The following is a 56,703-nucleotide window of genomic DNA, read 5'->3' on the forward strand; positions in this document are numbered from 1 at the left end:
ACATATCTGGCGTTGATTTTTGGCACGCTGTTGAGTTCTCAAGGAACGGACGCTTCCTTTGTACTCACCCGAGAGACTCTCTCAGGCTTTCCTCCGGGCGCTTCCCTTCGGTCTTGCGTTTCCGACTCTATCAGATCTTTTTCCGATCCGATTTCCTCGGTGCTTTCCAGGTTCTCGCTCTCGCGTTTCCCTTTCCGGCGGTTCCGACTTTATCAGAAGTCTCGGGCCGCTTTAACCGGCCGTCTGTTTCCGAATCATCGGGAGGGGCTTCCCTGAAATCAGCGACCCATGGTCGATGCTTCCGGAAGCAGATAGTTTACTCACCGCTGCCGAGCCGGTGAACCCGGTTCCAAGGCAACTGTTCGAATCTACCTCCCCGCAGGCGCCGTGTCAACGGCTCTTGCGGGGCGAAGGAGACAGTAGCAGTTCGATCAGCGTGTCCGCACATCAGGCGGCTGTCGGGAGGGTCGCGCTGCGTTCCGCCTCCTCGACGTCTCCGGTGTCTCCGGCACGGACCGCGCGGCCGCCCAGGACCCAGACGTAGGCGAGGAAGGTCAGCTCGGCGAGGACGCCGATGCTGATGCGAGCCCAGGTCGGGAGGCCGGACGGGGTGACGAAGCCTTCTATGGCGCCTGAGACGAAAAGGACCAGGGCGAGGCCGATGGCCATGCCGACGGCGGCGCGGCCCTCCTCGGCGAGGGCTGTGCGTCGGGTGCGCGGGCCCGGGTCGATGAGGGTCCAGCCGAGGCGGAGCCCGGTGCCCGCGGCGACGAAGACCGCTGTCAGTTCGAGCAGGCCGTGTGGGAGGACCAGGCCGAGGAAGGTGTCGAGGCGGCCGGCGGAGGACATCAGGCCGAAGCCGACGCCCAGGTTGAGCATGTTCTGGAAGAGGATCCAGAGGACGGGCAGCCCCAGGAAGACGCCCAGGACCAGGCACATCGCGGCGGCCTGGGCGTTGTTCGTCCACACTTGGGCGGCGAAGGCGGCCGCGGGGTGGCTCGAGTAGTAGGTCTCGTACTCGCCGCCGGGGCGGGTGAGCTCACGCAGTTCGCTGGGGGCCGCGATGGTGGACTGCACTTCCGGGTGGGTGCCGATCCACCAACCCAGGAGGACGGCGACGGCCGTCGAGAGCAGGGCGGTGGGTACCCACCAGCGGCGCGAGCGGTAGACCGCCGCGGGAAAGCCGTGGGCGAGGAAGCGCGTCACATCACGCCAGGAGGCGCGGCGGTTTCCTGTCACGGCACTACGCGCGCGTGCCACCAGCTGACTGAGCCGGCCGGTGAGCTGCGGATCGGGGGCGCTGGACTGGATCAGGGACAGGTGGGTGGCGGTGCGTTGGTAGAGGGCGACGAGTTCGTCGGCCTCGGTGCCGGTGAGGCGGCGCTGACGTCGGAGGAGAGCCTCGAGACGGTCCCACTCGGCGCGGTGGGCTGAGACGAAGACGTCGAGGTCCATCGGTTTTCCTGCTCCTCGGCTGTTCGTCAGCGACCGGTCTTGAGCGTCAGCTTGTCGTACTGCGGCGCGATGTGCCCTCAGCTTGGCAGACTGGCCGTTCCAGGGGCAGTGCAGGGGAAGGGACGGCGGACGTGAGTGAGCTGGTGACCGGCGAGGCGGTGGCATTGGAGCTGCGCCCCGCGAGGCTGCCCAGCAGGGCGTTGGGGATCGTGCTGGATCTCCTGGTGGCCATGTTCGCCTACGTCGTCGTGACCATGGTCCTCGTGGTCTCCGCGGCTTCCCTGGACGAGGCCGCGCAGATCGCCTTGTCCATCGCCACGTTCCTGCTCGTTCTGGTCGGTGGTCCGATCGCGGTGGAGACGCTCACCCATGGACGTTCGCTCGGGAAGCTGGCGTGCGGGCTGCGTGTGGTGCGGGACGACGGCGGGCCCATAAGGTTCCGGCACGCGCTGGTGCGGGGTGCGATCGGCGTCGTCGAGATTCTGCTGACGTTCGGGGTCGTCGCCTGTATCGCGTCGCTCGTCTCGGCGCGCGGGCGACGGCTCGGTGACGTGTTCGCGGGGACGCTGGTGGTACGGGAACGGGTGCCCGTCGGGCACGCGGGCTTCGTGCCGCCTCCTCCGCCCTGGCTCGCCGGGCGCTTCTCCGGGCTCGATCTGTCGGCGGTGCCCGATGCGCTGTGGCTCGAGATCCGGCAGTACCTGGGGCGGATGCAGCAGCTGGATCCGGCGGTCGGTTGGACGATGGCCGAACGCCTCGCCGCCGATCTCGCGACCCGTACGGGCACTCCGATGCCGCCGGGAGTTCCGTCGGCCGCGTATCTGGCGGCCGTGGTGCAGGAGCGGCAGGTACGGGAGGCCCGGCGGGCCTTCGGGAACGGTGCGGCGGCCGGTCGGCAGACGGCGGAGAGTGGCCCCGCCGGGGGCCAAGCGATCGGGAGCGGTGGCGTGGTGGGCGTGCCGGGCGCTTACGGGTCTGGGGCGTACGAGCCTTCTGCGGGCCAGCAGCCGCCGTCAGCGGGCGCTCCTCTGCCTTCTGCCTCGGCGCCCCGTCCCGGCTTGCACCCTGGGCAGTCTCAGGCGCCGGCTTCGGCAACCGGGCCTTCGGTCCCCGAGAACGAGCCGCCGGCCGAGCGCCCCTCCACCGGGTTCGCACCGCCGGCTTGACCCCGACACGGGTGCCTCACCCGAACACCGACGGCGGTGATTCGAGGTCCTCCAGCTCGATGCCGGGTGCCGCGAGGACCACGTCACCGGCGATGTGCACGGTGTGCTGTTCACCAGTGTCCAGGGCTGTGACCTGGTATTCGTCCACGGTCAGGGGGCCGTTGTCAGTGGTGTGTGCTTCGCTCTTCACCAAGGCCCAGGACTGGTCGACGGTGCGCGGGGCGAGGACCGGGTCCGTGAAGGCGACGAGGCGTACGCGGGTCGCGGAGGCGGAAGGGGTGAGGCGCAGGAGACGGGTGGTCGCGATGAGGAACGCGGGGGATGTGCCGGTGAAGGCGTGGGCGCGGACGTTGCCTTCCGTGGCCTGAGTGCCGGTGGGGTCCGTGCGGACCCAGGTGACGCCGTCCAGGGCGGCGCCGCGCACCTGCCAGCTCGCCGCGTGGAGTTCGAGGCGGATGGGCCGGCCGAGTTCGTCGAGGGTCAGGTCGACGGAGCCGGAGTGGTCGCCCGAGGGGGTGGTCAGCTGGGAGACGTAGCGCCAGCCGGAGGGGCCGGGGGCGCAGTGGAAGTGCTCTTCTGCGAGGGGGGTGTGATCGTGCGGATCGTGGAGCGAATAGCGGCCGCGGGGCATGGGGGTCCTGGATCTTGACGGGCTGACCGGGGTCGGTGCGGTCGAAGGCCAAAGGGGCAGGCCCCCGGCACGGGGGTGCGGGGGCCTGCCTCGGAGGACCTGCCGCTGCGGAGCGCGTCAGTGCACGGACGCGCTCGCAGCAAGCGGGGGTGCCGACCTGCTCAGTAGCGGTAGTGGTCCGACTTGAAGGGGCCCTCGATCTCCACGCCGATGTACGCGGCCTGCTCGGGGCGCAGCTTGGTGAGCTTCACGCCGAGCGCGTCCAGGTGGAGGCGGGCGACCTTCTCGTCGAGGTGCTTGGGGAGCACGTAGACGCCGGTCGGGTACTCGTCGGGCTTGGTGAACAGCTCGATCTGGGCCAGGGTCTGGTCCGCGAAGGAGTTGGACATCACGAACGACGGGTGACCGGTGGCGTTGCCGAGGTTCAGCAGGCGGCCCTCGGACAGGACGATGATCACCTTGCCGTCGGGGAACTTCCAGGTGTGGACCTGCGGCTTGATCTCGTCCTTGACGATGCCGGGGATCCTGGCGAGGCCGGCCATGTCGATCTCGTTGTCGAAGTGGCCGATGTTGCCGACGATGGCCTGGTGCTTCATCTTGGCCATGTCCGCGGCCATGATGATGTCCTTGTTGCCGGTCGTGGTGATGAAGATGTCGGCCTTGTCGATGACCTCGTCGAGGGTCGTGACCTGGTAGCCGTCCATCGCCGCCTGGAGGGCGCAGATCGGGTCGATCTCGGTGACGATGACGCGGGCGCCCTGTCCGCGCAGGGACTCCGCGCAGCCCTTGCCGACGTCGCCGTAGCCGCAGACGACCGCGGTCTTGCCGCCGATCAGGGTGTCGGTGGCGCGGTTGATGCCGTCGACGAGGGAGTGGCGGCAGCCGTACTTGTTGTCGAACTTCGACTTGGTGACGGCGTCGTTGACGTTGATCGCCGGGAAGAGGAGGACGCCGTCGCGCTGCATCTCGTACAGGCGGTGGACGCCGGTCGTGGTCTCCTCGGTCACGCCGCGGATCTCGGAGGACAGCTGGGTCCACTTCTGCGAACCGTCCGTGATGGTGCGGTGCAGCAGTTCGAGGATGACGCGGTGCTCGTCGGACTCGGCGGTGTCGACGGAGGGGACCTTGCCGTCCTTCTCGTACTCGACGCCCTTGTGGACGAGGAGGGTGGCGTCACCGCCGTCGTCGAGGATCATGTTCGGGCCGCCGGTGGGGCTGTCCGGCCAGGTCAGGGCCTGCTCGGTGCACCACCAGTACTCCTCCAGGGTCTCGCCCTTCCAGGCGAAGACCGGGACCCCCTGGGGGTTGTCCGGGGTGCCGTTCGGGCCGACGGCGATGGCGGCGGCCGCGTGGTCCTGGGTGGAGAAGATGTTGCAGGAGGCCCAGCGGACCTGCGCGCCCAGGGCGGTCAGGGTCTCGATCAGGACGGCCGTCTGCACGGTCATGTGGAGGGAGCCGGTGATACGGGCACCAGCGAGGGGCTGCGCCTCGGCGTACTCCTTGCGGATCGCCATCAGGCCGGGCATCTCGTGCTCGGCGAGGGTGATCTCCTTGCGGCCGAACTCGGCCAGGGAGAGGTCGGCGACCTTGAAGTCCTGTCGGTGGTCGACAGTCGTCATTACGAGCTGCTCCTCGGGGTTGGGGCGCGGTGGGTACGGCTGGTCTGCGCGGCGGCGGACGCACGGGTGCCCGAAGGAGGACACAGGCATGCCCGCGTACGCGCAGCGCAGTCCGTCGGAGGCCCTCTCTCCCTCGGTCGGTCCGCGGTGGGACCGCCCGACCGCCATCAGCAGCGACGTCTGGCTCCGTCCAAGCTACACCGGTCGTCCCGGCCGCCCCAGTCCGCCTTCGTAGACATCCTGCCAAGTACGGCGATCGATCGGTGTCCCCTGTTTGCGGGAGGGGGTGGCCCGGGAGGGGTGGAACGGCGGTGACGGGCCGGGAGGACCAGGGGGTTTGGCGTCTTTGGCGGCGGGGGCAGGTGTTGGCAGGATGCGTGGAGATCGGAACAAGTGATCGATCCTGCGGGGCGTCCGGGACGGCGGCCCGTGTGACGAAGGCGTGAGGAGATCGATGTGACCAGTCCGGCCGGCCCTCCCCCCACGGGCAGCGGCGACGGCGAGCGGAAGAGGCTGAAACTGCTCGCGGTGACCGCCTGTCCGACCGGCATCGCACACACGTACATGGCGGCGGAGAAGCTCGCGCAGGCCGCAGAGAGCCGCGGTATCGACATGAAGGTGGAGACGCAGGGATCCATCGGGGCTGAAAACGTCCTGGGCGACAACGATGTCAGCACCGCCGACGGCATCATCGTCGCGGCGGACAAGGACGTGGACCTGAGCCGTTTCGTGGGCAAGCGGGTCCTGACCGTCGGGGTCGCCGAGGGGATCCGCCACCCCGAGCGGCTCATCGAGCAGGTGCGGTCCGCGCCGGTGCACACGGCGGACGGCGCACCGTCTTCGGCGCCGGCGGGCGGGGGCCGGGGCGGTGAGCGGAGCGTGGTGTACAAGGCGCTGATGAACGGCGTCTCGTACATGATCCCGTTCGTGGTCGTGGGCGGTCTGCTGATCGCGGTCTCGCTCGCGCTCGGAGGCGACGCGACGGCCAAAGGCTATGTGATCCCGGAGGGCAGCTTCTGGGCGGACGTGAACCAGATCGGTGTCATCGGGTTCCAGTTGATGATCCCGATCCTCTCCGGCTACATCGCGTACGCCATAGCCGACCGGCCCGCCCTCGTGCCGGGCATGATCGGCGGGTGGATCGCCAACACCGGGTCGCTGTACGACTCGGAGGCCGGGGCCGGGTTCATCGGGGCGATCGTGACCGGGTTCCTCGCCGGGTATCTGGTGCTGGGCATCAAGCAGGTGAAGGTGCCCAGGTTCGTGCAGCCCATCATGCCGATCATCGTGATCCCGATCGTGGCGACGACTGCGCTTGGGCTGTTCTTCATCTACGTCGTCGGGAAACCGATCTCCTGGGTGTTCGAGCACCTGACCAGCTGGCTCAGCGGGATGACGGGCACGAGTGCGGTGCTGTTGGGAGCGATTCTCGGGCTGATGATCGCGTTCGACATGGGCGGTCCGGTCAACAAGACGGCGTTCCTGTTCGGTACGGGGCTCATCGCGACCGGCAACCAGACGGTCATGGGCATGTGCGCGGCCGCGATCCCGGTGATGCCGCTCGGGCAGGGCCTGGCCACGCTGATCCGCAAGCGGCTGTACACCGAGCAGGAGCGGGAGACGGGGCTCGCCGCGCTGTTCATGGGCTGCTTCGGCATTTCGGAGGGCGCGATCCCGTTCGCGGCGGCGCGGCCGGCGCAGGTCATCCCCGCCAACATGCTCGGGGGCGCGGTGGCCGGTGCGGTGGCCGGGCTGGCCGGGGTGGAGGACGCGGTGCCGCACGGCGGGCCGATCGTGGCGCTGCTGGGTGCGGTGAGCGGCGTGCCGATGTTCTTCGTGGCCGTCGTGATCGGCACGGTGGTGACCGCGGTGACGACGGTTCTGCTGGTGGGCTTCGGTGAGCGCGGAGGGGCCGAGGCGCCAGGTGTGGGCGCGGGCCTGCCCGGTGCCGAGCCTGTGCTGGTCGGGGCCGGTGTGGGGGCGCCGGGGGCGGAGGAACCCGTATCGGCACGGGGTGCGGGTGTGGCCGTACCGGCGCAGGGCACGGAAGCGGCCGGATACGGACAGTCGGCGCACGCGGACGACGATCGGCCCGAGCAACCGGACGAGCCCGGTCAGGCCGATCAGGCCGATCAGGCCGAGGTTCTCTCCGGATATCTCACCCGGCAGACCGTCGAGGTCCGGCTCGAGGCCTCTGACAAGGAGGCCGCGATACGGGAGTTGGCCGGGCTGCTGGCGCGGACCGGGCGGGTCGGGGATGTGGATGAGTTGGTGCGGGCGGCGTTGCGGCGGGAGGAGCAGGGCACGACCGGGCTCGGTGAGGAGATCGCGATACCGCATGCCAAGACGGACGCGGTGACCTCGCCGGTCGTCGGGTTCGCTCGGTCCTCCGAGGGCGTCGAGTGGGGCTCGTCGGACGGTACGAAGGCCCGGCTGGTGTTCATGATCGCCGTACCGGAGGCGGCCGCGGGCGACGAGCATCTGCGGATCCTGGCGTTGCTGTCGCGGAAGCTGATGGACGGCGGGTTCCGGGAGCGGTTGCTGGCGGCGCCGGACGAACGGGCCGTGCTCGGGGTGCTGGCCGAGATTCGGTAGCCGGTGGCCTGCCCGGGCCGCACGGGCTGTTCACGGTCGGCCGCTACCCTCTGCGGCCGCGGACGTTCCGCGAGGGGAGGGGGTGGCGATGAGCGGTGCGCGAAAACTCGCGGTCGCGGCCTGGGTGTCGGGGCTGTTGGGGGTGCCCGTCGTACCGGCCGGGTGACCGGGTCGTGTTCGAGCGGATGCACGGCGACGAGGTGCGGCAGGGGAACGTGGTGCTCTACTCGGCGCCGGAGCGTTTCCAGTCCGACGGTGGTGTCATGCACCGCGTCATCGGCGTCGGCGGCGATCACAGCGTGTGCTGCGCCCGTGAGAAGGTGCCCGAGGGGCGGCTGTTCGTGCTCGGCGACCATCGGGCGAACGCGATGGACTCCCGGCTCTTCGCGGACGACCACGAGGGGACGGTGCCGGTCGGTGCCGTGAAGGGCCGGGTGACGGACGACGTCATGGTGCCGGTGCTGCTGGGTCTGGCCGGGCTGCTGGGGGGCGTCGTGGCGCTGGCGGGGCTGGGGCTGGGGATCGCGGCCCTGGTGGTACGACGGCGGCGGCCGGTGCCGGTGCGGCCGCCGGTGCCCACGCGCGTGTGAGTGCGCGCGGCTTGACGGACATGCGCGAGGGCCCGCCGATGTTGCTCGGCGGGCCCTGTCGCGTCGCGCGTGTGCGTGGAGCTCAGTGCTCCGTGGGGTGCTGGGAGGGACCGCCCGGGGTCGCCTCGCGGTCGGGGCCCTTGGCGGCCTCGGCCTCGCTGTAGATGTCGGGCTCGAGGTAGATCACGCGGGCGATCGGCACGGACGCGCGGATACGGGCCTCGGCGGCGTTGATGGCGGAGGCGACCTCGGCGGCGGTGTCGTCGTGCTGGACGGCGATCTTGGCGGCGATGAGCAGCTCCTCGGGGCCGAGGTGCAGCGTGCGCATGTGGATGATGCGGGTGACGGTGTCGCCGTCGACGATCGCGGTCTCGATCTTCTTGACCTCCTCCACGCCCGCGGACTCGCCGAGCAGCAGGGACTTGGTCTCGGCGGCCAGGACGAGGGCGATCAGGATGAGCAGGATGCCGATGAAGAGGGTGCCGATGCCGTCCCAGACGCCGTCGCCGGTGAGGAGCGCCAGACCGACGCCGCCGAGGGCGAGGACCAGACCGACGAGGGCGCCGAAGTCCTCCAGGAGGACGACCGGGAGCTCGGGTGCCTTGGCGCGGCGGACGAACTCCTTCCAGGAGAGGCCGCCGCGCAGGGGGTTGGACTCCTTGATGGCCGTCCGGAAGGAGAAGCCCTCGGCGATTATGGCGAAGACCAGGACACCGACCGGCCAGTACCAGTGCTCGATCTCGTGCGGGTGCTTGACCTTCTCGTAGCCCTCGTAGATCGCGAACATGCCGCCGACCGAGAACAGGACGATCGAGACGAGGAAGGCGTAGATGTAGCGCTCGCGGCCGTAGCCGAAGGGGTGTTGCGGGGTGGCCTCGCGCTGGGCCTTCTTGCCGCCGAGCAGCAGGAGGAACTGGTTGCCGGAGTCGGCGAGCGAGTGCACCCCCTCGGCGAGCATCGACGACGAGCCGCTGAACGCGAACGCCACGAACTTCGATGCCGCGATCGCGAGGTTGGCCCCGAGTGCCGCCACGATCGCCTTGCTGCCGCCTGACGCGCTCATGTGTTCGCGTGTTCCCTTCACCTTCGTACGTACGCCGTCCAGGCCTTTGCACGTGCTTTGCCGGTGGGCCATTGTTGCAGCCCGGTCCTCGGCGGTGGGACGGGCCGTCGGCAGTGCGATCTCAGGCGACGACGGTGGCCCGGAAGACCGTTCCGGCTCCGGACATCTCGGCCTTTTCGCCCGCCGGGACGAAGACCGACTGACCGGGCGTCAGTTCGTGTTCCCCCGCGCGGACGGTTCCAGCCGTGCAGAGCAGGATCTGCGGGGTCGCGCGGGTGAGGTCGTGGACGCCGCCGCTCCCGGGGAGGACGTGGCGGGAGAGCCGGAACTCGTCGATGGGGGTCTCGTAGACCTCCTCGCCGTCCGGTGCGGCCTCCGGACGCAGGACGCCGGGGTCGCCGGCCTCGAAGCGGACGATGCGCAGGAGTTCGGGCACGTCCACGTGCTTGGGGGTGAGGCCGCAGCGCAGGACGTTGTCGGAGTTGGCCATGATCTCGACGCCGAGGCCGTTGAGGTAGGCGTGCGGTATCCCGGCCCCGAGGTACAGGGCCTCGCCGGGCTGGAGCCGGACGTGGTTGAGCAGCATCGCGGCGATGACGCCGGGGTCGCCCGGGTAGTGGTGGGCGATGCCCGCGTAGGGGGTGTAGTCGCCGCCGAGCCGGTCGCAGGCGGCCGCGGTCTCGGCGACGGTGTGGGCCATCTCCGCGGGGTCGGCGGTCAGTACGGCGGTGAGGACCTCGCGCAGCGCCGCGTCCTCGGGGTGGGCGCGCAGGACGTCGACGTACGGCTTGAGGGAGTCGACGCCGAGTCCCTCGAGGAGGTTGGCCGCGCGGGCCGGGTCGCGGAAGCCGCACAGCCCGTCGAACTCGGTGAGGGCGCAGATCAGTTCGGGCTTGTGGTTGGCGTCCTTGTAGTTGCGGTACGGCGCGTCGACGGGGATGTTGCGGCGCTCCTCGTCGGCGTAGCCCTCCCGGGCCTGCTGCAGGTCGGGGTGCACCTGGAGGGAGAGCGGGGCGCCGGCGGCGAGGATCTTGAGGAGGAACGGCAGGCGGGGGCCGAATTTGGCGACGGCCTTCGCGCCGAGTTCCCGCTCCGGGTCGGCGTCGATGACCTCGACGAGCGTGCCGCGCGCGGTGCGCGAGGGGGCGCCCGGGTGCGCTCCCATCCACATCTCCGCCTGCGGTTCACCGGTCGGCTCGACGCCGAGCAGCTTCGGGATGGCGGTGGCGGAACCCCAGGCGTAGGGGCGCACGGTGTTGTCGAGGCGGTCCATGTCCGTCGTGCTTCTCTCTGCTGGTTCTCTCGTACGACTCTCGGGACGTCCGTACGGCTCTCTCGGCTTCCCTGCGACGCCCTCCGCGCCGTCCGGACGACTCTCCCGGCGTCCGGACGACTCTCCCCGCGTCCGTACGGCGCTCAGGTCGTCCGAACGACTCTCTCGACTTCCGTACGGCGCTCAGGTCATCGTGGTCATGATCGGGCACCCGAGGCGAGCGCCAGGTAAACGGCGGCGAAATCCGTGATGGCGATCAGTTCGGCGAGGGTCTCCAGTTCGCCGCCGGGCTCGGGCTCGAGTTCGCTGATCGGTGTGTCGTGGCTGAGGGCCAGGTCACGGGCGGCGGGGGCGGCGGTGAGGCCGCCGATCGGCCGGTCGCGGAGCAGCACCACGCGCGCGTGGAGGGCGGGCGGTTCCTCGACGCGGTCGCGGAAGAAGTCGTCGGGGTCGGCGCTGGCGGCCAGCGGGCTGGCGAGCAGGGCACTGTGCCCGGCGAGTGCCTCGGGCAGTTCGGCGACGACCGCGGGGGTGCCGGAGAGCTCGGCGAGGGCGGCGGCGAAACGGTGGCCGGCGGGGCCCGCGGAGGTGCCCTCGGTCCAGATGACCGGGAGGGAGTCGGCGAGTTCGGCGGCCAGGGTCTTCGCGGGGTTGCTGTAGGTCGCGATGGCGGGGCCACAGCGTTCGGCGACCTGGTCGAGGCGGTCGGCGACCTTCTCCAGGGCATCGGGCTGGGCGGAGATCAGGCCGGCGCGGTCCAGGATCGCGAGGAGCGGGGTGAACAGGGCCCACAGGACGCCGGGGGCGGAGGCGGCGACGGGCGGCTGTTCGTCCTGCTCGTAGGGGGCGGTAGCCATCGGCACGAACAGGCCGTGCGAGGTGCTGACCGACTCGGTGAGCGGGGAGCCTGCGGGGGCTACGGCGACGACGGCGACGCCGCGCCGGTAGGCCTGCTCGGCGAGGAGGGCGAGGGACGGTTCGGAGCCGTCGGGGGTCGCGACGATGAGCAGGTCCACGGAGCCGGCCCAGCCGGGGAGTTCCCAGCGCAGGGCGCCGGCGGCGGGGGCCACGCCGGTCGGGGTGAGGCGGATGACGGGGCAGCCGGTGCCGGCGAGGGAGCCGAGGAGATCGGCGACGCAGGTGGCGGCGGCGCCGGGGCCCGCGATGAGGATCGCGCGGGGGCGGCCGTCGGGTTTGAGGTCGTTGACGCCGGCCTCGGTGGCGTGCCGAAGGGCCGTGCGGACGCGGGCGCCCGCTTCGGCGGCGCCGCGCAGGAGGGCGCGACGGTCGGCCTCGGCCAGGGCCTCCGGCGTGTCGAGCAGCGATTCGTCGAGCATGGGCGGCAGTCTCCGATCGCCGGGTCGTCGTGCGCGTTACGCGGGGCGGCGGGCCTCGTCGACGAGGAGGACGGGGATGCCGTCTCGGACGGGGTACGCCAGGCCGCAGTCCTGTCCGGTGCAGATCAGCTCGGTCTCCTCCTCCTTGAGGGGGGCGTGGCAGGCCGGGCAGGCGAGGATCTCCAGGAGGCCGGCTTCGAGCGGCATGGGGGGTCCCTTCGGGGCAGTCGTGTGCGGGTGGGTCGTGTTTGTGGTGCGGGTTGGGGGTGCGGGTTCGGGGTGTGCGGATGTGCCTGGTCAGGTTACCGCCGGTGGCGGGTGCGGCGTGGGGGTTGGGCGGGGGCGGGGTGGGTTGGGGGACGGACGGGGTGTGCCCCAGGACGGCGCCTCCGCATGCGGTCCAGCTCTCCGGTGGTCCGTCGCTCACTGCCGCGCCGCCCGCTGCTTCGCGGGGCGGCGCGGCAGTGTGAGGGGCGAGCCCCCGGGCCCCGTGCCGTCAGCTCCGGATGATGGCCAGGACCTCGTCGCGGATCTCGCTGACCGTCTTCTCGTCGCGGGCCTCGGCGTTGAGGCGGAGGAGGGGTTCGGTGTTGGAGGGGCGGACGTTGAACCACCAGTCGGGGGCGGTGACGGTGAGGCCGTCGAGGTGGTCGAGGGTGACGTCCTCACGCGCCTCGAAGGCGGAGCGCACCGCGGCGAGGCGGCCCGCCTGGTCGTCGACGGTGGAGTTGATCTCGCCGGAGGCGGCGTAGCGGTCGTACTGGGCGACGAGGCCCGAGAGCGGGCCGTCCTGGCCGCCGAGGGCCGCGAGGACGTGCAGGGCGGCCAGCATGCCGGTGTCGGCGTTCCAGAAGTCCTTGAAGTAGTAGTGGGCGGAGTGCTCGCCGCCGAAGATCGCGCCGGTGCGGGCCATCTCGGCCTTGATGAAGGAGTGGCCCACACGGGTGCGCACGGGCGTGCCGCCGTTCTCCTTCACGACCTCCGGGACCGACCAGGACGTGATCAGGTTGTGGATGACCGTGCCCTTGCCGCCGTGCTTGGCCAGCTCGCGCGAGGCCACGAGCGCGGTGATCGCGGACGGTGCGACCGGGTCGCCCTGCTCGTCGACGACGAAACAGCGGTCGGCGTCGCCGTCGAAGGCGATGCCGAGGTCGGCGCCCTCCTCACGGACCCGCTTCTGCAGGTCCACGAGGTTCGCCGGGTCCAGCGGGTTCGCCTCGTGGTTGGGGAACGTGCCGTCGAGCTCGAAGTACATCGGCACGAGCTCCAGGGGCAGGCCCGAGAAGACCGTGGGCACGGTGTGGCCGCCCATGCCGTTGCCCGCGTCGACGACGACCTTCAGGGGGCGGATGGAGGTCAGGTCGACGAGGGAGCGCAGGTGTGCCGCGTAGTCCTCCAACGTGTCGCGCTGCGTGATCGTCCCCGCCGTCGCCGCCGGTGCGGGGGCGCCCGTGTCCGACCACTGCTCCGCCAGCTCGCGGATCTCGGCCAGGCCGGTGTCCTGCCCGACCGGCGCCGCGCCCGCCCGGCACAGCTTGATGCCGTTGTACTGCGCCGGGTTGTGCGAGGCCGTGAACATGGCGCCCGGCAGGTTCAGCGCGCCCGACGCGTAGTACAGCTGGTCGGTCGAGCACAGGCCGATCTCGGTGACGTCGACGCCCTGTGCCGACGCTCCGTGCCCGAAGGCCCGCGACAGTCCGGGCGACGAGGGCCGCATGTCGTGGCCGATCACGATCGCCTCCGCGCCGGTCACCTGGGCGAAGGCCGCCCCGAAGAGCTCGGCCAGCGGCTCGTCCCACTGGTCGGGGACGACACCGCGTACGTCGTACGCCTTCACGATCTGCGACAGATCAGCAGCCACGGCGAACCCTTCTTAAAGTCCTATCGGTCATCCCAAACTATCCGCCCGGGCTGACAGTCCGCTGTGCGGGACCGTGAGTGGATTCCGAGCCGTCGCCTCAGGTCAGGGCGGCGTTCGCGAACGGTCGAAGAGCGGCGGGGCCCACGGCCGCGCGAGCGGTGGTGCGCCGGTCGGTACGGGCGCACGGAGGGACTGGGGCGCACGGGCGGACTCTGGCGCACGGACGGACTCGGGCTCAGGGATGGACTCGGTCGTACCGCACGCGCGTGTGCGGTACGACGGCCAGGGCCGCGCCGATGTCGGCCAGTTGCGCGGAGACGTGGTCGGAAGGGGGCGAACTGGGCTGCGGGAAGGCGGGTCTCAACGCCAGGACGGGCACCACGCGGGCCGGCAGGGGTATCTGACGGCCCACCACGGCGTCCAGGAGCGACAGGAGCGCGTCCGGAGCAGAAGGCGACCAGAGCGCCCGTCAGAGCCCCGCGAGGCCCACCAGGCGGGCTTGAACACCCCTCGCGATTCCGGCCACGGGGAAAGCGATTTCCCCGTCCGACGCGATCGCGAGACTGCCGTAAGGGGCCTCAGTTGTCCGGCGAGCGCAGCACCCGCAGATGGCCGCGGCGCGCGACCTCCATCGGGTCGGCTCCGCGCCCCCCGCCGCCACCGGCCCCGGCCGCCCGCTCCTGCGGACGGGCCGCCTCGCGTACGGCGTTGGCAAGCGCTTCCAGATCGTCGCCACTGGGGCGCGCGGGAGCGGAGCCGTCGAGGAGCCGGACGACCTCCCACCCGCGCGGGGCGGTGAGACGCTCGGAGTGCTCGGCGCACAGGTCGTAGCAGTGGGGTTCGGCGTAGGTGGCGAGCGGGCCGAGGACCGCGGTCGAGTCGGCGTAGACGTACGTCAGCGTCGCGACGGCAGGTCGGCCGCAAGCGGTGCGCGAACAGCGACGTACAGGGCTCACGACGTTGGACGGTACCGCACTCTTGAGCGGGCCGCGACGACTCTGCACCAGGTCACCTCACCGTGTCGCCCTGTGAAACGCCCCACACACCCTTTCCGTTGCACGTCGCTGACCTGCATCGACCCACTTGTCCGAGGTGTCGGACGATTCCCGATCCGGTCACCAGTCGGTACAAACACCGTCAATTGTCTTGAGATTGACGGTCAACGAGGGATACGGAATCGAGCCCAAGCTTGGCCGGAATGGTCATCCCGCGACATGCCCCGCGAGGCCGCCGGGCGTGTCCCGGACCGCCCGGTGGGACCGCGTGGGGACCGGGCGCGTGGCCCCGGCGGAGACTACGCTTCACCAGTGATGGACAACTCCGTACCGCCCCGTGCCGCCGGCCCAGGGCCCCGCCGTCGTGATCGACACGGCCGGGGCATGCGCGGGCCGATCGCGCCGCCGCAGGTGCCGCTCGCCGCGAGCCGTGCCGAGGTGTTCGCGGACCTGGTGCAGGACTCCGTGGAGCGCCTGGAGCGCCGGTGGCCGCAGCTCGCCGACATCGATTTCCTGGTGCTCGAGGTGCCGCGCCTCGACGGGCCCGGCGGGCCCTGGAACGACGAGGCGGTGCCCCTGGGTGGCACGGCGCCCGCGCGGGACGGGCGCCGTGCCCGCGTGGTCGTCTACCGGCGGCCCGTCGAGATCCGCACGAAGGGGCGGGACGAGCGGGCGGCACTGGTGCACGAGGTGGTCGTGGAGCAGGTCGCCGAGCTGCTGGGGCTGACTCCGGAGACGGTGGACCCCCGGTACGGCGAGGACTGACCGGGGCCCCTGCCTGCCTGACACCGGGGCCCCTGCCTCCCGGACCTACTTGTCCAGGACCGAGAGGTCCTGGTCCGCCTCCGGTACCGCCACCGTCCCCCGGTCGTCCGGCAGGGTCTGGATCGTGAAGCCCGGGACACCCTCCTCGGTGGCGGCCAGGGTGCGGGCCGCGTACACCGGGGCGCCCGAGACGTGCTCCACGGTGAGCGCGTACGTGCCCTTCAGGCCGCTGGGGACCGGCGGCTCCACGTCCATGGTCGTGCCGGACTTGATCGTGTACGTCTTCGACGCCGCCGTGCCGCCCTCGCTGCCTGCGGAGGCCGTGACCTTGACCGTGGCGGTGCCGGTCGGGGCGGTCAGGGAGAGCGTGGAGCCCTTGCCGCTGTTGTCGGCGGACGTCGCGCGCGTGCCGACGGGGTTCGTGGCGGGGATGAACGCCGTCTCCTGCTTGTCGCCCTTGCCGCGGACCACGCGGAGCGCCGCGACGACCGGCACCGACTGGTCGGTCGGGGTCAGCACCAGCGAGCCGGCCTCTCCGCGCGTGACGTCGCCCAGGTCGACCGCGGTTGTCATACCGCCCTTGACGTGCAGCGTCTCGTTCCCGGCGGGTGTGATCAGCCCGGAGGGCGAGGCGAGGCGCACCTTCAGGTCCGCGTCGGCGTCCCCCGGCGTGAAGGCGATCAGGCGCACGGACGTGGCGTCCTTCGGGATGCCCGGCAGGACCAGGCTCGCCGCCGGGTCGGTGGACGCGGGCAGCCAGTCGCCGCCGAGCTTCTCGTCCAGCGCCTGGACGGCGGCCCCGACGCGGCCGCTGCGGACGTTCACGTGCACGGTGAGGTCGTCCTGCTTGGCGTCGGTGAGCGTGGACAGCAGAACCGGCTCACTGGAGTGCGGCTGGACGGTGATGTCCTCCCCCACCGTGGTCTGCAGGGTGCCGTCCTTGCCGTAGAGCTCGATGTCGACGACGGCGGCGGAGTCGTCCGGGTTGGTCAGGTGCACGTAGTCCGTGCGGTCGCCGGCCGTGCTGGCGCCGGGGAACCAGAACTCCGTGTCGGGCGCGGTGCAGTTGACGCCCTGTAGGCCGCGGCCGGTGCCGGCGGCGACCTCGGTCGTCTCCTGGACGGTCCACCCGGGGGCGAACTTCCCCTCGGCGGTGCCGACGAGCGCGGGCGAGTCGGCGCCGGAGGCGTCCACGGTGACGGGCGTGCCGGGCGCCTTGGGGGTGAGGACCGACTTGCCCTCCCCCTTGCCCTTCTCGCTCTTCTTGCCCTTCTCGTCCTTCTTGTCCTTGGCGTCCTTCTCCTTGGCGGACGTGTCGCCCGTCCCGTCCTGCTCCGTGGCGGCATCGAGTTCGGCCGTGCCGTCGTTCTCCGCGCCCTTGGTGACGGGCGTGAAGGCGGTGTACGACGTCTCGGCGAGGTCGGAGGTGCTGGGCGCCGGGCAGAGCAGGCTCGTGCGCTCCACGGGCAGCTCGGCGGCCGCCTTCGCGCTGTCGGTGCCGGAGGCTCCGGGGGCGTCCGGCGGAGTCAGCGCGGCGAATCCGGTGACGGCGGCGAGCGCGGCCACGCCGGCGAACAGGGAGATGGTCGTGCGGTTCACTGCTGGCTCCCGTCGGGGCGCTCACTGCCGTCGCCGTGCTGCTGCTGGTGCTGCTGTTGCTGTTGCTGTTGCTGTTGCGCCGGGTCGTACGTGGGGTCGTAACCCTGGCCGTACGACGGGTCGTACGGCTGCTCGTACGGCTCGTACGTCGGGTCGTACGGCGCCTGGCTCTGGCCGCCGTAGGCGTACGGGTCGTACTGGCCGCCCTGGTAGGGGTCGTAGGTCTGCGTCTGGTCGTACGTGCCCGTGGAGTACGGCTGTTGGGCGCCCTGGTATTGGTCGGCGCCGTAGCCGCCGTCCCCGGCGCCCGGGTAGCCGGCCGCGTCCCACTCACCGTAGGGCTGCTGGTGGGGCACCGTCGCGACGGGCTGCTCCTGCGGAGCGGCCGGGGTCTCCTGGGCGGCCTCCTCGGCCTCCGCCTGTGCCCGCAGGCGGCGGGCGCGGCGGCCCTCGCCGGCGACGGGCTGGGCCGGGACGACCGGCTCCTCGGGGAGGTCGTCGTCGACGTCGCGGCGGCGGCCGGGCAGGGCCAGCACGACGAGGACGACGGCGAGCGCGCCCTGGGCCCACAGCCAGGCGGTGTGGCCGATCGGGTCGTCGTAGGTGACGTCCAGCTTTCCGCCGGAGGCGGGGAGTTCGAAGCCCTGGGCCCAGCCGTCGACCGTGGTGCGGGTGAGCGGCTTGCCGTCCAGGGTGGCCGTCCAGCCCTCGGCGGCGGTGTCGGCCAGCCGCAGGATCCGGCCGTCCGCGCCGCTGGGGATCGTGGTGTGGATGTCGACGGGCCCGGCGGCGACCGACTGCGGGGTGCCCTTGCCGGAGGCGGAGACGATGGCCGCGCGGGAGACCTGCTGGTCGACCCGCCACAGGGCGCCGCCGTTCTGCGCGCTGAGCCGGCGCAGTCCGGGCGTGGCGTCCAGGATGCGGGTCACGTCGCGGGGCGCGCCCTTGTGGACCAGGATGTAGCGCACGGCGAACTTGCCGAGCTGGTCGACCTGGTCGGCGCCGGAGCCGGCGACGAGGTTGGCCACGATCTTGTCGAGCTTGGCGTTCTCGCCGTCGGCGGTGGCGAGTTCGGCGTCGCCGAGGCGGGCGCCGGAGCCGCGGACCAGCATGTAGGCGACGTGGGCGGCGGAGTCGCTGTCGAGGACGAGGGTGCGGGCCTGGTCGCGGTTGTTGCCGTCCTCGGCGACGAACGCGGGCACCTGGACCGGGTCGCGGCGCTCCAGGGGGTCGTCGGCGCCGCGGATCATCCAGCCGGCGGCGACGAGCAGCGGGCCCGCGGCCGAGGCGAAGGCGATCAGCACGGCGACGGGCTGGCGCCAGCCGAAGCTCTGCTCGGCCACACGCGCGCGTGCCCCGTCGGCGCCGAGCGCGGCGGCGGCCAGGAGGGCGATGCCGTAGACGAGGGTCGCGGGTCCGGCCCAGGTGGAGCCGTTGGAGAGGACGGCGAAGACGAGACCCACCAGGGCGACGACCCAGGCCGCGACGATGCCGGCCTGGCGCTCGGAGCGCAGCAGGGCGGCGAGCGCGGCCAGGACGATACCGATGAGCATCAGTCCGCTGACCGTGCCGGGGCCGCCGGGGCTCGCGCCGAGCAGGTCGAGGGCGGAGGCCGCCGAGGAGCCGTACTCCAGGCCGGCCTGCTCGAAGAAGCCGAACGGCAGCAGCGACAGCGACCAGGGCGCGAGGATCAGCAGCGGTGTGCCCAGCTGGGCCAGGAAGCGCAGTCCGTAGGCGGTGATGTCGGCGCGGCGCACGGCCAGCACACCGATGCCCAGGATCAGCGCGATGGGCCACACGATCGGGGTGAACGCGGTGGTGACGGTCAGTAGCAGCGCGTACGCCCAGGTGGCGCGCCAACTGCCGCGCGAGTCGTCGGCCTTGGTCAGGCCCGCGGCGGCGGTGCCCGCGCGCGCGATGAGCGGCAGCAGGACGGCCAGCACGGCGGTGCCGATGCGGCCGCCCGCGAGGGCGCCGGTGGCCGCGGGCAGGAAGGCGTAGACGACGGCGGCCCACGCGCGCAGCAGGCGGGACTCGACGAGCGGGCGGGAGGCGAAGTACGCGGTGACGCCGGCGAGCGGGACCGAGCCGATCAGCAGGATCGTGACCGCGAGGCCGGTCGAGCCGAAGAGCAGGGAGGCCAGCAGCGCGACGATGGCGAGGTAGGGCGGTGCGGACGGGGTGCCGCCGGCGCCGACGGGGTGCCAGGCGTCCAGGTAGCGCGACCACAGATCGGAGGCGTCGGCCGGGGCGGGCAGCAGGGCGCCGCCCGCGAGCGCTCCGCTGTCGAGGAGGGCGCGGCAGGCGGCCAGGGAGACGAGCAGCAGCACCAGGAACAGCACGGGGCCCGGCTTGCGGGCGACGCGCTTGAGGCGGGCGAACTGCTCGATCTCCAGGAAGTCGGCGTCGTCGCCACCGGGTCCGGACTCGATGGCGCTGCCGTGCCGTCCCGCGCCCGAGGCGGCCTCGGCGTCGGAGCGGCTGACGAAGTTGCCCGCGACCTGTTCGACGGTGGCCCGCACGGTCGCGCCGGGCGGCGGGAACAGGGCCCGCAGTTCGTCCTTGTCGATGACGGGCTTACCGCGCTTGCGTCGCCCGGCGATGATCCGCTCGGGCCGCAGGAGGGTGCCGAGGAGGCCGCGGATCTCGTCGACGGCCTGTCCGGGGACCTTGCCCACGAGGTACGCGACGGTCCGCAGCAGGGTGCCGAGGACGAGGCGCAGCAGCACCCAGGGCAGGGCAGCGGTACGGGTGTTGACGAGAAGGGTGTAGGCGGCGCCGGCCTTGTCGACCTTGTGCGGGGAGGCGGTGGTGCGTCCGGCGCAGTCGACGGCGCGGCGCTCGCGGGAGGCCGCCTCGGCGTGCCGTACGACCGCGTCGGGGGCGACGAGGACGCGGTGGCCGGCGGCCTGGGCGCGCCAGCACAGGTCGACGTCGTCGCGCATCAGGGGCAGTCGGCGGTCGAAGCCGCCGAGCTGCTCGAAGACGTCACGGCGGACGAGCATGCCGGCGGTGGACACGGACAGCACGGACCGGACGTGGTCGTGCTGGCCCTGGTCCTGTTCGCGGCGGTCCAGGCCGGTCCAGCGGCGGCCGGAGTTGGCGATGGTGACGCCGACCTCCAGGAGCTGGCGGCGGTCGTACCAGCCGCGCAGCTTGGGGCCGACGACGGCCACGTCGTCGCGGCCCAGTTCGAGTTCGTTCTCCACGACGCGCAGCAGCTCGGCCAGGGCGTCGGGCTCGGGGGCGCAGTCGTCGTGCAGCAGCCACAGCCAATGGACCGGCTCGCCGTGCGGAAGCTCCGGCATGTCGTAGGCGTCGTCGCGCCACGAACGCGTGACGGGGTCCCAGCCACTGGGCCGCTTCAGGTAGGGCAGGTCGTCCGGGGTGAGGACCGGGGCGGTGCGGCCGGCCTCCTCGACGGCCTGGCCGAAACCGGTGCGCCGGGCGAGGTGCAGCACCTGGTCGGCGCCGAGGGCGTCGGAGAGCAGCTGGGCGGAGTCGTCCGCGCTGCCGGTGTCGGCGGCCAGCGCGAACTGGACCGGGCGCTCCTGGCCGAGCAGTCCGGCGAGCGCGTCGGGCAGCCAGCGGGCGCCGTCGTGGGAGACGAGGACCGCGGTCACCACATGACGCGGAAACTCAGGTGTGGCAGCGCCGTCTTGGCGGGCTGCCGTGTGGCTGTGCACGGACATCGAGGTACGGGCCCCGGTTCGATGGACTGCGGTGGACGCCGGTGCCACCTGGGGGCGGCGGGGCGTCTCGGACGAGCGACCACACTATCGGCAGAACCAGAAGGGGCGACGCGAAGCGTCTCGATGAGGGGCGGTGGTCGGGCGACGGGCGGGCGACGGCCCGCCGCCCGTGGACAACCCACGGGCGGCGGGCCGCTCGTCCTGTGGACGACCAGGGCCTGCCGTGCCGCGCACGGACGCACGCCCTCCGTTCAGACGGCCGCCTTCTTCAGTCGTCGGCGCTCGCGCTCGGACAGACCGCCCCAGATGCCGAAGCGCTCGTCGTTGGCGAGGGCGTATTCAAGACATTCGGAGCGGACCTCGCAGGCGAGGCAGACCTTCTTGGCCTCGCGGGTCGAGCCGCCCTTCTCGGGGAAGAAGGACTCGGGGTCGGTCTGGGCGCACAGCGCGCGCTCCTGCCAGCCGAGTTCCTCGTCCGCGTCGTCGACCAGCAGTTGCTGCACCAGCTCGGTCATGTGCGCCCCTCGTCTGCTCTTTCGCGTCCCCGTGATGTTGCCGTTACCGTTTGCGGCTGAACGACACGAGTGAAATTACAGGTGTGCTGCTCCGGGCGAGTCAAGCCGAGATCTGCTATTGGGCCCCTTATTCACTCTGCGGAACCAGTCTGGCGCAGAAAGTGTTCAAATCGCCATAAACGTAGACACACAGATGAGCCCCCGAGGGGCGTCGGGCCCGGAGCAGAGCCTGCACTGGGAAGGACGCCCACGAGTTCGATCCCGTTGCGACCCGCCCGCAGAAGCGAACCGGATCACAGTCGGATCACGGGACCGCAACGAGGCTTGCGCGACCGGATGGACCGCATGTGTCCCGAGGACCGCATGCACAAACCTTTCACCTTCGAGGTGAACCGGATGAGGTGAAACACGTCCCACAACCCGGATGGCGAGTTGACAGTCGAGGTGTGAACCGATGTCCTTGTGGGCATGCTCGCGAACTTGGCACTCACCTCGACCCGCACCGCCGGGTCCCACGGTGCTGCCCGCGCTCGCTGTAGCTGTTGCTGTCCCAGCTGTTGAGCCCAACGCGCTCCGGCTGCTCTTGAGTCCACCGCGACTCGGCTGCTGTTTTCTCTGCCCCCACCAGGGCTCCCTCCCGCCCGCGACCCGGGCGGACGGTACGCGACCTCCAGCCAGCCCCCACTCTTCCGCCGAGGAACACCGCACCTTCATGAACAGCGACAGCGACCTCCAGATCGCCGGCGACATCCTCGAAGTCCCGCACCTGCTCCAGGCCCCGCGCGAGCACCCGGCCACCGTCGCCGAGTTCGTCGGTCTCGCGCGCTCCATCGCCGCCGACCGCTCCCAGTGGGAGCACCTCGTGCGGTACGACGCGACGACACGCTGGTACCACCGGCTGCGCACCGGCCCCGGCTACGAGGTGTGGCTGCTGTCCTGGGTGCCCGGGCAGGGCAGCGGGCTGCACGACCACGGCCGCTCCTCCGGAGTGCTGACCGTGTTGGAAGGCACCCTGACCGAGCGCACGGAACGCGGCACGCGCGCGTTGGGCGCGGGCGCGGAGCGGGTCTTCGCACCCCGGTACGCGCACGAGGTGGTGAACGACGCGCTGGAGCCGGCGGTCAGCCTGCACGTCTACTACCCGGCGCTGACGGAGATGCCCATGCACGAGCCGCGGTGCTCGGCTGCCGCCACGGCGAACGGCCCGGTCGACGCCGTGGCGACTGCCTGAGGCGTGATGACTGCCTGACACCTTGTCCTACCCGCCTGCAAGACTGGCCCGCCCGTCGCCCGACCACCGCCCCTCAACGAGTCAGCCTGGCGGCTGACACACTGTTTCAATGCGCATTGTGGTTCTGGCAGGCGGCATCGGCGGTGCCCGTTTCCTGCGCGGTCTGAAGCAGGCCGTGCCGGACGCGGACATCACGGTCATCGGCAACACCGGGGACGACATTCACCTCTTCGGGCTGAAGGTCTGCCCGGACCTCGACACGGTGATGTACACGCTCGGCGGCGGCATCAACGAGGAGCAGGGCTGGGGGCGGGCCGACGAGACCTTCCATCTGAAGGAGGAGCTCGCCGCGTACGGCGTCGGGCCCGAGTGGTTCGGACTCGGCGACCGGGACTTCGCCACGCACATCGTGCGGACGCAGATGATCGGCGCCGGGTACCCGCTGAGCGCGGTGACCGAGGCGCTGTGCGACCGGTGGAAGCCGGGGGTGCGGCTGATCCCGATGACCGACGACCGGGTGGAGACCCATGTCGCGGTGGAGGTCGACGGGGAGCGCAAGGCCGTCCACTTCCAGGAGTACTGGGTGCGGCTGCGGGCCTCCGTGCCGGCCGGGGCCGTCGTGCCGGTCGGCGCCGAGCAGGCCAAGCCCGCGCCCGGCGTCCTGGAGGCCATCGCCGAGGCGGACGTCGTGCTCTTCCCGCCGTCCAACCCGGTCGTCTCCATCGGCACCATCCTCGCGGTGCCCGGCATCCGGGAGGCCATCGCCGACGCCGGGGTGCCGGTGGTGGGCCTCTCCCCCATCGTCGGGGACGCGCCCGTGCGCGGCATGGCCGACAAGGTGCTCGCGGCGGTCGGCGTGGAGTCCACGGCCGCGGCGGTCGCCGAGCACTACGGCTCGGGGCTGCTCGACGGCTGGCTCGTCGACACGGTGGACGCGGGCGCGGTCGAGCAGATAGAGGCGGCCGGCATCCGTTGCCGGGCCGTACCGCTGATGATGACCGACATCGACGCGACCGCGCGGATGGCCCGCGAGGCGCTGGCGCTGGCCGAGGAGGTACGGGGCGTATGAGCGACGCATCCGCCGACGGCTACCGGGTCTGGGCCGTACCGGGCCTGCCCGAGGTCGCGCCCGGCGACGACCTCGCCAAGCTGATCGCCGCCGCCGCGCCCGGGCTGGTCGACGGGGACGTGCTGCTCGTCACCTCGAAGATCGTCTCCAAGGCGGAGGGTCGCGTGGTCCAGGCGGCCGACCGGGAGGCCGCGATCGACGCCGAGACCGTGCGGGTCGTGGCGCGGCGCGGCCCACTGCGGATCGTGGAGAACCGGCAGGGCCTCGTCATGGCCGCCGCCGGTGTGGATGCCTCCAACACCCCTTCCGGCACGGTGCTGTTGCTGCCCGAGGATCCGGACGCGTCCGCGCGGGCGATCCGGGCCGGGCTGCGGGACGCCCTCGGCGTCGAGGTCGGCGTCGTCGTCACCGACACCTTCGGGCGCCCCTGGCGCGCGGGGCTCACCGATGTCGCGATCGGCGCGGCCGGTGTGCGGGTCCTCGACGATCTGCGCGGGGGCACGGACGCGTACGGCAACCCGCTCAGCGCGACGGTCGTGGCGACGGCGGACGAGCTGGCCGCCGCCGGTGACCTGGTGAAGGGGAAGGCCGCCGGGCTGCCCGTCGCCGTCGTGCGCGGACTGCCGCACGTGACGGCCGAGGGTGACGGCGAGGGCGCGCGGGCCATGGTGCGCGGCGCCCGCGACGACATGTTCCGCCTCGGGACGTCGGAGGCGGTACGGCAGGCGGTCACCCAGCGCCGTACGATCCGGGCGTTCACGGACGAGCCAGTCGACCCCGGGGCCGTACGTCGGGCGGTCGCCGCGGCCGTCACCGCGCCGGCGCCGCACCACACGACGCCGTGGCGGTTCGTGCTGCTGGAGTCGGCCGGGGCGCGGACGCGGCTGCTGGACGCGATGCGGGACGCGTGGGTCGCGGACCTGCGTCGGGACGGCAAGACCGAGGAGTCCATCGCCAAGCGGGTGCGGCGCGGGGACGTCCTGCGGAACGCGCCCTACCTGGTGGTGCCGTGTCTCGTCATGGACGGGTCGCACACCTACGGGGACGCGCGGCGGGACGCGGCCGAGCGGGAGATGTTCGTGGTCGCGACGGGTGCCGGCGTGCAGAACCTCCTGGTGGCGCTGGCCGGGGAGCGGCTGGGGTCGGCGTGGGTGTCGTCGACGATGTTCTGCCGGGACGTCGTGCGGGAGGTGCTGGAGCTGCCGGAGGACTGGGATCCGATGGGCGCGGTGGCCGTGGGCCATCCGGCGGAGGAGCCGAGGGCTCGGGCGGAGCGGGATGCGGGGGTGTTCATCGAGGTGCGGTGAGGACGTACGGTCGCTTCCTCGGCGTACGGCTGACGGGAACCGCCTAGTCTCAGTCTCGTACGGCACCTTCGACACCCTGGGACTCACTCGTGGCAGGACGCTTCGCTCCCCGGCCCACCGGTACGAACGTGCGCGGCGGGCAGGTCGCCGTGCCCCCGGGGGTGCCGCGGCAGGCCGGCGCGCCGGAGCGGGCGCGCGGGCTGGTGCGGACGTGGGCGCCGGACGGGCCGCTGGATCTGGGGCTGGTGCTCGGGCCGCTGCGGCGTGGGCCCGGGGATCCTACCTTCCGGGCGACGCCCGACGGGTCCGTGTGGCGGACCTGTCTCACCCCGGCCGGTCCGGGGACGCTGCGGGTCGTCGCGCTGGGCGGTGAGGTACGGGGGGAGGCGTGGGGGCCCGGTGCGGAGTGGCTGCTGGAGACGTTGCCCGAGCTGCTCGGGGCCGCCGACGATCCGTCCGTGTTCGTGCCCCGGCACCGGATCGTCGCGCTCGCGCGGCATCGACGACCTGGGCTGCGGTTGACGCGGAGCAGACGGGTGCTGGAGTCGTTGATCCCGTCGATTCTCGAGCAGAAGGTCACGACCGACGAGGCGTACCGGGCGTGGCGGTTGCTCGTACGCAAGTACGGGGAGCCGGCGCCCGGGCCCGCGCCCGAGCGGATGTCCGTCATGCCGACGCCTCGGACATGGGCGCTGATTCCGTCGTGGGAGTGGCATCGCGCCGGGGTCGACAACAAGCGGGCCTCGACGATTCTGCGGGCGGTCCGGGTGGCCGGACGGCTGGAGGAGGCGGCCGGGATGGAGCCGGCGGCGGCTCGGGCGAGGCTGGAGCTGGTCTCGGGGATCGGGCCGTGGACGTCGGCGGAGACGGTGCAGCGCAGTCATGGGGCGGCGGACGAGGTGACCACAGGGGATCTGCATCTGCCCGGGATCGTGGGCTGGGCGTTGGCCGGGGACCGGGATGCGGATGACGCGGTGATGCTGTCGTTGCTGGAGCCGTATGCGGGGCAGCGGCATCGGGCGGCCCGGTTGCTGTTGTTGAGCGGGGTCACGCCGGCGAGGCGGGCGCCGAAGATGCGGCGGGTTGATATCGGGCAGTGGTGAGGCGCGCTGTGCGGGGGGGTGTGCGCGTCCCTGGGGGCTGCGCCCCCGGCCCCCCTTCGGCCCTGAACGGGCCTCGTACTCAAACGCCGGACGGGCTGGGTTGCCGTGACCGGCACCGAGATGGCGGGCCGTGAACATGTGCCCGTCCGGCGTTCGTCGTGGGCGGTTACTCGTCCGGGGAGAAGCGGACCGCGCCCGCCGGGATCTGGGCGTCGCACCAGATTCGGGCGCCGTCCCGGAGCTCGTTGTCGGCGCCGATGACGGCGCCGTCGCCGATGACGGTGCCGGTGAGGACGGAGCGTTCGCCCACGCGGGCGCGGGTGCCGATGAGGGAGTCGGTGATGACGGCGCCGGGTTCGATGACGGCGCCGGGGAGGATCGTCGAGCCGAAGACGCGTGCGCCCTCGGCGACGAACGCGCCCTCGCCGACGACGGTGCCGCCCGTGAGCTTGGCGTCGGGTGCGACGGTCGCCGTGGGCAGGACCAGGCGGTCGCCGCAGCGGCCGGGGACCGCCGGGGACGGGGCGCGGCCGAGGACGAGGTCGGCGGAGCCGCGCACGAAGGCCGCCGGGGTGCCGAGGTCGAGCCAGTACGTCGAGTCGACCATGCCCTGGAGGTGCGCTCCGGCTGCCAGGAGGTCGGGGAACGTCTCCCGTTCCACCGAGACCGGGCGGCCGAGCGGGATCGTGTCGATGACCGAGCGGCGGAAGACGTAGGCGCCCGCGTTGATCTGGTCGGTGACGATCTCCTCGGGCGTCTGGGGCTTCTCCAGGAAGGCGAGGACGCGGCCGGTGTCGTCGGTGGGGACGAGGCCGTAGGCGCGCGGGTCCGTCACCTTGGTCAGATGCAGGGAGACGTCCGCGCCCGTCGTCTCGTGGGTGTCGACGAGTCTGCGGATGTCCAGCCCCGTCAGGATGTCGCCGTTGAAGATGAGGACCGGGTCGTCGGGGCCCGAGTGCAGACGGGAGGCGACGTTGCGGATCGCGCCGCCCGTGCCCAGCGGCTCCTCCTCCGTGACGTACTCGATGTGGAGACCGAGCGACGCGCCGTCGCCGAAGTACGGTTCGAAGACCTCCGCCAGATAGCTCGTCGCAAGCACGATGTGTTCGACGCCCGCCGCTCTCGCCCGCGCCAACTGGTGCGTGAGGAACGGCACCCCCGCCGCCCTGACCATCGGTTTGGGCGTGTGCACCGTGAGTGGGCGCAGCCGGGTGCCCTTGCCGCCGACCAGGAGGATCGCTTCTGTCACCTTCGTCTCTGCTTCCTGCCGGGACCGGCCGAACTGTCTTTCGACCGGCCAGTGTATGCAGACCGTTGTGTGGCGCCTTCGATGGCCGTGCGTTGTCGGTTCCCCCGCTGCCGGTCGTCCCCCGCTGCCCATGACCCCGCGTCAGCGCCCCTGGTAGCGCGCCGCCGTCGAACGGGCCGAGCCGAGCTTGCCGTAGAGCTGCCTTCCTGGGCATTCCGTGGCAAAACCGTCCCGGTGTCCGGAGATCACATGCAGTCGTACGTTCCTACCTTTTGCGTAGAGATTGCCACCGCCGGACTTCAGGTATGTCTTTCCGTTCGGATTGGCACCGAACAGGCCCAGCTTCCACGCCGTCAGCCGGGCGATGCCCTTGACCGCTGAGGAGGACGGTTTGGAGGATCCGAACGTTCCGAGAACGGCGATCCCCATGCTGTTGGTGTTGAAACCGAGGGTGTGGGCGCCCATGACCGGCTTCGCCACGCCGCCGGCGCGGCCCTCGTAGATGGTTCCGCACTTGTCGACGAGGAAGTTGTAGCCGATGTCGCGCCAGCCCATGCTCTTGACGTGGTAGCGGTAGATGCCACGGATGAGCGAGGGCGACTGCGAACACTTGTACTTGTTGCCGGACGCCGTGTGGTGCACGAAGGCGGCCTTCACCTTGCTCGTGTAGACGAACGTCCGCTCGCGCAGCGACTCGTCGGCGCCCCAGCCGCGCCGGGTGACGATGTGCGGGCGCGGGCCGATGTACGGCTTCGCGCGCTGCTGCTCCGTCAGCTCGCCGCCTTCCAGGGTGGACAGCTCCTGCTCGGTCTCCGCCCGGGTCAGCGCCGGGATGTCGGTGGCGCCGAGCGGTACGCGCAGCAGGTCGGTGTTGGTGGCGGAGGCCGCGGACGCCTCGGCGGTCAGCGCGGTCGGGTCGTACGGGTTGCGCAGGGGGCCGGTGCGCGGGACGTGCACCGGGGCGTGGAGCGGTGGGGCCCCGCCGACTCGCTCGCCGGTGTCGTCGGCGCCCGGGTCGACGAGTTCGAGGCGCAGGCCCGAGGGGAGGGGGGAGGCGGGGCCGGTGGACGTGCGGAGTTCGCGGGTGTCGGCAGGCGGGCGGGGCGCGGGGGCGGTGTCGCTGTCCGCGCGGACGCGTACCTCCACGCCGTCGGAATCGCCCACCCACAGCGGTGCGGTGGCTCCGCGTACGCGGCCCGAGGTGCGTTCCGCGGTGTCGGGGTCGGCGCCGTGGTCGGCGTTGTGCGTCTCCACGTCCTGCCAGTCGGACCAGGTGCCGGTGCCGGCGGCTCGGGTGCGGACCTGGACGCTGCCGTGGAGTTCGGTGGCCGGGTCGTCCCAGATGACGCCGACGAGGGAGAAGTGCCGTACGTCACGGCGGGTCAGGCCCTGTTCGGTGGCGGGGCCCGGAGCGCGGGTGAGGGGGGCCAGGGGCAGCGACTGGGTGCTGCCGGGGAGCTCGGGGAGCTCGGGAGTCCGGTCGCGGGTGTCGGGGGCGGCGGGCGCGCCGGGGGCGGTTGCCGTGTCCGCGGCCGGCGCCGCGGGGGTCGCGGCGGCGGGCGGGGACAGCGGTAGGGCGAGGGCGGCCGCACAGGTGACACCGATCGAAGAAGCAAGCAGTCCATGCATGCTCCCGATCCTGGACATATCTAATTATTTCTGTCCATTGGGGAGCTGACGGGCTGTCGGGGGCCGTTCGTCCGAACCGGTGGTGGAGCGGTGGGGTGGTGGTGGGCCCGGCGGTGGGTGGGAAGGCGTGTCGGCGCGTACGCTTGCGCGGGTGAACGCCACTGATCGCACCCCTGCCGACCTGCTGCGTTCCGCGCTCGCCGCGGATCCCGCGCGGCCCTTGGTGACCTTCTACGACGACGCCACGGGCGAACGGGTCGAATTGTCCGTGGCCACCTTCGCCAATTGGGTGGCCAAGACCGCGAACCTCCTTCAGGACGAGCTGTCCGCGGAACCCGGCGACCGGGTCGCGCTGTTGCTGCCCGCGCACTGGCAGACGGCGGTGTGGTTGCTGGCGTGTTCGTCGGTCGGGGTCGTCGCGGATGTGGGCGGGGATGCCGGACGGGCCGACTTCGTCGTCGCCGGGCCCGGGGAGTTCGAGGCGGGGCTGGCGTGCGGGGGTGAGCGGTACGCGTTGTCCCTGGCGCCCTTGGGGCGCCGGTTCGTGCCGGCTCCTCCGGAGGGGTACGCCGACTACGCCGTCGACGTGCCGAGCCACGGTGACCGGTTCGCGCCGTACGCGCCGGTGGATCCGGAGGCCCCCGCGCTGATCGTGGCTGGGCGGGAGTTCAGCGGGGCGGAGATCGTGGAGCGCGCGTCCGCGGAGGCGCCGGGGATCGGCCTGACCGGTCCGGGAGCCCGCATCCTGTCGGCCCTGCCGTACGACACGTGGGAGGGACTGGCCGCGGGCTTGTACGCGCCGTTGGCGACCGGCGGATCCGTGGTGCTGTGCCGGCACCTGGAGATGCTGGACGAGGAGGCCGTGGCCAAGCGCATCGAGAGCGAGAGGGTTACGGCCACAGCGCGGTAGCCCTTCGGGGCGCCAGGGGTACGGGGGTGCCGGCGCCGTCTCGCCGCCCGACGATGCGGTGTCGCGTGCCCGCGGGAGGACCGGCACGGTTGGGCACGGCACACGCCCGCAGGCGGGGCGGCACGGTTTGGGCACCACACGTGCCACGGCGGGACGGCACAGTTGAGCGCCACACCCTCCCGCGGGAAGGACGCCCCAGCGCCAGGCCGACCGGCCTCCGCCTCGCCCCAGCGCCGACCAGCCGCGGAAAGGACGGCGCGCCGCTGAAGGCCACGCATGCCTGCCAGGCTGCACGCCCCGGTTGGGCAGCGCGCGGGCCGCGTGCGGGGCGGCGTAGTCGGGCCCCGCACCGCCCGCAGGCGGGAGGGGCGGTGTGCGATGAAGCGCGGCGCTGCCCACAGGCGGGACGGCACGGTCGGGTGGCAGGTCGAACGGCCCAGCGTCCACGCGACGACCCCGCGCCGGACCAACTGCCACCGGCACCGGCACCAGCACCGGCGCCGTCACCCGCGCCCCCGTGCCTCCCCCATTCGGCGCACCCCCACCCCCCACCGGTGCCTCTCCCGCGTCACCCTCGTAAGTGCAGGTGAGCAGGACGGCCCGTAGGTGAGGGGTGATGGCGTGGGCGGTGTGGTGGGGCCCGGGCCTGGGTGTTCCGCGTTGGGGGTGGGGCTGGCACGGCGGAGGCGGCGGCGTTGGGTGCGGTGGGGGGCGGGTGGGGTCGGCGGGGTCGTGGTGGTGGTCGTGGGCGTGGGGTGGGGGCTTTATCTCAAGCTGGACGGCAACATCACCGCCGACGAAGCGGCCGCGGCCGAGCTGAGGCGGTACGAGAAGGAGCGGCCGACCTCGCTCGTGCGGGGCGCGCAGAACATCCTGCTGATCGGGTCGGACTCGCGCGCGGGGGACGAGAACCGCAAGTACGGGCGGGACACCGGGACCGAGCGGTCGGACACGACGATCCTCTTGCACCTCGCGGCGAAGCGGGACAGCGCCACCGCGATCTCGGTGCCACGGGACCTGATGGTGAACGTGCCGAGCTGCCGGCGGCCCGACGGCACCCGCACCCCGCCCATGTTCACGATGTTCAACCACGCCTTCCAGGCGGGCGGCTCGGCCTGCACCATCCGTACCGTCGAGAAGCTGACCGACATCCGGATCGACCATCACGTCGTCGTCGACTTCCACGGGTTCAAGGAGATGGTGGACGCCGTGGACGGGGTCCAGGTGTGTCTGAAGGAGCCAGTCAACGACAAGGCCGCCGAGCTGCGTCTGCCCGCAGGGCGAGTGACGCTCAACGGCGAGCAGGCGCTCGGATACGTCCGGGCCCGTAAGTCGCTGGGCGACGGGAGCGACACCGACCGCATGGACCGGCAGCAGCGTTTCCTCGGCGCGCTCGTCAACAAGGTGCGGAGCAATGGCGTCCTGCTGAATCCGGCGAAGCTGTATCCCGTGCTGGACGCGGCCACTTCTTCCCTCACCACCGACCCAGGCCTGGCCAGTCTGCGTGGTTTGTACCAACTCGTTCGCGGGGTGCGAGACATCCCCACCGAACATGTGCGCTTTCTGACCGTTCCGAGGGAGGCGTACGTCTACAACGCCAATCGCGACCAACTTGTGGAGCCCGAGGCGGAAAGGCTGTTCGAGCGGGTACGCCGGGACGGACCCGTGGAAGTGGCCCCGAGAGGCGGTTCGGGCGCCGAAAAGGCGCGCGAAAACCGCTCGCGGGACCCTGCCGAGTCCGCTTCCCCCGCCCCCACGTTCCGCGGAAACACGGCGGCCGAGGACACCTGCGAGTAAAGCACTTGCCAAGTCGGCGAACTCGAGTTCAAAGAAATGGGTGAATTGCCCGCTTGTAGGGACGTGGAATTTGTCACCGTCGTCGCTTGAGGCTGAACTGGGCGGATAGTGTGAGCGGTCCGGTGCACCCGGCCCAGAGGTAGTCCTGGGGGTCGCGCACTGTTTGTACGAGACCCGAGCGCCTTGAGGGGGAAAGGCGCCGCGTGGCCCCGACGGAGGATTCGGACAACCGTGGACGCGCAAGGCCGTGGGCGGGCGGACAACATCGACCCCGCAGACCAGTGGGTGCTCAATCCGAACACCGGTGAATACGAACTGCGACTGAGCGCTTCCGCACCGCAGTCGACGGTGCCGGGACCCCGTAGATCCGCCTCGCGCGGAGCAGGAGCCGGTGCCGGTGCCGGTGCCGGTGCCGGTGCCGGTGCCAACGGCACGGTGCGCAGCCGCACGGCTGCGCCCGGCCGGAACGTGCCGGGGCCGCGTCGGCGGCGGGGCGCGCCCGCGCCCGAGGACCCGCTTCCCGGGCGGCGCGGGCGACGGCAGCCGCCGAAGAAGTCGAAGGCGAAGAAGGCCTTGGCCTGGACCGGCGGCACGCTGGCGTTCATCGTGCTCGCCGCAGCCGGAGCGGCGTACCTCTACATCGAGCACCTGAACAACAACATCGCGTCCTCGCCCGACGACGGCGCGAGCACTGGTGGCTTCTCGAAGGACAAGGCCATCAACATCCTGTTGATCGGCACCGACAAGCGCACCGGCGCCGGCAACGAGGGCTACGGCGACGCCGGCAGCGTCGGCCACGCCGACACCACGCTGCTGCTGCACGTCTCCAAGGACCGTACGAACGGCACCGTGCTCAGCATCCCGCGCGACCTCATCGTGAACGTCCCGGACTGTCCGACCACGCAGGAGGACGGCTCCACCAGGGTCATCAAGGGCACGCAGAACGTCCGCTTCAACACCAGCCTCGGCCAGGACGAGCGCACGCCCAGCTGCACGATGCGCACGGTCACGGAGCTGACCGGGATCACCCCGGACAACTTCATGGTCGCCGACTTCAACGCGGTCAAGACGCTGACCTCCGCGGTCGGCGGCGTGGACGTGTGTCTGGCCAAGGACATCAAGGACCCGGACTCCCACCTGGACCTGAAGAAGGGCACGCGGCACATCCAGGGCGAGACGGCACTCGCCTTCGTCCGCACGCGGCACGCCGTCGGCTTCGGCGGCGACCTGAGCCGGATCGCGCTCCAGCAGCAGTTCCTCAGCGCGCTGATGCGCAAGCTGAAGTCCAACGACACGCTCACCAGCCCGACCAAGATGATCAAGCTGGCCGAGGCGGGCACCAAGGCGCTCACCGTCGACTCCAAGCTGGACAGCATCGGCAAGCTAAAGGACCTCGGTCTGGAGCTGGGCAAGCTCGACACCAAGAACCTCACCTTCGTCACCGTGCCGGTGGTCGACAACCCGGCGGAGAAGGTCAAGGCGACCGTCGTCCTGAACCAGTCGCAGGCGCCCCAGGTCTTCCAGGCGATCCAGGACGACGTCTCCTTCACCGCGGTGAAGCAGCAGGAGAAGGAGAAGAAGGACGCGGCGGCCCAGGCCGCGGCCGCCCGACTGCAGGGCGCCAAGTCCGAGGCCTCCGAGGTGCGTGTACGCGTGCTCAACGGCGGGGCCCCGCCCGGCAGCGCGCAGGAGACTCTCAGCTGGCTGCAGAACACCGCGGGCGTGGAGAAGTCCGAGAACGGCGGCAACGCGCCGGCGGCACTGAGCAAGACCACGCTCGAGTACGGACCCGAACAGGCCGACCAGGCACGCAAGCTCGCCGAACTGATGGGGCTCTCCGGCACCGCCATGAAGCCGGGCAAGAGCGTGACCAACTCCCAGGGGCTGCCGACGATGACGCTGACCCTGGGCAAGGACTTCAAGGGCGCGGGCGTCTCGCTCACCGCCCCGACGAAGGCTCCGGACGTGGATAAGTCGACGGCGGACAAGGTCCAGTGCGCCAAGTGATCTGACAAGTACACCAAGTGATCCAAAAAGCGGGTCAAGTCACCTGACCGAGACATCAGGCGACCTAACCAAACGGGTCCGTCGCGCGTCTAACGGGGCGCGGGGCGGACCCGTGTCATGCGCAGGGTGGGGAGGGGCTGGAGTTGGCGGGCAGCAGCGTGCGGGGGGAGGCGCCCGCGTCCGGGGACGAGACGTCCTCCGGATCGCGGGGCAAAGAGGCGCCGGGCAGACGTGGCCGGCACGGCGGCGGTGGGGGCCGGCGCCACGGCGGCGGACACGGCACCGACCCGGGGCCGCGCAAACGCCGTGCGCTGCGCTGGTCGGCGTCGGTGCTGGCGGTGGTGATACTGGGCACCGCGGGCGCCGGTTACCTCTACTACCAGCACCTCAACAACAACATCAGGAAAGACGCCCTGAACATCGGCGACGAGAAGGACCGGGCGGCCCAGACCCAGGCCAACGCGGCCGGTCAGACGCCGCTGAACATCCTCCTCATCGGTTCGGACGCGCGGAACACCAAGGAGAACCAGAAGCTCGGCGGCGCCAAGGACACCTTCGACGGCCCGCCGCTCGCGGACGTCCAGATGCTGCTGCACGTGTCGGCGGACCGCTCCAACATGTCGGTCGTCAGCATGCCGCGCGACACCCTGGTGAACATCCCCAAGTGCACCGACCCGGACACCGGCAAGGAGTACGAGGAGCTCACCCGGAAGATCACCAACAGGTCGCTGAGTCGCGGCGGCCCGGGCTGCACGGTGGCGACCTGGGAGAAGCTCACCGACATCCACATCGACCACTTCATGATGATCGACTTCTCGGGTGTGGTGTCGATGGCGGACGCGATCGGCGGCGTCCCGGTCTGTGTGAAGGCCAACGTCTACTCACACACCCGCGACGGCAAGGGCTCGGGCCTCAGGCTCAAGGAGGGCACCACCTACGTCAAGGGCAAGCAGGCCCTGCAGTGGCTGCGCACCCGCTACGGCTTCGAGGACGACACCGACCTCGCGCGCGCCAAGGCGCAACACCAGTACATGAACTCGATGGTCCGCGAGCTGCGTGAGAACGCCACGCTCAGCAACCCGAACAAGCTGCGCAAGCTGGCCGAGGCGGCCACGAAGGCGATCACGGTCGACGAGGGTCTGGGCACCCTCAAGAAGATGTACGACCTTGCCAACGAGCTGAAGAAGGTGCCGACCGAGCGCATCACCATGACGACGATGCCGAACCGGTACGTCGGCGAGCGGGTGGAGCCCACCGAGGACGCCGACAAGCTGTTCCGGCTGGTGCGCGAGGACATCGCCCTCGACGGCAAGGACAAGAAGAAGGACGAGAAGAAGCCCACCGCGACACCGGCCACCCAGGACCGGGCCGCCGCGGACGGTGAGATCGCGGTCCAGGTCCACAACGGCACCGCCGACGCCACGTTGGGCGCCGCCCGCGGACGCGCGACGGCCGTGAAGGACCTGCTGGTCGACAAGGGCTTCTCGCAGGCCGTGGCGGACGTGTCGACGGCGACGTCCGAGAAGACCACGGTGATCCGCTACCCGAGCGCCGATCTGCAGGGCGACGCGGAGCGGGTCGCCGAGGTCCTCGGCATCCCCGCGAGCGCGGTGAAGAAGTCCACGGACGTCTCCGGTGTCACCCTCGTCGTCGGCGCGGACTGGCGATCGGGTACGACGTACAAGGCGCCCGAGGAGGACGACAAGACGCCCGATTCGGCGAACGCCCTCAACGCGTCCGACAAGGGCGCGTGCATGAAGGTCGACCCGGCCTACACCTGGTAGACCGGGCCCGCGTTCCGTCGGCGTCCGGAGGTGCTCACCGCTGGGGCCTGCCGTTTGGATCAGGCCCCGCGTCTGCGGCGTGATCTGAACGGCAGGCCCTAGGTGAGGACCGCCGGGCGGCGGGAGGCGATGACCTTCCTGGCCAGTGCGCGCGGGCTGGTGAGGAAGCCCCAGCCCCAGGACATGTGCATGGTGGCGAGGGCCACGGGGATCTGGAGCCGCGCCTTCAGCGGCAGTCCCTTGCCGGCGGGCAGCGACCCGGCGACGATCGCCGCGAGGTAGCCGCCGGGGACGACGAAGCCCCACGGGGTGAGCAGTCCGCCCACCAGGACACCGGCCGCGATCGCGCACACGGCGGTCGGCGGGGCGAGGTAGCGCAGGTTGATGGAGCCCTCGTGGTAGCGGGCGACGACGTGCCGCCAACGCCCGTAGTCCTTGTACTGCTTGGCGAGCGCCTTCACGCTGGGCCGCGGCCGGTACGACACCCTCAGCTCCGGCGAGAACCAGATCAGCCCGCCGGCCTCCCGTATGCGGAAGTTGAGCTCCCAGTCCTGGGCGCGGATGAACTCCTCGTTGTAGCCGCCCTGCTGCTCCAGCGCCTCGCGCCGGAACACGCCGAGGTAGACCGTCTCGGCCGGGGCCGCCTGGCCGCCCGTGTGGAAGGCGGCGTTGCCGACCCCGATCTTGGAGGTCATCGCGGCCGCGACGGCGTGCTCCCAGTCGTTCTCGCCCTCGGCGTGCATGATGCCGCCGACGTTCTGCGCGCCGGTCTCCTCCAGGAGCCGTACGGCGGTGGCGATGTAGTTCGGCGAGAGCATGCCGTGCCCGTCGACGCGGACGACGATCGGATGGCGGGATGCCTTGATCGCGGCGTTCAGCGCGGCCGGCGTACGGCCGGTGGGGTTCGGCACGGTGTGCACCCGCGCGTCTTCGGCCACGAGCTGGGCGGCGATCTCGTCCGTGCGGTCCGTGGACGGACCGAGGGCGATGACGACCTCCATCTCGCCGGCGTACTCCTGCGCGAGGATCGCTTGGACGGCTCCGCGCAGATGCCGCTCCTCGTTGAGGACGGGCATGATCACGGACACGGCGGGGAGCTGCACGTCGGGGTTGGCGTTCATAGGGGGCTCACGTTACCGCGAACGGGGGACAGCCCCGCGCCCCGCTGGGTGCGCTGCTCCGGGCGACAGATCGTATGGGCCTACTGTGCTCACGGATCCCCCACGTACGGCTGACGCCCGGAGGTGTCCCCTTGCCCATGCCGCCCCGGTCCCCCGCCCGGCCGCAGCGCCCCCCGCACCCGTCCCGCCGCCCGCCGCGGCCGCCCGCACGGCGCAGGCGGCCGCGCTGGGCCGTGCGGGCGGCGACCACGCTGTCCGTGGTGGTCCTCGCGGCAGCCGGGATCGGGCACTCGCTGGTCACCAGCCTCGACTCGGACATCGACCGGGTGGATCCCTTCAAGGACATGAAGAACCGGCCCCGCGCGGGTCACGGCATGAACGTCCTGCTGGTCGGCACCGACGGCCGCGAGAAGATCTCGCAGGCGGAGCGGCGCAGATACCGGCTGGGCGGCGAACCGTGCCACTGCACCGACACGATCATGATCGTGCACATCTCGGCGGACCGGGAGCGGGCGAGCGTGGTGAGCCTGCCGCGCGACTCGTACGTGGAGACGCCCGCGCACGTCGACGGGACCACCGGCGTGCGGCACGCCGGGCACCCACTGAAGATCAACGCGGCGTACGCCGAGGGCGGGCCGCAGCTGACCGTGCGGACCGTCGAGCACATGACCCGCGTGAAGATCGACCACTATCTGGAGGTCGACTTCACCAGCTTCATGAAGACGGTGGACGTGCTCGGCGGGGTGCGGATCTGCACCGCCGAGCCGCTGAAGGACACCTACACCGGGCTCGACCTCCCGGCCGGCCGGCACACCCTCTCGGGTGGCACGGCGCTGCAGTACGTGCGCTCCCGGCACGTCGACGCCACCGCCGACCTCAGCCGGATGAAGCGCCAGCAGCGTTTCCTGGCGGCCCTGGTGGACCGCGCGAGCTCCTCCGGCGTCCTGCTGAACCCGCTGCGGTTCCGGGACGTGGCGCGGGCGGTGCTGGGGTCGGTGCGGGCGGACCGGGGGTTCGGCACGAACGAACTGCTGGACCTGGGGCGGGCGATGCGCAACTTCTCACCGTCGTCGTCCGAGTTCACGACCGTGCCGATCCGGGACATGGGCTACGCCGTGAAAGGCATCGGCTCGACCCTGAAGTGGGACCCCGCCCGCTCCGAGCGCCTCTTCAAAGCCCTCCGCGACGACAGGCCACTGTCCGCCGGGCCCCGGCCGCGCAGCCCGCTCCCGCGCGTGGAGGTGGCCCCGCAGCGGATCCGCGTCCAGGTGGAGAACGGCACCACCACGAACGGACTCGGCCGACGGGTCGACGCGGCGCTGGTGGCGGCCGGATTCCGTACGACGGGCCGGCCGGTGACGGCGGACCACACGGTACGGCGGACGGTCGTCACGCACGACCCGCGCTGGGACCGCTCCGCCCGGTCCCTCGCGGCCGCGCTGCCCGGCAGCGAACTCCGGGCGGTGCCAGGTCTCGGCCCGACGCTGAAGGTGATCGCCGGGCCGGACTTCCGCCAGGTACGCAAGGTACGCGCCCAGAATCCGGACCGGGCGGAGTCGGCTGTGGTGCGGGGCGACGAGGTGGGCTGCGCGTAGGCCTCCGGCGCCTGGGGGGAGGGCGCGCTCAGCAGGCCGTCGGGTGCGCGGCGAGGCCGGCCAAGAGCCGACCGTGTCAGCCATGGCCAGGCAGTGGCCGGCAACGCGGCGAACCCGTGCCGGTCCTCGGTCGGGGCGCGGCGTGGGGTCAGTCCTCGTAGCCCTGCGCCGCCCGCTTCTCGCGCAGTTCCTTGATGGCGCGGCGGCGGGCCAGGCGGTGGGTGCGGCGGATCTGGGCCTCCTGGTAGCGCCGTTTGTCGCGTTCCGTCTCGGGGATGACGTGCGGCACCCGGCGCGGCTTGCCGTCGGCGTCGACGGCGGCGAAGACCAGGTAGGCCGAGCCGACCTGGGTGGCCGGGGCGGACTCGTTCCAGCGCTCGGCCAGGACGCGTACGCCGACCTCCATGGAGGTCCGGCCGGTCCAGTTGACCTGGGCCTTCACATGGACGAGGTCGCCGACGCGTACCGGCTCCAGGAAGACCATCTCGTCCATGGACGCGGTGACGGCGGGCCCGCCGGAGTGGCGTCCGGCCACCGCGCCCGCCGCGTCGTCGACGAGCTTCATGATCACGCCACCGTGCACGGTCCCCAGCAGGTTCGTGTCGTTGTGGGTCATGATGTAGCTGAGGGTCGTCCGGGAGGCCGCGGTCGGCTTGCCCGGGATATCCGGAGTTTCCGATTCCGCGACGCGGACCTGTTCTGTCATGGCCTCCACCTTATGCCGGGGTGACATCTGCGGAATTTGTGTCAGGTTGGCAACAGCCCGGCCCTTATTTTCCGACGAACCTTGTAAGGCACATGCCCCTGCCCTGCACACTGGGGCGCATGAACGATTGGCCCGAGGGATGGTCCGACGACAACCGCGGCTCCCGGTACGGAGGCGGCAGCGCCAGCGCACAGCCTGAGAGCGCTCGCGTCATGCGGCAGGTCCGCCGGCCCGCCCCGGGTGCCTACGGGGGCGGCCCCGCCCCCGCGTCTCCGCCGTACGCCGGCGGAGTCCCGCAGCAGCCGTCGTACGTCGACGGCGCCGAGGACTACGACAGCGGCTACAACACGGGGCAGGTCTACGGAGGTGGCGGCGGGACCGGTGTGCCCGGTTCGCGCATGCGGGAGTCCGGCAGACCCGCGCCGAACTGGCGACGCCGGATCAAGTGGACGGCGATCACCGTCGTGACCGTGCTGGTGGTGACCACCATCGGCACGTACTTCTGGGCCGACTCCAAACTCAAGCGCGAGGTCGACCTGTCCAAGGTCATCGACCGGCCCGAGGCGGGCGACGGCACCAACTACCTCATCGTCGGCTCCGACAGCCGCGAGGGCATGACCGCCGAGCAGAAGAAGGATCTGCACACCGGCTCCGCCGACGGCAAGCGGACGGACTCGATGATGATCCTGCACGTCGGCGACAGCGGCGACACGCTGATCTCGCTCCCGCGCGACTCCGACGTGGAGATCCCGTCGTACGTGGGCTCGGAGTCCGGCAAGACCTTCAAGGGCACGGGCCGGCACACCAAGCTGAACGCCGCGTACGCCGAGGACGGCCCGACGCTGCTGGTCCGCGCGATCGAGTACAACACCGGTCTGCACATCGACCACTACGTCGAGATCGGCTTCAACGGCTTCGCGAACATCGTGGACGCGGTCGGTGGCGTCGACATCACCATCGACAAGGGCTTCAAGGACAAGTACTCGGGCGCCGACTTCAAGGCGGGCAAGCAGACCCTGAACGGCGAGCAGGCGCTCGCCTTCGTCCGCACCCGGCACGCCTTCGCCGCGTCCGACCTCCAGCGCACGAAGAACCAGCAGAAGTTCCTGGCCGCCCTCGCCCACCAGGTGGCGACCCCCTCGACCGTCCTGAACCCCTTCAAGCTCTACCCGACCATGGGTGCGGGCCTGGACTCCCTGATCGTCGACAAGGACATGGGCCTGTGGGACCTGGCGTCGATGTTCTGGGCGATGAAGGGTGTCAGCGGAGGTGACGGCACCTCGATGAACATGCCGGTCTCGGGCTCCTCCGGGGGCAACCTCGTCTGGGACAAGGCGAAGGTGAAGACGCTGGTGAACGAGCTGAACAACGGCGACAAGGTGACGGTCTCCGGCAACTGAGCGCGCGTACACCGTTCGAGGGGCACCCCTTCCCGGGGTGCCCCTCGACCGCGTTCAGGGGGGCGTCACATCGCGGCGCCCGCCATCGTGCGGCACGTCTCGGCGCAGCGGCGACAGGCCTCGGCGCAGCGCATCATCATGGGGTCGTCCGGCATGGACATACACGCCTCGGCGCACATGTCACAGGCCTTGGCGCACATCGCGCACATCTCGGCCGACATCGGCGAGCGGCGCATCATCATGTCCGCGCACATGCGGGTCATCTCGGAGCAGTCCATCAGCGCGCGCATGATGGGCATACGGTCCGGGCCGCCCGCCTGCAGGCAGGAGCTCATGGTCTCCTCGCAGACGGTGTGGCAGGACATGCACGCCTCGACGCAGGCCTGCATCTCCCTGCTCATGGCGGTCATGCCGGCGGACTGCGTACCGGGCTGCATTCCGGACTTGGTCATGGCTCCTCCTGCGGGTGAGTGTGCCTCGGGCTCTCGTGGGCCCGGGTGCCCTTCCGGCATACGCCTCCCGGCGGCGCCGCGCCATCCGGCGGACGTCGGTAATCCGCTTCGTGTCCGAAGGGGCCGGTGGAGTTACGGCTTGCGGCCCACACCGGCGAAGTGCGTGACGTCGACGATGTCGGCCTCCGCCGTGTCGGGGCGCCAGCGCGAGCAGGTGACGACGCCCGGGTCGAGGAGTTCCAGGCCCTCGAAGAAGCGGAGGAGGTCGCTGCGGTCGCGCAGGGTCATCGGCGCCGAGCCCTGGCTGTTCCAGTACTCCACCGCGCCCGTCATCGCCTCCCCGTCGACCTCGGTGGTGGGGTGCGAGACGACGAGGTGACTGCCCGCGGGAAGGGCGTCCATCAGCCGGCGCACGATGGCGACGGCCTCCTCGGTGACCATCACGAAGTTGAGGACGCCCAGCAGGGTGACGGCCACCGGCCGGTCGAGGTCGAGGGTGCGGGCCGCCTCCCGCAGGATCGCCTCCGGGTCGTGCGCGTCGGCCTGCACATAGGCGGTGGCGCCCTCGGGCGTGCTGGTCAGCAGCGCGTGGGCGTGGGTGAGCACGAGGGGGTCGTTGTCGACGTACACGATCCGCGCCTCGGGCGCGACGCGTTGAGCCACCTCATGGGTGTTGTCGGCGGTCGGCAGGCCCGACCCGATGTCCAGGAACTGGCGTATCCCCGCCTCCCCCGCCAGATACCGCACCGCGCGGGCCAGGAAGCGGCGGTCGGCGAGGGCCGAGCGGGGCAACGCCGGTACGAACGAGAGGATCTGGTCCCCGACCTCCTTGTCGACGGGAAAGTGGTCCGTCCCGCCCAGCCAGTAGTTCCAGATACGAGCGGAGTGGGACACGTCTGTACGCAGGTCGGACATCGGGGTCGGTCTCCTTCGGGCATCGGTGATCGGACTGCGCATCAACGTAGCGACGACGGTGGCCGGCCATGACTCCCTTTACCTGTACGGGAGTTACCGGGGTTGTGGCAGGATGCCGCGATGATCCCCCGTACACCCGTACCGGCCGTCGTCCCCGCGGGCCGGATGGCGGACAGCGCCCAACCGGTGCTGCGCCTGCCGCGCTCCGGCCTGGAACTGCGTGCCTGGGAGCCGGCCGACGCCGACGCCCTGGTCGCCGCCGGCCGGGATCCGGCGATCAGCCAGTGGAACCTCCTGGTCGTGGAGACGCCGGAGGACGCGCGTCGGCGCATCGCGCGCATGCACGAGCGGTGGCGGGCCGAGACCGGTGCCGTCTGGGCCGTCGCTCGGCCGGACGGCGGCGCGGTCGTGGGGCTCATCGGGCTCAACGACGTCGACCTCGCGGGCGGCAGCGCCGAGGTCGTCTACTGGGTGCTGCCCCCGGCCCGCGGCCACGGGGTCGTGGTCGAGGCGACCCGGCACCTCAGCCGGTGGGCCCTGGACGACCTCGGCCTGCATCGGCTGCGGCTGTGCCACTCCGTGGCGAACGAGGCGTCCTGCCGGGTGGCCGCCAAGGCCGGGTACGCCTTCGAGGGCACGATGCGGGGTGCGCTGCTGCACGCGGACGGGTGGCACGACCAGCATCTGCACGCGCTGGTGCAAGGGGACGTATGAGAAAGGGGCGCCCGGAGATCCGGACGCCCCTCTGGCGGCAACTCGCCTGCGGCTACGGCAGGTTGCGCGCCATCACTATCCGCTGAACCTGATTCGTGCCTTCATAGATCTGGGTGATCTTGGCGTCCCGCATCATGCGCTCGACCGGGTAGTCGCGGGTGTAGCCGTAGCCGCCCAGCAACTGCACCGCGTCCGTGGTGACCTCCATCGCCACGTCGGAGGCGAAGCACTTCGCCGCCGCGCCCTGGAAGGTGAGGTCGGAGTCGCCACGCTCGGACTTCGCGGCCGCCGCGTACGTCAGCTGGCGGGCGGCCTCGATCTTCATGGCCATGTCGGCGAGCATGAACTGGATGCCCTGGAAGTCGGCGATCGGCTTGCCGAACTGCTTGCGCTCGCGGACGTAGCCCTTGGCGTAGTCGAGGGCGCCCTGGGCGACACCGAGGGCCTGGGCGGCGATGGTGATGCGGGTGTGGTCGAGGGTCTTCATCGCCGTGGCGAAGCCGGTGCCCTCCTCGCCGATCATGCGGTCGGCCGGGATGCGCACGTTGTCGAGGTAGACCTCGCGGGTCGGGGAGCCCTTGATGCCGAGCTTCTTCTCCGGGGCGCCGAAGGAGACACCCGGGTCCGCCTTCTCGACGACGAACGCGGAGATGCCCTTGGAGCGCTTCTCCGGGTCGGTCACGGCCATCACCGTGTAGTAGTCGGAGACGCCCGCGTTGGTGATCCAGCGCTTCACGCCATTGAGGACGTAGTGGCCGCCGTCGCGGACCGCCTTCGTCTTCATGCCGGCCGCGTCGGAGCCCGCGTCGGGCTCGGAGAGCGCGTACGAGAACATCGCGTCGCCCTTGGCCAGCGGGGTCAGGTACCTCTTCTTCAGGTCCTCCGAGCCGGACAGGATCACCGGCAGCGAGCCCAGCTTGTTCACCGCGGGGATCAGGGAGGAGGAGACACAGGCGCGCGCCACCTCCTCGATCACGATCACCGTCGCCAGCGCGTCCGCGCCCGCGCCGCCGTACTCCTCGGGTACGTGTACGGCGTGCAGGTCGTTGGCCACGAGCGCGTCCAGTGCTTCCTGCGGGAAGCGCGCCTCCTCGTCCACCGCTGCGGCGTACGGCGCGATCTTCGCCTCGGCCAGTGAACGGATCGCGTCCCGGAGCATGTCGTGCTCCTCGGACGGGCGGTACAGGTCGAAGTCAGCCGATCCGGCCAAGGTCTCTCACGCTCCATAAACGCTGGGGTGATGCTGGGGTGATCACGCTAATTACCGTTAAGTAACTCAAATTTTAGAGCTCCGCCCACACGACTGAGACGTGACCTTGGCGACAGCTGGAAATCTGCCCGGTGAAAGCGCTCGGCACGCCCCGACTATGCTCGCTCCCGCACCGACGACATCCAGACCAGGAGCACCCATGGCCCTCAAGATCACCGTGATCGGCACCGGTTATCTCGGCGCCACGCACGCCGCGGCCATGGCCGAACTCGGCTTCGAGGTGCTCGCCCTGGACGTCGTCCGCGAGAAGATCGAGAAACTGGAGCGGGGCGAGGCCCCGATGTACGAGCCCGGCCTGGAGGAGTTGCTGCGCCGGCATGTCGCCGGATTCCAGGGTACGACCGGGCGGCTGCGCTTCACCCAGGACTGGGCGGAGCTCGGCGCGTTCGGCGACGTCCACTTCGTCTGCGTGAACACCCCGCAGAAGCACGGCGAGTACGCCTGCGACATGTCGTACGTCGAGTCCGCGATCGCCTCGCTCGCTCCGCATCTGCACGGCCCCGCCCTCGTCGTCGGCAAGTCGACCGTGCCCGTCGGCTCCGCCGACCGTCTGGCCGCCTACCTGGCCGAGAACGCCCCGGCCGGCGACGACGCCGAGCTGGCCTGGAACCCGGAGTTCCTGCGCGAGGGCTTCGCCGTCGACGACACCCTGCACCCCGACCGGATCGTGGTCGGCGTGCGCAGCGAGCGCGCCGAGAAGCTGCTGCGCGAGGTGTACGCCACCCCGGTCGAGGAGGGGTCGCCGTTCGTGGTGACGGACTTCCCGACCGCCGAGCTGGTGAAGACCTCCGCGAACTCCTTCCTCGCCACCAAGATCTCCTTCATCAACGCGATGGCGGAGGTCTGCGAGGCCGCCGGCGGCGACGTCGCCAAGCTCGCCGAGGCCATCGGGTACGACGACCGGATCGGCAAGAAGTTCCTGCGGGCCGGGATCGGCTTCGGCGGCGGCTGCCTGCCGAAGGACATCCGTGCCTTCATGGCGCGCGCCGGTGAGCTCGGTGCCGACCAGGCGCTGACCTTCCTGCGCGAGATCGACTCCATCAACATGCGCCAGCGCGGCCAGATGGTGGAGCTGGCCCGGCAGGTGCTGGGCGGCGGCCCCTTCCTGGGCAAGCGGGTCGCGGTGCTCGGCGCCACCTTCAAGCCCGACTCCGACGACGTGCGCGACTCCCCCGCGCTGAACGTCGCCGGGCAGATCCACCTCCAGGGCGGCCAGGTGACCGTCTACGACCCCAAGGGCATGGAGAACGCCCGCCGGGTCTTCCCCACCCTGGGCTACGCCGACTCCGCGCTGGAAGCGGTCCGGGGCGCCGACGTCGTCCTGCACCTGACCGAGTGGCGCGAGTTCCGTGAGCTGGACCCGGCCGCGCTCGGCGAGGTCGCGGCGGCCCGGGTGATCCTCGACGGGCGCAACGCCCTCGACCCGCAGCTGTGGCGCAAGGCGGGCTGGACGTACCGGGCGATGGGCCGCCCGACCGCGTAACCGTACGCACGACGTCGGTTCGGCCGGGGCTCAGCCGGCCGAACCGACGTCAGTCTGCATTCTGCCTCACGGGACGGCCGCGTGGCCGGTGAACTCCCTGTGGATCACCCCTCCTTGGCGCGGTACCGGCGCATCTTCGCGCGGGCCCCGCACACCTGCATCGAGCACCAGCGGCTGCGCCCGGCCGGACTGCGGTCGTAGTACGCCCAGTGGCAGGTGACCGCCTCGCAGGCCTTCAGCCGGGTCCAGGTCCCCGCGACGAGCGCCTCGGCGACGGCCGCGGCGACGCGGGAGAGCAGCGGGCCCTCGTCGCCGGGCGCCGTTGCCCGCCGCGGCACCAGTCGGGCCGTGCCGTCCCGCGCGTCGACCGTCACGAGCAGCGGGGCCGCCGCGAGCAGGTCGCCGAGCGGGGTGACCGCGTGGTGCGGGGGGTGCCCCGCGTGGGCGAGCAGGGTCGCGCGCAGCGACTCGCGGAGCTCGCGGGCGTACGGCAGGTCGTCCTCGGCGAGGCCGAAGCGCTCGCGCGCGTCGGCCGTGTCGAGGGTGTCCGTGCCCGTCTCGACGTCGAGCGTGTTCACCAGGGACTCGATCAGAGCCAGGCCGCCCGGCGCGGGCGATCTTCCACTCATGGCTGCACGCCACCTCCCGCATTTCCCCTTGCGACGTTACCGGCCATGCGCGAGCATGCGGTAACGGTTACTGGTTACCCGCTCCTACGGGTAACGATCGCCTTCGAGTGAGGAGTGAGTCATGGCACTCGCCAAGCTGGGCCAGGTCGTCCTGGACTGTCCCGACCCGCGCGCGCTGGCCGGTTTCTACGCCGAGGTGCTCGGCGGCACCGTCGAGGGAGAGGGGGACTGGGTCGACCTGAAGGTGCCCGGAGGCGGGTCGCTGGCCTTCCAGGCCGCCCCCGGTTTCGTACCGCCGGCGTGGCCCGCGGCCGACCGCTCGCAGCAGTTCCACCTGGACCTCACCGTCGACGACCTGGACACGGCCGAGAAGGGCGTGCTGGCGCTTGGCGCGAAGGCGCTGGACGCGGCGGACCGCTCGCGCTCGTTCCGTGTGTACGCGGACCCGGCAGGGCACCCGTTCTGCCTCTGCGCCTGCTGAGAACCGTGCGCCGCTGAAACTGGCGCCGCTGAGACCTGGAGGCCCCATGCCGCCCGTGGCACATGTCCGCAACGTCGTGATCGACTGCCCCGACCCGCACGCGCTCGCCGACTTCTACGCCCGGGTCGGCGGCGGCACGCCCCAGGCGGAGGACGACGACTGGGTCGTCCTCCAGGTCCCCGGAGGGCCGCGGCTCGCCTTCCAGCGGGCCGAGGGCCTCGCCCCGCCCGAGTGGCCGCGCGCCGACCGCAACGCCCAGCAGTTCCACCTGGACTTCGACGCCGGGGCCACCTGGGAGGAGATCGACGCGGCCCACGAGAAGGTGCTGGCGCTGGGCGCGCGACCGCTGGACCTGGAGGACCGGGAGAAGAAGGACTTCCAGGTGTACGCCGACCCGGCCGGGCACCCGTTCTGCCTGTGCCGGATCGAGCACCAGGAGGGGCTGGACTGAGACGGACGCGGGGCCGGTTCAGCCGTCCAGTTCGGCGATCCTCGCCGTGGACGGCTCCCTGCGCTGCTGGGCGGCCTTCGCGGTGAAGTCGGCGGTGCGCAGGGCGCGCTGGACGTTGCCCCAGGCGAGGAGGGCGACGTCCGGCTCGGACCAGCCGCGGCGGAGCAGTTCGGCGATGAGGCGCGGGTAGCAGGAGGCGTCGGCGAGGTCCTGGGGGTGCGCCGCGCCGGAGTCGTAGGTGCCCGACAGGCCGACGCTCTGCGGCCCGGCGACCTCGCGGACGTGGTCGAGGTGGTCGGCGACGTCACGGACCGTCGGGCCGGTCTGCTCGGCGGTCAGGGGCACCATGCACACGCCCTTGGCGGCGCCCAGGGCGGCGAGCTGGTCGTCGGGGAGGTTGGCCGGGTGGGGGCGCAGGGCGCGGGCGGCGGAGCGGGTGCACAGCACGGGTGCCTTGGACAGGGCGAGGGTGCGGCGGACGGTGGCCTCGGAGGCGCCGGAGACGTCGGCGAGCACGCCGAGCCGGTTCATCTCGCGCACGACCTCCTCGCCGAACCGGGTCAGCCCCGCCTCGCTCGCCCAGGACGTGCCGGACAGGGTGAGCACGCGCAGACCGAGCGAGTGCAGGACGCGCAGGATGCTCACCGAGTCGTCGATCGCGGCGGCCGCGGCGGGCCCCAGCAGGACGGCGACCCGGCCGCAGTTGCGGGCGTCGATGACCTGCCCCGCGCTGCGGGCCAGCCGCAGCCCCTCGGGATGCCCGCCGATCACCGACCGCACCAGGTCCAGCTGCTCCAGGGTCGCCCCCACCGCCCGGTCGGCGACCAGCCCCTCCGGCAGGTGCAGCGACCACAGCAGCGCGCCGACGTGCCCCTCGCGCAGCCGGGGCATGTCCGTGTCGACGGCGCTCTCGCCGTCCTCCAGGTCGTACCAGGGCAGGTGCCGCAGCGCCCACGGCAGCCCGCTGTAGCCGTCGGCGACGGGGTGCGCGGCCAGGATGGCGTGGGCGCGCTCCAGAGGGGCGGCGTCCGGGTCGGAGACGAGCGCGTACGCGTCGAAGGGATCCGACAGCTCGTCGAGCTCGCCGACCTCGGGGGTGGTGTGCAGTTCGTCCTGGAGCTCTGCCATGGAGGTCTCCGTACGTCGTGATCGCCGTCCTGATCAGCAGTACGGTCACCGTCCCACGGGGCCGGGGGCGCTTCCTGGTGGGCGGGGCGTTCGGGCTACCCCGCGCGCCCGCCCGAGCCGTCCCGCGGCCGCTTCCGGGTACTCCCGGGAGCCCCGGGAGTCCCGGAAGTCCGGGCGTCCGGTCAGCCGTCCAGCGACTCGATCGTCGCGTTGGACGGCGAGCGCGTGGCCTGGAGGTCGCGGGCCACGTCCTCGGCCGCGCCCAGCACCCGTACCGCGTTCTGCCAGGTCAGCTTGGCCAGGTCGGTCTTCGACCAGCCGCGGTCCAGGAGTTCGGCGATCAGGTTGGGGTATCCGGAGACGTCGTCGAGGCCGTCGGGTGTGAAGGCCGTGCCGTCGTAGTCGCCGCCGATGCCGAGGTGGTCGATGCCGGCGACCTCGCGCATGTGGTCGAGGTGGTCGGCGACCGTGGACGCCGTGGCGATCGGACGGGGGGTGCGCTCCTCGAAGGCGCGGTGGACCTTCATCGCCTCGGCGGTCGTGTCGAGGTGGTGGAAGCCGTGGGCGCGCATGTTCGCGTCGGCCTCGGCCGTCCAGTCCACGGCCGCCTGGAGCACGAACTTCGGCACGAACGTCACCATCGCGACACCGCCGTTGGCGGGCAGCCGCTCCAGCACGTCGTCCGGGATGTTGCGCGGATGGTCGCACACGGCCCGCGACGAGGAGTGCGAGAAGATCACCGGGGCGCTCGTCGCGTCCAGCGCGTCCCGCATGGTCGTCGCCGCCACGTGGGAGAGGTCGACCAGCATGCCGAGACGATTCATCTCCCGGACCACCTCGCGCCCGAACGCCGAGAGCCCGCCGACCGCCGGCGCGTCCGTCGCCGAGTCCGCCCACGCCACGTTGTCGTTGTGCGTGAGGGTCATGTAGCGCACGCCGAGGCCGTACAGCCCGCGCAGGGTGCCGAGGGAGTCGGCGATGGAGTGGCCGCCCTCCGCACCCATGAGCGAGGCGATACGGCCCTCCGCGCGCGCCTGCTCCATGTCGGCCGCCGTCAGCGCGGCCCGCAGGTCCGCCGGATGGCGTGCGATCAACTGCCGTACGCAGTCGATCTGTTCCAGCGTCGCCGGGACCGCGTCGGGCAGGTCCGCGCGGACGTACACCGACCAGTACTGCGCGCCGACCCCGCCCTCTCGCAGGCGGGGGAGGTCGGTGTGCAGATGGGCGCGCTGGGAGGTGGCGATGTCGCGGGCGTCGAGGTCGTAGCGGACCTGTTCACGCAGCGCCCACGGCAGGTCGTTGTGCCCGTCGACGACGGGGAACTCCCGCAGCAGCTCCCGGGCTTCTTCCAGCGAGGTCATACGGATCACTTGCCGAAGCCGAAGCCGGCGCCCGAGCCCTCGACCTTGGAGCGCAGGCGCTTGCCCTTCTCGGTGGCCTGGTCGTTCAGTTCCTGCTGGAACTCCCGCATACGGCCGAGGAGTTCCTCGTCGTGCGCGGCGAGGATGCGGGCCGCGAGCAGGCCGGCGTTGCGGGCGCCGGCGACCGAGACGGTGGCGACCGGGACACCGGCCGGCATCTGCACGATCGACAGCAGGGAGTCCATGCCGTCCAGGTACTTCAGCGGCACGGGCACGCCGATCACCGGCAGCGGGGTCACCGAGGCGAGCATGCCGGGCAGGTGGGCGGCGCCGCCCGCCCCGGCGATGATCACCTTGATCCCCCGGTCCGCGGCCTGCTCGCCGTACGCGATCATCTCGCGCGGCATGCGGTGTGCGGAGACGACGTCGACCTCGTAGCCGATCTCGAACTCGTCGAGGGCCTGGGCCGCGGCCTCCATGACGGGCCAGTCGGAGTCCGAACCCATGACGATGCCAACAACAGGGCTCATTCGGTGATCGTGCCTCTCAGGTAGCCGGCTGCGTGACGGGCGCGCTCCAGCACGTCGTCGAGGTGGTCGCCGTAGGTGTTGACGTGGCCGACCTTGCGGCCGGGCTTCACGTCCTTGCCGTACATGTGGATCTTGAGCTGGGGGTCGCGGGCCATGCAGTGCAGGTACGCGGAGTACATGTCCGGGTAGTCGCCGCCCAGGACGTTGACCATGACCGTCCACTTCGCGCGCGGGCGCGGGTCGCCGAGCGGGAGGTCGAGGACCGCGCGGACGTGGTTGGCGAACTGCGAGGTGACCGCGCCGTCCATCGACCAGTGGCCGGAGTTGTGCGGGCGCATCGCCAGCTCGTTGACGAGGATGCGGCCGTCGCGGGTCTGGAACAGCTCGACGGCGAGGTGGCCGACGACACCGAGCTCCTGGGCTATCCGCAGCGCCATCTCCTCGGCGCGCAGGGCCAGGCCCTCGTCGAGGTCGGGGGCGGGCGCGATCACCGTGTCGCAGACGCCGTTGACCTGCTGCGACTCGACGACCGGGTAGGCCACGGCCTGGCCGTGCGGGGAGCGTACGACGTTGGCGGCGAGCTCGCGGACGAAGTCGACCTTCTCCTCGGCGAGCACGGGGACGCCGGCGCGGAAGGGGTCGGCGGCCTCCTCGACGGAGTCCACCACCCACACGCCCTTGCCGTCGTAGCCGCCGCGCACGGTCTTGAGGACGACGGGGAAGCCGTCCCCTTCCGCCGCGAAGGCCGCCACGTCCTGCGGGTCGCTGACGAGACGGTGGCGTGGACACGGCACGCCGATCGCGTCGAGTTTCGCGCGCATCACACCCTTGTCCTGGGCGTGCACGAGCGCGTCGGGGCCGGGGCGCACGGGGATGCCGTCCGCCTCCAGGGCCCTGAGGTGCTCGGTCGGCACGTGCTCGTGATCGAAGGTGATCACGTCACAGCCGCGCGCGAACTCGCGCAGCGTCTCCAGGTCGCGATAGTCGCCGACGACGACATCGCTGACGACCTGCGCCGCGGAATCCTGAGGAGTGTCACTGAGGAGCTTGAACCTGATGCCCAACGGGATGCCCGCTTCGTGCGTCATACGCGCGAGCTGGCCCCCGCCGACCATGCCGACTACCGGGAACGTCACGCCCCCAGGGTATCGGCCAGGCCAAGCGGGCCGGATTCCGCGCCTCTTACCCGCCATTTTCCGGCCTCATAACGGGCGTTTTCCGACCTCTTTCCGAGCTGTGGCCGACCCGTGAGCCGGTCCACAGGAAAACCCCTGTGGGGGTGGTTAGCATGACTGGGTTGACGAAATCCGACCGGACGGGGGCCTGTACGACCATGGAACGTGGTTCCTCGAGGCTTCGACGGCTCGTACACGAAGTGGCCAAATTCGGCGCGGTGGGCGGTGCCGGGCTCCTCGTCAACCTGGGCGTGTTCAACCTGGTACGCCACGTCACCGATCTCCAGGTGGTGCGGGCCAGTGTCATCGCGACCGTCGTCGCGATCGCCTTCAACTACGTCGGCTTCCGCTACTTCACCTACCGGGACCGCGACAGGAGCCGCCGCAGCAAGGAACTCACGCTGTTCCTGCTGTTCAGCGTCGTCGGCCTGGTCATCGAGAACGGCATCCTGTACGCGGCGACGTACGGCTTCGGCTGGGACAGCCCGATCCAGAGCAACGTCTTCAAGTTCCTCGGCATCGGCGTCGCCACCCTCTTCCGCTTCTGGTCCTACCGCACCTGGGTGTTCCGCGCGCTGCCGGCCCGCGAGGCCGTCGCCGACGCGGAATCGTTCCTCGAGGCGGAGGCGAAGGAAAAGCCGAGGACCCGGGTGGTCAGCTGACACCCGCCGCACGGCACCGCCTCAGCGGACCGTCGGTTCCTCGTCGTCCGGTGCCGGCGCCCGCTTCACGGGGGTGCGGGCCAGGAACAGGCCGAAGACCGGGGGCTGGGCCTGGAGCATCTCCAGGCGGCCGCCGTCGGCCTCGGCGAGGTCGCGGGCGACGGCCAGGCCGATGCCGGTGGAGTTGCGTCCGCTGATCGTCCGCTCGAAGATCCGCGCGCCGAGGTCGGCGGGGACACCGGGGCCCTCGTCGGTCACCTCGACGACCGCCTGGTTGCCGATGACGCGGGTGCGCATCGCGACCGTGCCGCCCCCGTGCATCAGCGAGTTCTCGATCAGCGCCGCCAGGACCTGCGCCACGGCACCGGGCGTGCCGACGGCCTGGAGGTGGCGCTTGCCCGAGCTGACGATCGCGCGGCCCGCGCTGCGGTACGCCGGGCGCCACTCCGCGAGCTGCTGCTGGATGACCTCGTCGAGGTCGAAGGAGACGGCGGAGCCCGTGCGCGGGTCGCGGGAGTTGGTCAGGAGGCGTTCCACGACGTCCGTCAGGCGTTCCACCTGGGTGAGCGCGATGGTCGCCTCCTCCTTCACCGTGTCCGGGTCGTCGGTGAGGGTGATCTCCTCCAGCCGCATCGACAGCGCGGTGAGCGGCGTGCGCAGCTGGTGGGAGGCGTCGGCGGCGAGGCGGCGCTCGGCGGTGAGCATACGGGCGATGCGCTCGGCGGAGGAGTCGAGGACGTCCGCGACCCGGTCCAGCTCATGGACGCCGTACCGCTTGTGGCGGGGGCGCGGGTCGCCCGAGCCGAGGCGCTCGGCGGTCTCGGCGAGGTCGGTCAGCGGCGAGGCCAGGCGGTTGGCCTGGCGGATCGCGAGGAGGACGGCGGCGATCACCGCGAGCAACGCGACCGCGCCGATGATCAGCAGCGTGCGGCCGACCTCGCGGGTCACGGTGGAGCGCGGCTCCTCGACCCGGACGAGCTCGCCCCCCTCGCCCCGCTCCTCGGCGTGGATGACGTCCCCGGCCGGCTTCTCGCCGATCGCGATGTCCGGCCGCCCGGGGATCCGGATCACGGCGTAACGGTCCTGCGTGACCTGGTCGTGCAGGATGGCCGCGGTGACGTCCTCCTTGCCGAGCAGTCGGCTGTCCACGATGCCGACCAGCCGGACCGCCTCGGAGTCCACGCGTTCCTGGGCGCTGCTGCTGATCGTGCGGCTCTCGACGATCACCAGGGACACGCCGAAGACCGCGATGACGACGAGAACCACGGCGAGCGTGGACTGGATCAGTCGGCGACGCATGTCCTCTTATCCCGCAAAGCCCGTTGTCCCGAGGGGTCCCGCGGGCTCAGCTCTTCTCGAAGCGGAAACCCACGCCACGCACGGTAGCGATGTAGCGGGGGTTGGCCGCGTCGTCGCCCAGCTTCTTGCGCAGCCAGGAGATGTGCATGTCGAGGGTCTTGGTCGACGACCACCAGGTCGTGTCCCAGACCTCGCGCATCAGCTGGTCGCGGGTGACGACCCGGCCCGCGTCCCGCACCAGGACCCGCAGCAGGTCGAACTCCTTGGCGGTGAGCTGGAGCTCCTCGTCGCCCATCCACGCGCGGTGCGACTCGACGTCGATGCGCACGCCGTGGGTGGCGGGCGGCTGCTGCGGCTCGGCGGCACCGCGCCGCAGCAGGGCCCGGACGCGGGCGAGCAGCTCGGCGAGCCGGAAGGGCTTGGTGACGTAGTCGTCGGCGCCCGCGTCGAGGCCGACCACGGTGTCCACCTCGTCGGCGCGCGCGGTCAGGATCAGGATGGGGATGGTGTGCCCCTCGGCGCGCAGCCGGCGGGCCACCTCGAGACCGTCCATGCCGGGCAGGCCGAGGTCCAGCACGACCAGGTCGATGCCGCCCTGGATGCCGGCGTCGAGCGCCGTCGGGCCGTCCTCACGGACCTCGACCTCGTAACCTTCCCGGCGCAGTGCGCGGGCCAGCGGCTCCGAGATGGACGCGTCGTCCTCGGCGAGCAGTACACGGGTCATGAGCTGATGGTAGTCCGCCCGGTGGTCACTCAGAGGTGTGATCGGCGCCTCTGTTTCTTACCGAAGGACACCCGTGGACATGCCGGACACACCTGCGCACAGTTCCCTCACGGACCCCCCGCACCACCTGCCGCGATCTTGGTACGGACCTGTGGTCGCGGGGTGTCATCCTGAGAAGGACCTTCGAAACAGCGCCCAGGGTTCCTTGATCCCCTGTGATACCTGTCTCAAGTCCTTCCATATCCGGCACTGTCCTGCCGTATGGTGAATCTACGCCTGTAGCACCACGGGGACCTTTGGCGCTCATCTGCCGCTGAAGGTCTCTTTTGTGTGCGGGTCGGCATCCGCCGGCCTCGAAAGGAAAGCCCCCCAGCAAGGAACGACCATGGCGTCCAGCCTGACGACGGTCCGCCCGGACACCCCCGGCTCCGGGAAGACCTTCTTCGGCCACCCGCGAGGACTGGCCACTCTCTTCATGACCGAGATGTGGGAGCGTTTCTCCTACTACGGCATGAAGGCCCTGCTCCCGCTGTACCTGGTGGCACCGGGCGGGCTGCACATGAGCGCGGCCACCGCGACCGCGATCTACTCGGTGTACCTGTCGCTGGTGTACCTGCTCACCCTCCCCGGCGGCTGGTTCGCGGACCGCGTCCTCGGCCCCCGCAAGACGGTCGCCGTCGCGGGTGCGGTCATCATGCTGGGTCACCTGACCCTGGCGCTGCCGAGCTCGGGCACCTTCTACGCGGGCCTCGGCCTGGTCGCGATCGGTTCCGGTCTGCTCAAGGCCAACATCTCCACGATGGTCGGCCACCTCTACGACGGCCCGCAGGACCCGCGCCGCGACGGTGGCTTCACGATCTTCTACATCGGCATCAACCTCGGTGCCTTCGCCGCCCCGCTGGTCATCGGCACCGTCGGTGAGAACGTCAACTGGCACCTGGGCTTCGCGCTCGCCGCGCTCGGCATGGCGCTGGGTCTCGCCCAGTTCCTGCTCGGCAGCCGCCACCTGAGCGCACACTCCAGCGTCGTCCCGACGCCGCTCACGGCCGAGCAGAAGACGGCCACGCTGCGCAAGTCGGCGCTGTGGGCGGGTGTCGCGGCCGTCTTCTACGCGATCGTCGGTTTCTCCGGCCACTACACGCTGAACTGGCTGCTGGTCCCGATCACCCTCGCCGGTCTGATCATCCCGGTCCTGGTCATCGCCCGCATCAAGCGGGACAAGGAGCTGGACCGTGCCGAGCAGTCGAAGATGTCCGCGTACATCTGGTTCTTCGTCGCCGCGGCCGTGTTCTGGATGATCTACGACCAGGGTGGCTCGACGGTGTCGCTGTTCGCCGAGTCGTCGGCGAAGAACACCGTTTTCGGCTGGGAGTTCCCGGTCTCCTGGTACCAGTCGGTCAACCCGGTCATGATCATGGCGCTGGCTCCGGTCTTCGCCTGGGCCTGGCTGGCGCTGGCGCGACGCGGCAAGGAGCCGAGCACCGCCGTGAAGTTCACGATGGGCCTGGTCCTGATCGGCGCCTCGTTCTTCCTGTTCCTCGCGCCGCTGGCGATCGCCGAGGGTGGTCACAAGGCGGCCGCGCTGTGGCTGGTGGCGATCTACTTCGTCCAGACGGTCGGTGAGCTGACCATCTCCCCGGTGGGTCTGTCCGTCACGACGAAGATGGCTCCCGCGAAGTACGCCTCCCAGATGATGGGCGTCTGGTTCCTCGCCGTCACCGCAGGTGACGCCACGACCGGCCTGCTCTCCATCGCGGGCGTCAACCTCAACAAGTCGGGCATCGTGGCCCTGGAGGCGGTCCTCGCCGTCATCGCGGGTGCGGCGGTGTGGATGTACCGCAAGCGGGTCAAGGAACTCATGGGCGACGTCAACTGACGTCACGTCCGGCTGTCCCGCGGAGGGCCACCGCATCCGAGGATGCGGTGGCCCTCCGGGCGTGTGTGCGGGGTGTACGTCAGCGCGAGCGTCTGCCCGGCAGGAAGGTGAAGATCGCACCGCCCAGAAGGACCGCCGTACCGGCGACCAGGGCGAGAGCCTTGAGGCTGCCGTGGTCGGCGGCGCCGGTCTCGGCGAGGCCGCCGGAGGTCGACGTACCGCCCGATCCGCCGGTGGAGCCTCCGGAGGAGCCGCCGGAGGAGGAACCGCCCGAGGCGCCGCCCTCCTGCTTGGAGGTGTCCAGGGTGAGGGAGACCAGCGACTGCTTCGGGGTGCAGGTCGTGGTCGTACCGAGGGCCTTGATGGTCAGCGTGCCGGGCGACAGCGTCGACTTGCCGGTCGCACCCGGCTTGTAGGTGCCGGTCAGGTCGGGGATCTCGATGGGGTCGCCGGCCTTGATGTCCGTCGCGTTGGCCGGACCCGCCACCCGCACCGAACCGGTGTCCGCGCCGCCCAGGACGACCTGCATCGACGGCTCGACCGATCCCTTGGGGATGTTCGCCGGGCTGTCCATCACCGACTTCCCGAACTTCACGGTGAGGTTGTAACTCCCGCCGTTCTTCTTGGCGTTGATCTGCACCGGCGAGGTCGCCTCCTTGTCGCCGATGGGCGTCTTGCAGGCGTAGGGAACCTGGACCTCCTTGCCCGTGAAGTCGGACTGCCCGTCATCGCCGCTCGGGCGCGGACTCGGCGACGCGCTCGGGGACCCGCTGGGCGTGCCGGACGGCGTCGGCGAGGTCGAGGGCGAGCCCGTCGGATCGGGCGTGGTGGTCGGCGAACCGCCACTCCCGGAGGTCACCGTGATGGTCGCGGCCGGCTGCACGGCCTGCGTCGGCGCGCACTTGGTGTCGGTCCCCATGGCGTTGACCACGTACGCGTCCGGCGTCAGCGTCACCTGCCCCGCCGCCGTCAGCTTCAGCGTGCCCTTCATGTCGGACAGCACCATGGCGCCGCCCTTGGGGATCGCCGGGTTCTCCCGCGGCCCCTGCAACGCGATGTCGGCGCTCTGCGCTCCGGCCGCCTTGAGGGTGCCGGACGGCTGGACCGAGTTCGCGGGCAGGTCGATGATGTCGGGGTTCTTCGAGGCGGCCTGCGTGAACTTCCAGACGATGTCGACGGTGTCGCCGACCTTCGCCGTCGCCGGGGCGGTGATCTCGACCTTGGTGGTGCCCTCGACGTCGGGCAGCCCTACGCCCGCCGGCGGGATGCACTTGGTCGCGTACGACACCTCGGCGGCCTGCGCGGGGGCGGCCACCGCCAACCCCAGCAGGACGCTCGCCCCGCCGCAGACCAGCGCGACGCCCGCCGCGCCCGCTCTCCTTCGCGTTCTCACATGGGTCCCTTCCTGGTGGGAGTCGTAGGACTCGTCGGGCTGTCGTCGTGCGGCTTGTCGTGCGGCTTGTAGTGATGCGGCTTGTCGTCATGCGGC

Annotated in this window: 49 protein-coding genes (1 of these 49 only partly in view); 20 read left to right on the forward strand and 29 right to left on the reverse strand. The window is 71.3% G+C overall.

What is annotated here, in order from left to right:
* Positions 1-447 precede the first annotated feature (447 nt).
* Positions 448-1,455 (reverse strand): stage II sporulation protein M, encoded by a 1,008-nt coding sequence (locus ACGFNV_RS11615; RefSeq protein WP_393621512.1) that lies wholly within the window; start codon positions 1,453-1,455, stop codon positions 448-450.
* A 131-nt stretch (positions 1,456-1,586) separates the two neighbouring features.
* Here ACGFNV_RS11615 and ACGFNV_RS11620 point away from each other — a divergent pair, with 131 nt between their 5' ends.
* Positions 1,587-2,621: an RDD family protein gene (locus tag ACGFNV_RS11620; protein ID WP_393621514.1), complete on the forward strand. Its 1,035-nt coding sequence runs from the start codon at positions 1,587-1,589 to the stop codon at positions 2,619-2,621.
* 16 nt (positions 2,622-2,637) lie between these two features.
* On the opposite strand, the gene ACGFNV_RS11625 is transcribed toward ACGFNV_RS11620, so the two are convergent.
* Together ACGFNV_RS11625 and ahcY are read right to left on the reverse strand one after the other, a co-directional pair.
* On the reverse strand, positions 2,638-3,252 hold the full coding sequence (locus ACGFNV_RS11625; RefSeq protein WP_393621515.1) for a hypothetical protein: 615 nt from the start codon (positions 3,250-3,252) through the stop codon (positions 2,638-2,640).
* A 161-nt stretch (positions 3,253-3,413) separates the two neighbouring features.
* The gene (gene ahcY, locus ACGFNV_RS11630; protein WP_393621517.1) at positions 3,414-4,871 is read right to left on the reverse strand and encodes an adenosylhomocysteinase; all 1,458 of its coding nucleotides are present in this window, start codon (positions 4,869-4,871) and stop codon (positions 3,414-3,416) included.
* A 456-nt stretch (positions 4,872-5,327) separates the two neighbouring features.
* On the opposite strand from ahcY, the gene ACGFNV_RS11635 reads away from it, so the two are divergent.
* The gene (locus tag ACGFNV_RS11635) at positions 5,328-7,466 is read left to right on the forward strand and encodes a fructose-specific PTS transporter subunit EIIC (RefSeq protein ID WP_393621519.1); all 2,139 of its coding nucleotides are present in this window, start codon (positions 5,328-5,330) and stop codon (positions 7,464-7,466) included.
* A 173-nt stretch (positions 7,467-7,639) separates the two neighbouring features.
* Entirely contained in the window at positions 7,640-8,056 is a 417-nt protein-coding gene (locus tag ACGFNV_RS11640) for a S26 family signal peptidase (protein ID WP_393621521.1), read from the forward strand.
* 82 nt (positions 8,057-8,138) lie between these two features.
* Here the strand turns inward: ACGFNV_RS11640 and ACGFNV_RS11645 are convergent, their stop codons facing one another.
* The 7 genes from ACGFNV_RS11645 to ACGFNV_RS11675 form a co-directional block, all read right to left on the reverse strand.
* Positions 8,139-9,119, reverse strand: coding sequence for a cation diffusion facilitator family transporter (locus ACGFNV_RS11645; RefSeq protein WP_393621523.1), 981 nt, complete (start codon positions 9,117-9,119; stop codon positions 8,139-8,141).
* Positions 9,120-9,240: 121 nt separating this feature from the next.
* On the reverse strand, positions 9,241-10,392 hold the full coding sequence (gene manA / locus ACGFNV_RS11650; RefSeq protein ID WP_393621524.1) for a mannose-6-phosphate isomerase, class I: 1,152 nt from the start codon (positions 10,390-10,392) through the stop codon (positions 9,241-9,243).
* Positions 10,393-10,589: 197 nt separating this feature from the next.
* On the reverse strand, positions 10,590-11,729 hold the full coding sequence (locus ACGFNV_RS11655; protein WP_393621525.1) for an SIS domain-containing protein: 1,140 nt from the start codon (positions 11,727-11,729) through the stop codon (positions 10,590-10,592).
* Between the two features lie 36 nt (positions 11,730-11,765).
* Positions 11,766-11,936 (reverse strand): Trm112 family protein, encoded by a 171-nt coding sequence (locus ACGFNV_RS11660; RefSeq protein ID WP_393621527.1) that lies wholly within the window; start codon positions 11,934-11,936, stop codon positions 11,766-11,768.
* A gap of 289 nt (positions 11,937-12,225) precedes the next feature.
* Positions 12,226-13,590 (reverse strand): phosphomannomutase/phosphoglucomutase, encoded by a 1,365-nt coding sequence (locus tag ACGFNV_RS11665; RefSeq protein ID WP_393621528.1) that lies wholly within the window; start codon positions 13,588-13,590, stop codon positions 12,226-12,228.
* 235 nt (positions 13,591-13,825) lie between these two features.
* Positions 13,826-14,002: a hypothetical protein gene (locus ACGFNV_RS11670; RefSeq protein ID WP_393621529.1), complete on the reverse strand. Its 177-nt coding sequence runs from the start codon at positions 14,000-14,002 to the stop codon at positions 13,826-13,828.
* Between the two features lie 166 nt (positions 14,003-14,168).
* On the reverse strand, positions 14,169-14,594 hold the full coding sequence (locus ACGFNV_RS11675; protein WP_133928600.1) for a DUF3499 domain-containing protein: 426 nt from the start codon (positions 14,592-14,594) through the stop codon (positions 14,169-14,171).
* A 306-nt stretch (positions 14,595-14,900) separates the two neighbouring features.
* On the opposite strand from ACGFNV_RS11675, the gene ACGFNV_RS11680 reads away from it, so the two are divergent.
* Positions 14,901-15,350, forward strand: a complete 450-nt coding sequence (locus ACGFNV_RS11680; RefSeq protein WP_133929152.1) for a metallopeptidase family protein — start codon at positions 14,901-14,903, stop codon at positions 15,348-15,350.
* Between the two features lie 45 nt (positions 15,351-15,395).
* On the opposite strand, the gene ACGFNV_RS11685 is transcribed toward ACGFNV_RS11680, so the two are convergent.
* The 3 genes from ACGFNV_RS11685 to ACGFNV_RS11695 form a co-directional block, all read right to left on the reverse strand.
* A complete protein-coding gene (locus tag ACGFNV_RS11685) occupies positions 15,396-16,949 on the reverse strand; it encodes a DUF5719 family protein (RefSeq protein WP_393621531.1) in 1,554 nt (517 codons plus the stop codon).
* Positions 16,946-20,641 (reverse strand): glycosyltransferase, encoded by a 3,696-nt coding sequence (locus tag ACGFNV_RS11690; RefSeq protein WP_393621533.1) that lies wholly within the window; start codon positions 20,639-20,641, stop codon positions 16,946-16,948. The genes ACGFNV_RS11685 and ACGFNV_RS11690 overlap by 4 nt, the downstream gene beginning before the upstream one ends.
* A gap of 251 nt (positions 20,642-20,892) precedes the next feature.
* Positions 20,893-21,156 carry a WhiB family transcriptional regulator gene (locus ACGFNV_RS11695; RefSeq protein WP_003975777.1) on the reverse strand — a complete coding sequence of 88 codons (264 nt, stop codon included), beginning with the start codon at positions 21,154-21,156 and terminating at the stop codon, positions 20,893-20,895.
* A gap of 712 nt (positions 21,157-21,868) precedes the next feature.
* Here ACGFNV_RS11695 and ACGFNV_RS11700 point away from each other — a divergent pair.
* The 4 genes from ACGFNV_RS11700 (at position 21,869) to ACGFNV_RS11715 (ending at position 25,866) form a co-directional block, all read left to right on the forward strand.
* The gene (locus ACGFNV_RS11700; RefSeq protein ID WP_393621535.1) at positions 21,869-22,387 is read left to right on the forward strand and encodes a cysteine dioxygenase; all 519 of its coding nucleotides are present in this window, start codon (positions 21,869-21,871) and stop codon (positions 22,385-22,387) included.
* 109 nt (positions 22,388-22,496) lie between these two features.
* On the forward strand, positions 22,497-23,456 hold the full coding sequence (gene cofD / locus ACGFNV_RS11705) for a 2-phospho-L-lactate transferase (RefSeq protein WP_393621537.1): 960 nt from the start codon (positions 22,497-22,499) through the stop codon (positions 23,454-23,456).
* Complete coding sequence (locus ACGFNV_RS11710; protein WP_393621538.1) at positions 23,453-24,763, forward strand: coenzyme F420-0:L-glutamate ligase; 1,311 nt, start codon at positions 23,453-23,455, stop codon at positions 24,761-24,763. The genes cofD and ACGFNV_RS11710 overlap by 4 nt, the downstream gene beginning before the upstream one ends.
* An 89-nt stretch (positions 24,764-24,852) precedes the next feature.
* Entirely contained in the window at positions 24,853-25,866 is a 1,014-nt protein-coding gene (locus ACGFNV_RS11715; protein WP_393621540.1) for a DNA-3-methyladenine glycosylase family protein, read from the forward strand.
* 166 nt (positions 25,867-26,032) lie between these two features.
* On the opposite strand, the gene ACGFNV_RS11720 is transcribed toward ACGFNV_RS11715, so the two are convergent.
* Entirely contained in the window at positions 26,033-27,115 is a 1,083-nt protein-coding gene (locus ACGFNV_RS11720; RefSeq protein WP_393621542.1) for a sugar phosphate nucleotidyltransferase, read from the reverse strand.
* A 141-nt stretch (positions 27,116-27,256) separates the two neighbouring features.
* Entirely contained in the window at positions 27,257-28,744 is a 1,488-nt protein-coding gene (locus tag ACGFNV_RS11725; RefSeq protein WP_393621544.1) for a peptidoglycan recognition protein, read from the reverse strand.
* 151 nt (positions 28,745-28,895) lie between these two features.
* Here ACGFNV_RS11725 and ACGFNV_RS11730 point away from each other — a divergent pair, with 151 nt between their 5' ends.
* From ACGFNV_RS11730 to ACGFNV_RS11745, 4 genes are all read left to right on the forward strand, one after another.
* A complete protein-coding gene (locus tag ACGFNV_RS11730) occupies positions 28,896-29,654 on the forward strand; it encodes a TIGR03089 family protein (RefSeq protein WP_393621545.1) in 759 nt (252 codons plus the stop codon).
* A 630-nt stretch (positions 29,655-30,284) separates the two neighbouring features.
* On the forward strand, positions 30,285-31,451 hold the full coding sequence (locus ACGFNV_RS11735) for an LCP family protein (RefSeq protein ID WP_393622480.1): 1,167 nt from the start codon (positions 30,285-30,287) through the stop codon (positions 31,449-31,451).
* 231 nt (positions 31,452-31,682) lie between these two features.
* Positions 31,683-33,458 (forward strand): LCP family protein, encoded by a 1,776-nt coding sequence (locus ACGFNV_RS11740; RefSeq protein WP_393621548.1) that lies wholly within the window; start codon positions 31,683-31,685, stop codon positions 33,456-33,458.
* A 143-nt stretch (positions 33,459-33,601) separates the two neighbouring features.
* Complete coding sequence (locus ACGFNV_RS11745) at positions 33,602-35,242, forward strand: LCP family protein (RefSeq protein ID WP_393621549.1); 1,641 nt, start codon at positions 33,602-33,604, stop codon at positions 35,240-35,242.
* Between the two features lie 98 nt (positions 35,243-35,340).
* Here the strand turns inward: ACGFNV_RS11745 and ACGFNV_RS11750 are convergent, their stop codons facing one another.
* Positions 35,341-36,363, reverse strand: a complete 1,023-nt coding sequence (locus tag ACGFNV_RS11750) for a glycosyltransferase family 2 protein (protein ID WP_393621551.1) — start codon at positions 36,361-36,363, stop codon at positions 35,341-35,343.
* 137 nt (positions 36,364-36,500) lie between these two features.
* Between ACGFNV_RS11750 and ACGFNV_RS11755 the strand changes: the two genes are divergently transcribed.
* Positions 36,501-37,958 (forward strand): LCP family protein, encoded by a 1,458-nt coding sequence (locus ACGFNV_RS11755; protein ID WP_393621553.1) that lies wholly within the window; start codon positions 36,501-36,503, stop codon positions 37,956-37,958.
* 148 nt (positions 37,959-38,106) lie between these two features.
* On the opposite strand, the gene ACGFNV_RS11760 is transcribed toward ACGFNV_RS11755, so the two are convergent.
* A complete protein-coding gene (locus ACGFNV_RS11760; protein ID WP_393621555.1) occupies positions 38,107-38,691 on the reverse strand; it encodes an acyl-CoA thioesterase in 585 nt (194 codons plus the stop codon).
* Between the two features lie 92 nt (positions 38,692-38,783).
* Here ACGFNV_RS11760 and ACGFNV_RS11765 point away from each other — a divergent pair, with 92 nt between their 5' ends.
* Complete coding sequence (locus ACGFNV_RS11765) at positions 38,784-40,064, forward strand: LCP family protein (RefSeq protein WP_393621557.1); 1,281 nt, start codon at positions 38,784-38,786, stop codon at positions 40,062-40,064.
* A 65-nt stretch (positions 40,065-40,129) separates the two neighbouring features.
* Here the strand turns inward: ACGFNV_RS11765 and ACGFNV_RS11770 are convergent, their stop codons facing one another.
* The gene (locus ACGFNV_RS11770) at positions 40,130-40,501 is read right to left on the reverse strand and encodes a four-helix bundle copper-binding protein (RefSeq protein ID WP_393622482.1); all 372 of its coding nucleotides are present in this window, start codon (positions 40,499-40,501) and stop codon (positions 40,130-40,132) included.
* Between the two features lie 147 nt (positions 40,502-40,648).
* The gene (locus ACGFNV_RS11775) at positions 40,649-41,431 is read right to left on the reverse strand and encodes an SAM-dependent methyltransferase (RefSeq protein WP_393621559.1); all 783 of its coding nucleotides are present in this window, start codon (positions 41,429-41,431) and stop codon (positions 40,649-40,651) included.
* 120 nt (positions 41,432-41,551) lie between these two features.
* Between ACGFNV_RS11775 and ACGFNV_RS11780 the strand changes: the two genes are divergently transcribed.
* Positions 41,552-42,145 carry a GNAT family N-acetyltransferase gene (locus ACGFNV_RS11780; RefSeq protein ID WP_393621561.1) on the forward strand — a complete coding sequence of 198 codons (594 nt, stop codon included), beginning with the start codon at positions 41,552-41,554 and terminating at the stop codon, positions 42,143-42,145.
* A gap of 52 nt (positions 42,146-42,197) precedes the next feature.
* Here the strand turns inward: ACGFNV_RS11780 and ACGFNV_RS11785 are convergent, their stop codons facing one another.
* A complete protein-coding gene (locus tag ACGFNV_RS11785) occupies positions 42,198-43,355 on the reverse strand; it encodes an acyl-CoA dehydrogenase (protein WP_393621562.1) in 1,158 nt (385 codons plus the stop codon).
* Between the two features lie 199 nt (positions 43,356-43,554).
* On the opposite strand from ACGFNV_RS11785, the gene ACGFNV_RS11790 reads away from it, so the two are divergent.
* A complete protein-coding gene (locus tag ACGFNV_RS11790; protein WP_393621564.1) occupies positions 43,555-44,898 on the forward strand; it encodes a UDP-glucose dehydrogenase family protein in 1,344 nt (447 codons plus the stop codon).
* A gap of 104 nt (positions 44,899-45,002) precedes the next feature.
* On the opposite strand, the gene ACGFNV_RS11795 is transcribed toward ACGFNV_RS11790, so the two are convergent.
* Positions 45,003-45,527: a CGNR zinc finger domain-containing protein gene (locus ACGFNV_RS11795; RefSeq protein ID WP_393621566.1), complete on the reverse strand. Its 525-nt coding sequence runs from the start codon at positions 45,525-45,527 to the stop codon at positions 45,003-45,005.
* A 121-nt stretch (positions 45,528-45,648) separates the two neighbouring features.
* Between ACGFNV_RS11795 and ACGFNV_RS11800 the strand changes: the two genes are divergently transcribed.
* Together ACGFNV_RS11800 and ACGFNV_RS11805 are read left to right on the forward strand one after the other, a co-directional pair.
* On the forward strand, positions 45,649-46,008 hold the full coding sequence (locus ACGFNV_RS11800; RefSeq protein WP_393621568.1) for a VOC family protein: 360 nt from the start codon (positions 45,649-45,651) through the stop codon (positions 46,006-46,008).
* 46 nt (positions 46,009-46,054) lie between these two features.
* The gene (locus ACGFNV_RS11805) at positions 46,055-46,459 is read left to right on the forward strand and encodes a VOC family protein (protein ID WP_393621569.1); all 405 of its coding nucleotides are present in this window, start codon (positions 46,055-46,057) and stop codon (positions 46,457-46,459) included.
* A gap of 18 nt (positions 46,460-46,477) precedes the next feature.
* On the opposite strand, the gene ACGFNV_RS11810 is transcribed toward ACGFNV_RS11805, so the two are convergent.
* The 4 genes from ACGFNV_RS11810 to ACGFNV_RS11825 form a co-directional block, all read right to left on the reverse strand.
* Positions 46,478-47,587, reverse strand: a complete 1,110-nt coding sequence (locus tag ACGFNV_RS11810) for a dipeptidase (protein WP_393621570.1) — start codon at positions 47,585-47,587, stop codon at positions 46,478-46,480.
* Between the two features lie 182 nt (positions 47,588-47,769).
* Positions 47,770-48,948 carry a dipeptidase gene (locus ACGFNV_RS11815; RefSeq protein WP_393622484.1) on the reverse strand — a complete coding sequence of 393 codons (1,179 nt, stop codon included), beginning with the start codon at positions 48,946-48,948 and terminating at the stop codon, positions 47,770-47,772.
* Positions 48,949-48,953: 5 nt separating this feature from the next.
* Positions 48,954-49,478 (reverse strand): 5-(carboxyamino)imidazole ribonucleotide mutase, encoded by a 525-nt coding sequence (purE, locus tag ACGFNV_RS11820; RefSeq protein ID WP_133928627.1) that lies wholly within the window; start codon positions 49,476-49,478, stop codon positions 48,954-48,956.
* On the reverse strand, positions 49,475-50,614 hold the full coding sequence (locus ACGFNV_RS11825) for a 5-(carboxyamino)imidazole ribonucleotide synthase (RefSeq protein WP_393621572.1): 1,140 nt from the start codon (positions 50,612-50,614) through the stop codon (positions 49,475-49,477). Before ACGFNV_RS11825 ends, purE begins: the two co-directional genes overlap by 4 nt.
* Before the next feature lie 197 nt (positions 50,615-50,811).
* Here ACGFNV_RS11825 and ACGFNV_RS11830 point away from each other — a divergent pair, with 197 nt between their 5' ends.
* Entirely contained in the window at positions 50,812-51,315 is a 504-nt protein-coding gene (locus tag ACGFNV_RS11830) for a GtrA family protein (RefSeq protein WP_133929154.1), read from the forward strand.
* A gap of 21 nt (positions 51,316-51,336) precedes the next feature.
* On the opposite strand, the gene ACGFNV_RS11835 is transcribed toward ACGFNV_RS11830, so the two are convergent.
* On the reverse strand, positions 51,337-52,614 hold the full coding sequence (locus ACGFNV_RS11835) for an ATP-binding protein (RefSeq protein ID WP_393621574.1): 1,278 nt from the start codon (positions 52,612-52,614) through the stop codon (positions 51,337-51,339).
* A 46-nt stretch (positions 52,615-52,660) separates the two neighbouring features.
* On the reverse strand, positions 52,661-53,338 hold the full coding sequence (locus tag ACGFNV_RS11840; protein ID WP_037677291.1) for a response regulator transcription factor: 678 nt from the start codon (positions 53,336-53,338) through the stop codon (positions 52,661-52,663).
* 385 nt (positions 53,339-53,723) lie between these two features.
* Between ACGFNV_RS11840 and ACGFNV_RS11845 the strand changes: the two genes are divergently transcribed.
* A complete protein-coding gene (locus tag ACGFNV_RS11845) occupies positions 53,724-55,214 on the forward strand; it encodes an oligopeptide:H+ symporter (RefSeq protein ID WP_393621576.1) in 1,491 nt (496 codons plus the stop codon).
* A gap of 79 nt (positions 55,215-55,293) precedes the next feature.
* Here ACGFNV_RS11845 and ACGFNV_RS11850 read toward each other — a convergent pair whose 3' ends face one another.
* Together ACGFNV_RS11850 and ACGFNV_RS11855 are read right to left on the reverse strand one after the other, a co-directional pair.
* The gene (locus ACGFNV_RS11850; protein WP_393621577.1) at positions 55,294-56,607 is read right to left on the reverse strand and encodes a hypothetical protein; all 1,314 of its coding nucleotides are present in this window, start codon (positions 56,605-56,607) and stop codon (positions 55,294-55,296) included.
* Positions 56,604-56,703: the 3' portion of a hypothetical protein gene (locus tag ACGFNV_RS11855; RefSeq protein WP_393621579.1), read on the reverse strand. Its footprint extends 1,079 nt past the window's final position; only the last 100 of its 1,179 coding nucleotides appear in the window; its start codon lies off the right edge, out of view; it ends in the stop codon at positions 56,604-56,606. The genes ACGFNV_RS11850 and ACGFNV_RS11855 overlap by 4 nt, the downstream gene beginning before the upstream one ends.

Origin of the sequence: Streptomyces sp. NPDC048751 (genome assembly GCF_043198595.1) — a bacterium.
Lineage (GTDB): Bacteria > Actinomycetota > Actinomycetes > Streptomycetales > Streptomycetaceae > Streptomyces.

What these genes read in the sequence shown, in the direction of transcription:
- ACGFNV_RS11695 (WP_003975777.1), bottom strand. Translation starts at nt 21,156, where the DNA reads ATGACCGAGCTGGTGCAGCAACTGCTGGTCGACGACGCGGACGAGGAA.
- ACGFNV_RS11775 (WP_393621559.1), bottom strand. Translation starts at nt 41,431, where the DNA reads ATGTCCGACCTGCGTACAGACGTGTCCCACTCCGCTCGTATCTGGAAC.
- ACGFNV_RS11790 (WP_393621564.1), top strand. Translation starts at nt 43,555, where the DNA reads ATGGCCCTCAAGATCACCGTGATCGGCACCGGTTATCTCGGCGCCACG.
- ACGFNV_RS11795 (WP_393621566.1), bottom strand. Translation starts at nt 45,527, where the DNA reads ATGAGTGGAAGATCGCCCGCGCCGGGCGGCCTGGCTCTGATCGAGTCC.
- manA (WP_393621524.1), bottom strand. Translation starts at nt 10,392, where the DNA reads ATGGACCGCCTCGACAACACCGTGCGCCCCTACGCCTGGGGTTCCGCC.
- ahcY (WP_393621517.1), bottom strand. Translation starts at nt 4,871, where the DNA reads ATGACGACTGTCGACCACCGACAGGACTTCAAGGTCGCCGACCTCTCC.
- ACGFNV_RS11700 (WP_393621535.1), top strand. Translation starts at nt 21,869, where the DNA reads ATGAACAGCGACAGCGACCTCCAGATCGCCGGCGACATCCTCGAAGTC.
- ACGFNV_RS11810 (WP_393621570.1), bottom strand. Translation starts at nt 47,587, where the DNA reads ATGGCAGAGCTCCAGGACGAACTGCACACCACCCCCGAGGTCGGCGAG.
- ACGFNV_RS11655 (WP_393621525.1), bottom strand. Translation starts at nt 11,729, where the DNA reads ATGCTCGACGAATCGCTGCTCGACACGCCGGAGGCCCTGGCCGAGGCC.
- ACGFNV_RS11680 (WP_133929152.1), top strand. Translation starts at nt 14,901, where the DNA reads ATGGACAACTCCGTACCGCCCCGTGCCGCCGGCCCAGGGCCCCGCCGT.
- ACGFNV_RS11755 (WP_393621553.1), top strand. Translation starts at nt 36,501, where the DNA reads ATGCCGCCCCGGTCCCCCGCCCGGCCGCAGCGCCCCCCGCACCCGTCC.
- ACGFNV_RS11690 (WP_393621533.1), bottom strand. Translation starts at nt 20,641, where the DNA reads ATGTCCGTGCACAGCCACACGGCAGCCCGCCAAGACGGCGCTGCCACA.
- ACGFNV_RS11710 (WP_393621538.1), top strand. Translation starts at nt 23,453, where the DNA reads ATGAGCGACGCATCCGCCGACGGCTACCGGGTCTGGGCCGTACCGGGC.
- ACGFNV_RS11830 (WP_133929154.1), top strand. Translation starts at nt 50,812, where the DNA reads ATGGAACGTGGTTCCTCGAGGCTTCGACGGCTCGTACACGAAGTGGCC.
- ACGFNV_RS11660 (WP_393621527.1), bottom strand. Translation starts at nt 11,936, where the DNA reads ATGCCGCTCGAAGCCGGCCTCCTGGAGATCCTCGCCTGCCCGGCCTGC.
- ACGFNV_RS11835 (WP_393621574.1), bottom strand. Translation starts at nt 52,614, where the DNA reads ATGCGTCGCCGACTGATCCAGTCCACGCTCGCCGTGGTTCTCGTCGTC.
- ACGFNV_RS11770 (WP_393622482.1), bottom strand. Translation starts at nt 40,501, where the DNA reads ATGCAGCCCGGTACGCAGTCCGCCGGCATGACCGCCATGAGCAGGGAG.
- ACGFNV_RS11615 (WP_393621512.1), bottom strand. Translation starts at nt 1,455, where the DNA reads ATGGACCTCGACGTCTTCGTCTCAGCCCACCGCGCCGAGTGGGACCGT.
- ACGFNV_RS11645 (WP_393621523.1), bottom strand. Translation starts at nt 9,119, where the DNA reads ATGAGCGCGTCAGGCGGCAGCAAGGCGATCGTGGCGGCACTCGGGGCC.
- ACGFNV_RS11845 (WP_393621576.1), top strand. Translation starts at nt 53,724, where the DNA reads ATGGCGTCCAGCCTGACGACGGTCCGCCCGGACACCCCCGGCTCCGGG.
- ACGFNV_RS11805 (WP_393621569.1), top strand. Translation starts at nt 46,055, where the DNA reads ATGCCGCCCGTGGCACATGTCCGCAACGTCGTGATCGACTGCCCCGAC.
- ACGFNV_RS11625 (WP_393621515.1), bottom strand. Translation starts at nt 3,252, where the DNA reads ATGCCCCGCGGCCGCTATTCGCTCCACGATCCGCACGATCACACCCCC.
- cofD (WP_393621537.1), top strand. Translation starts at nt 22,497, where the DNA reads ATGCGCATTGTGGTTCTGGCAGGCGGCATCGGCGGTGCCCGTTTCCTG.
- ACGFNV_RS11800 (WP_393621568.1), top strand. Translation starts at nt 45,649, where the DNA reads ATGGCACTCGCCAAGCTGGGCCAGGTCGTCCTGGACTGTCCCGACCCG.
- ACGFNV_RS11760 (WP_393621555.1), bottom strand. Translation starts at nt 38,691, where the DNA reads ATGTCACCCCGGCATAAGGTGGAGGCCATGACAGAACAGGTCCGCGTC.
- ACGFNV_RS11750 (WP_393621551.1), bottom strand. Translation starts at nt 36,363, where the DNA reads ATGAACGCCAACCCCGACGTGCAGCTCCCCGCCGTGTCCGTGATCATG.
- ACGFNV_RS11765 (WP_393621557.1), top strand. Translation starts at nt 38,784, where the DNA reads ATGAACGATTGGCCCGAGGGATGGTCCGACGACAACCGCGGCTCCCGG.
- ACGFNV_RS11840 (WP_037677291.1), bottom strand. Translation starts at nt 53,338, where the DNA reads ATGACCCGTGTACTGCTCGCCGAGGACGACGCGTCCATCTCGGAGCCG.
- ACGFNV_RS11725 (WP_393621544.1), bottom strand. Translation starts at nt 28,744, where the DNA reads ATGCATGGACTGCTTGCTTCTTCGATCGGTGTCACCTGTGCGGCCGCC.
- purE (WP_133928627.1), bottom strand. Translation starts at nt 49,478, where the DNA reads ATGAGCCCTGTTGTTGGCATCGTCATGGGTTCGGACTCCGACTGGCCC.
- ACGFNV_RS11780 (WP_393621561.1), top strand. Translation starts at nt 41,552, where the DNA reads ATGATCCCCCGTACACCCGTACCGGCCGTCGTCCCCGCGGGCCGGATG.
- ACGFNV_RS11815 (WP_393622484.1), bottom strand. Translation starts at nt 48,948, where the DNA reads ATGACCTCGCTGGAAGAAGCCCGGGAGCTGCTGCGGGAGTTCCCCGTC.